41 protein-coding genes, 1 tRNA gene, 2 rRNA genes and 1 riboswitch (2 of these 45 running past the window's edge) are annotated in these 57,671 nt (G+C 60.3%); of the genes, 23 read left to right on the forward strand and 21 right to left on the reverse strand.

The window, feature by feature from the left end; all coding sequences use genetic code 11:
• From J8Z04_RS09010 to J8Z04_RS09020, 3 genes are all read left to right on the forward strand, one after another.
• A 23S ribosomal RNA gene (locus J8Z04_RS09010) occupies nt 1–2,469 on the forward strand (it extends 268 nt beyond the left edge of the window).
• A gap of 85 nt (nt 2,470–2,554) precedes the next feature.
• Nucleotides 2,555–2,669, forward strand: a 5S ribosomal RNA gene (gene rrf / locus J8Z04_RS09015).
• A gap of 38 nt (nt 2,670–2,707) precedes the next feature.
• A tRNA-Met gene (locus tag J8Z04_RS09020) sits at nt 2,708–2,784 on the forward strand.
• 375 nt (nt 2,785–3,159) lie between these two features.
• Here J8Z04_RS09020 and J8Z04_RS09025 read toward each other — a convergent pair.
• The 8 genes from J8Z04_RS09025 to J8Z04_RS09060 form a co-directional block, all read right to left on the reverse strand.
• Nucleotides 3,160–3,582 carry an organic hydroperoxide resistance protein gene (locus tag J8Z04_RS09025; RefSeq protein WP_043559686.1) on the reverse strand — a complete coding sequence of 141 codons (423 nt, stop codon included), beginning with the start codon at nt 3,580–3,582 and terminating at the stop codon, nt 3,160–3,162.
• A gap of 178 nt (nt 3,583–3,760) precedes the next feature.
• The gene (gene mdoH, locus J8Z04_RS09030; protein WP_338123656.1) at nt 3,761–5,923 is read right to left on the reverse strand and encodes a glucans biosynthesis glucosyltransferase MdoH; all 2,163 of its coding nucleotides are present in this window, start codon (nt 5,921–5,923) and stop codon (nt 3,761–3,763) included.
• A gap of 5 nt (nt 5,924–5,928) precedes the next feature.
• Nucleotides 5,929–7,464: a glucan biosynthesis protein gene (locus J8Z04_RS09035; RefSeq protein ID WP_192848764.1), complete on the reverse strand. Its 1,536-nt coding sequence runs from the start codon at nt 7,462–7,464 to the stop codon at nt 5,929–5,931.
• Nucleotides 7,465–7,586: 122 nt separating this feature from the next.
• The gene (bioD, locus tag J8Z04_RS09040) at nt 7,587–8,276 is read right to left on the reverse strand and encodes a dethiobiotin synthase (protein ID WP_192848765.1); all 690 of its coding nucleotides are present in this window, start codon (nt 8,274–8,276) and stop codon (nt 7,587–7,589) included.
• A 5-nt stretch (nt 8,277–8,281) separates the two neighbouring features.
• A complete protein-coding gene (locus tag J8Z04_RS09045) occupies nt 8,282–9,061 on the reverse strand; it encodes a methyltransferase (RefSeq protein WP_192848766.1) in 780 nt (259 codons plus the stop codon).
• Nucleotides 9,058–9,696 (reverse strand): alpha/beta fold hydrolase, encoded by a 639-nt coding sequence (locus tag J8Z04_RS09050; RefSeq protein ID WP_232086430.1) that lies wholly within the window; start codon nt 9,694–9,696, stop codon nt 9,058–9,060. Before J8Z04_RS09050 ends, J8Z04_RS09045 begins: the two co-directional genes overlap by 4 nt.
• Entirely contained in the window at nt 9,693–10,877 is a 1,185-nt protein-coding gene (locus J8Z04_RS09055; RefSeq protein ID WP_192848767.1) for an aminotransferase class I/II-fold pyridoxal phosphate-dependent enzyme, read from the reverse strand. Before J8Z04_RS09055 ends, J8Z04_RS09050 begins: the two co-directional genes overlap by 4 nt.
• Complete coding sequence (locus J8Z04_RS09060; protein WP_192848768.1) at nt 10,874–12,130, reverse strand: adenosylmethionine--8-amino-7-oxononanoate transaminase; 1,257 nt, start codon at nt 12,128–12,130, stop codon at nt 10,874–10,876. The genes J8Z04_RS09055 and J8Z04_RS09060 overlap by 4 nt, the downstream gene beginning before the upstream one ends.
• Before the next feature lie 242 nt (nt 12,131–12,372).
• Between J8Z04_RS09060 and J8Z04_RS09065 the strand changes: the two genes are divergently transcribed.
• The 3 genes from J8Z04_RS09065 to J8Z04_RS09075 all read left to right on the forward strand — a co-directional run bounded on the left by J8Z04_RS09065 (nt 12,373) and on the right by J8Z04_RS09075 (nt 14,070).
• Complete coding sequence (locus tag J8Z04_RS09065; RefSeq protein WP_043559746.1) at nt 12,373–12,894, forward strand: hypothetical protein; 522 nt, start codon at nt 12,373–12,375, stop codon at nt 12,892–12,894.
• A 28-nt stretch (nt 12,895–12,922) separates the two neighbouring features.
• Complete coding sequence (locus tag J8Z04_RS09070) at nt 12,923–13,444, forward strand: DUF5384 family protein (RefSeq protein ID WP_152332660.1); 522 nt, start codon at nt 12,923–12,925, stop codon at nt 13,442–13,444.
• A gap of 74 nt (nt 13,445–13,518) precedes the next feature.
• Entirely contained in the window at nt 13,519–14,070 is a 552-nt protein-coding gene (locus J8Z04_RS09075; RefSeq protein ID WP_166651599.1) for an invasion associated locus B family protein, read from the forward strand.
• A gap of 35 nt (nt 14,071–14,105) precedes the next feature.
• On the opposite strand, the gene J8Z04_RS09080 is transcribed toward J8Z04_RS09075, so the two are convergent.
• A complete protein-coding gene (locus tag J8Z04_RS09080) occupies nt 14,106–15,590 on the reverse strand; it encodes a protein adenylyltransferase SelO (RefSeq protein WP_081562580.1) in 1,485 nt (494 codons plus the stop codon).
• Between the two features lie 393 nt (nt 15,591–15,983).
• On the opposite strand from J8Z04_RS09080, the gene J8Z04_RS09085 reads away from it, so the two are divergent.
• The 7 genes from J8Z04_RS09085 to J8Z04_RS09115 all read left to right on the forward strand — a co-directional run bounded on the left by J8Z04_RS09085 (nt 15,984) and on the right by J8Z04_RS09115 (nt 27,321).
• Nucleotides 15,984–18,134, forward strand: a complete 2,151-nt coding sequence (locus tag J8Z04_RS09085; protein ID WP_154981322.1) for a peptidase domain-containing ABC transporter — start codon at nt 15,984–15,986, stop codon at nt 18,132–18,134.
• Nucleotides 18,131–19,621 (forward strand): HlyD family type I secretion periplasmic adaptor subunit, encoded by a 1,491-nt coding sequence (locus J8Z04_RS09090; protein WP_086442227.1) that lies wholly within the window; start codon nt 18,131–18,133, stop codon nt 19,619–19,621. Before J8Z04_RS09085 ends, J8Z04_RS09090 begins: the two co-directional genes overlap by 4 nt.
• A gap of 22 nt (nt 19,622–19,643) precedes the next feature.
• Complete coding sequence (locus J8Z04_RS09095) at nt 19,644–21,473, forward strand: tetratricopeptide repeat protein (RefSeq protein ID WP_232086431.1); 1,830 nt, start codon at nt 19,644–19,646, stop codon at nt 21,471–21,473.
• Nucleotides 21,474–21,475: 2 nt separating this feature from the next.
• A complete protein-coding gene (locus J8Z04_RS09100; RefSeq protein WP_232086434.1) occupies nt 21,476–24,457 on the forward strand; it encodes a glycosyltransferase in 2,982 nt (993 codons plus the stop codon).
• 134 nt (nt 24,458–24,591) lie between these two features.
• Nucleotides 24,592–25,452 (forward strand): hypothetical protein, encoded by an 861-nt coding sequence (locus tag J8Z04_RS09105; RefSeq protein ID WP_192848771.1) that lies wholly within the window; start codon nt 24,592–24,594, stop codon nt 25,450–25,452.
• A 79-nt stretch (nt 25,453–25,531) separates the two neighbouring features.
• Nucleotides 25,532–26,785, forward strand: a complete 1,254-nt coding sequence (locus J8Z04_RS09110) for a glycosyltransferase (protein ID WP_197981651.1) — start codon at nt 25,532–25,534, stop codon at nt 26,783–26,785.
• On the forward strand, nt 26,782–27,321 hold the full coding sequence (locus tag J8Z04_RS09115) for a hypothetical protein (protein WP_043559663.1): 540 nt from the start codon (nt 26,782–26,784) through the stop codon (nt 27,319–27,321). Before J8Z04_RS09110 ends, J8Z04_RS09115 begins: the two co-directional genes overlap by 4 nt.
• A 163-nt stretch (nt 27,322–27,484) precedes the next feature.
• On the opposite strand, the gene dps is transcribed toward J8Z04_RS09115, so the two are convergent.
• Entirely contained in the window at nt 27,485–27,991 is a 507-nt protein-coding gene (dps, locus tag J8Z04_RS09120; RefSeq protein WP_043559660.1) for a DNA starvation/stationary phase protection protein Dps, read from the reverse strand.
• 94 nt (nt 27,992–28,085) lie between these two features.
• A complete protein-coding gene (locus J8Z04_RS09125) occupies nt 28,086–30,590 on the reverse strand; it encodes a glycosyltransferase family 2 protein (RefSeq protein WP_192848772.1) in 2,505 nt (834 codons plus the stop codon).
• Nucleotides 30,591–30,845: 255 nt separating this feature from the next.
• Between J8Z04_RS09125 and pstC the strand changes: the two genes are divergently transcribed.
• Genes pstC through phoU form a run of 4 tightly spaced genes read left to right on the forward strand, consistent with a single transcriptional unit; the run spans nt 30,846 to nt 34,268 of the window.
• The gene (gene pstC, locus J8Z04_RS09130) at nt 30,846–31,790 is read left to right on the forward strand and encodes a phosphate ABC transporter permease subunit PstC (RefSeq protein ID WP_192848773.1); all 945 of its coding nucleotides are present in this window, start codon (nt 30,846–30,848) and stop codon (nt 31,788–31,790) included.
• Nucleotides 31,787–32,695 carry a phosphate ABC transporter permease PstA gene (gene pstA / locus J8Z04_RS09135; RefSeq protein ID WP_192848774.1) on the forward strand — a complete coding sequence of 303 codons (909 nt, stop codon included), beginning with the start codon at nt 31,787–31,789 and terminating at the stop codon, nt 32,693–32,695. Before pstC ends, pstA begins: the two co-directional genes overlap by 4 nt.
• A 20-nt stretch (nt 32,696–32,715) precedes the next feature.
• Nucleotides 32,716–33,522, forward strand: coding sequence for a phosphate ABC transporter ATP-binding protein PstB (gene pstB / locus J8Z04_RS09140; protein ID WP_227431532.1), 807 nt, complete (start codon nt 32,716–32,718; stop codon nt 33,520–33,522).
• A gap of 20 nt (nt 33,523–33,542) precedes the next feature.
• The gene (gene phoU, locus J8Z04_RS09145; RefSeq protein WP_192848775.1) at nt 33,543–34,268 is read left to right on the forward strand and encodes a phosphate signaling complex protein PhoU; all 726 of its coding nucleotides are present in this window, start codon (nt 33,543–33,545) and stop codon (nt 34,266–34,268) included.
• Nucleotides 34,269–34,376: 108 nt separating this feature from the next.
• Here the strand turns inward: phoU and J8Z04_RS09150 are convergent, their stop codons facing one another.
• Together J8Z04_RS09150 and J8Z04_RS09155 are read right to left on the reverse strand one after the other, a co-directional pair.
• The gene (locus J8Z04_RS09150) at nt 34,377–35,795 is read right to left on the reverse strand and encodes an amino acid permease (protein ID WP_192848776.1); all 1,419 of its coding nucleotides are present in this window, start codon (nt 35,793–35,795) and stop codon (nt 34,377–34,379) included.
• A 172-nt stretch (nt 35,796–35,967) separates the two neighbouring features.
• Complete coding sequence (locus tag J8Z04_RS09155; RefSeq protein ID WP_192848777.1) at nt 35,968–36,597, reverse strand: TetR/AcrR family transcriptional regulator; 630 nt, start codon at nt 36,595–36,597, stop codon at nt 35,968–35,970.
• Between the two features lie 264 nt (nt 36,598–36,861).
• Between J8Z04_RS09155 and J8Z04_RS09160 the strand changes: the two genes are divergently transcribed.
• Genes J8Z04_RS09160 through J8Z04_RS09175 form a run of 4 tightly spaced genes read left to right on the forward strand, consistent with a single transcriptional unit; the run spans nt 36,862 to nt 43,057 of the window.
• Entirely contained in the window at nt 36,862–38,037 is a 1,176-nt protein-coding gene (locus tag J8Z04_RS09160) for an efflux RND transporter periplasmic adaptor subunit (protein WP_081847692.1), read from the forward strand.
• A gap of 6 nt (nt 38,038–38,043) precedes the next feature.
• A complete protein-coding gene (locus J8Z04_RS09165; RefSeq protein ID WP_269474922.1) occupies nt 38,044–41,187 on the forward strand; it encodes an efflux RND transporter permease subunit in 3,144 nt (1,047 codons plus the stop codon).
• A gap of 2 nt (nt 41,188–41,189) precedes the next feature.
• Nucleotides 41,190–42,677: an efflux transporter outer membrane subunit gene (locus J8Z04_RS09170; RefSeq protein WP_192848796.1), complete on the forward strand. Its 1,488-nt coding sequence runs from the start codon at nt 41,190–41,192 to the stop codon at nt 42,675–42,677.
• Nucleotides 42,678–42,703: 26 nt separating this feature from the next.
• Nucleotides 42,704–43,057: a hypothetical protein gene (locus tag J8Z04_RS09175; RefSeq protein WP_052349007.1), complete on the forward strand. Its 354-nt coding sequence runs from the start codon at nt 42,704–42,706 to the stop codon at nt 43,055–43,057.
• A 25-nt stretch (nt 43,058–43,082) separates the two neighbouring features.
• On the opposite strand, the gene pnuC is transcribed toward J8Z04_RS09175, so the two are convergent.
• The 3 genes from pnuC to J8Z04_RS09190 are packed head-to-tail and all read right to left on the reverse strand — an operon-like array spanning nt 43,083 to nt 47,188.
• A complete protein-coding gene (gene pnuC, locus J8Z04_RS09180) occupies nt 43,083–43,658 on the reverse strand; it encodes a nicotinamide riboside transporter PnuC (RefSeq protein WP_192848778.1) in 576 nt (191 codons plus the stop codon).
• 3 nt (nt 43,659–43,661) lie between these two features.
• Nucleotides 43,662–44,786: a phosphotransferase enzyme family protein gene (locus J8Z04_RS09185; RefSeq protein ID WP_192848779.1), complete on the reverse strand. Its 1,125-nt coding sequence runs from the start codon at nt 44,784–44,786 to the stop codon at nt 43,662–43,664.
• A gap of 2 nt (nt 44,787–44,788) precedes the next feature.
• Entirely contained in the window at nt 44,789–47,188 is a 2,400-nt protein-coding gene (locus J8Z04_RS09190) for a TonB-dependent receptor (RefSeq protein WP_192848780.1), read from the reverse strand.
• Between the two features lie 79 nt (nt 47,189–47,267).
• Nucleotides 47,268–47,382: riboswitch (TPP riboswitch) on the reverse strand.
• A 159-nt stretch (nt 47,383–47,541) separates the two neighbouring features.
• Between J8Z04_RS09190 and rpe the strand changes: the two genes are divergently transcribed.
• Together rpe and J8Z04_RS09200 are read left to right on the forward strand one after the other, a co-directional pair.
• Nucleotides 47,542–48,216, forward strand: a complete 675-nt coding sequence (rpe, locus tag J8Z04_RS09195; RefSeq protein WP_081847690.1) for a ribulose-phosphate 3-epimerase — start codon at nt 47,542–47,544, stop codon at nt 48,214–48,216.
• A gap of 3 nt (nt 48,217–48,219) precedes the next feature.
• A complete protein-coding gene (locus J8Z04_RS09200; protein ID WP_192848781.1) occupies nt 48,220–49,863 on the forward strand; it encodes a heparinase II/III family protein in 1,644 nt (547 codons plus the stop codon).
• Nucleotides 49,864–49,868: 5 nt separating this feature from the next.
• On the opposite strand, the gene J8Z04_RS09205 is transcribed toward J8Z04_RS09200, so the two are convergent.
• The 5 genes from J8Z04_RS09205 to J8Z04_RS09225 all read right to left on the reverse strand — a co-directional run.
• Nucleotides 49,869–51,089: a GIY-YIG nuclease family protein gene (locus J8Z04_RS09205; protein ID WP_192848782.1), complete on the reverse strand. Its 1,221-nt coding sequence runs from the start codon at nt 51,087–51,089 to the stop codon at nt 49,869–49,871.
• Nucleotides 51,090–51,093: 4 nt separating this feature from the next.
• Nucleotides 51,094–53,187 (reverse strand): DEAD/DEAH box helicase, encoded by a 2,094-nt coding sequence (locus J8Z04_RS09210; RefSeq protein ID WP_192848783.1) that lies wholly within the window; start codon nt 53,185–53,187, stop codon nt 51,094–51,096.
• Nucleotides 53,188–53,191: 4 nt separating this feature from the next.
• Nucleotides 53,192–55,942, reverse strand: a complete 2,751-nt coding sequence (locus J8Z04_RS09215; protein ID WP_192848784.1) for a class I SAM-dependent DNA methyltransferase — start codon at nt 55,940–55,942, stop codon at nt 53,192–53,194.
• 128 nt (nt 55,943–56,070) lie between these two features.
• Entirely contained in the window at nt 56,071–57,321 is a 1,251-nt protein-coding gene (tyrS, locus tag J8Z04_RS09220; RefSeq protein WP_192848785.1) for a tyrosine--tRNA ligase, read from the reverse strand.
• 45 nt (nt 57,322–57,366) lie between these two features.
• Nucleotides 57,367–57,671, reverse strand: partial view of an alpha/beta hydrolase gene (locus tag J8Z04_RS09225; protein ID WP_043559620.1) — the 3' end only. 388 nt of this gene lie beyond the right edge of the window; only the last 305 of its 693 coding nucleotides appear in the window; its start codon lies off the right edge, out of view; it ends in the stop codon at nt 57,367–57,369.

Consider the following 57,671-nt stretch of genomic DNA (forward strand, 5'->3'; position numbering starts at 1 on the left):
TTCGAGAGAACAAGCAGAACAGTCTGGAAAGTCTGACCATAGTGGGTGATAGTCCCTTATGCGTAATGTCTCCTGAAGGCCTTGAGTAGGGCGGGGCACGTGAAACCCTGTCTGAACATGGGAGGACCACCTTCCAAGCCTAAATACTCTCTGGTGACCGATAGTGAACCAGTACCGTGAGGGAAAGGTGAAAAGCACCCCGATAAGGGGAGTGAAAGAGACCTGAAACCAGGTGCCTACAAGCAGTCGGAGCCTCTTATGGGGTGACGGCGTACCTTTTGTATAATGGGTCAGCGAGTTTCTGTCCGTAGCAAGCTTAAGCCGGTAGGTGTAGGCGTAGCGAAAGCGAGTCTGAACAGGGCGACTGAGTTACTGGTAGAAGACCCGAAACCGAGTGATCTAGCCATGGCCAGGCTGAAGGTGCGGTAACACGCACTGGAGGGCCGAACCCACGCCTGTTGAAAAAGTCGGGGATGAGCTGTGGCTAGGGGTGAAAGGCCAATCAAACTCGGAGATAGCTGGTTCTCCGCGAAATCTATTGAGGTAGATCGTCGTGTATTGCCCTCGGGGGTAGAGCACTGGATGGGCTAGGGGGGCCCAAAGCCTTACCACACCTAACCAAACTCCGAATACCGAGGAGTATGAGCACGGCAGACAGACAGTGGGTGCTAAGGTCCATTGTCGAGAGGGAAACAGCCCAGACCACCAGCTAAGGCCCCTAAATCGTGGCTAAGTGGGAAAGGATGTGGGGATTCCAAAACAACCAGGAGGTTGGCTTAGAAGCAGCCATCCTTTAAAGAAAGCGTAATAGCTCACTGGTCTAATAGAAACCCTGCGCCGAAAATGTAACGGGGCTCAAGCCACGTGCCGAAGCTGTGGGTGCATAGTTTACTATGCGCGGTAGCGGAGCGTTCTGTAAGCCTGCGAAGGAGACGGGGTGACCCTCTCTGGAGGTATCAGAAGTGCGAATGCTGACATGAGTAGCGACAAACAGTGCGAGAAACACTGTCGCCGAAAGTCCAAGGGTTCCTGCGCAAGGTTAATCCACGCAGGGTGAGCCGGCCCCTAAGGCGAGGGCGAAAGCCGTAGTCGATGGGAATCAGGTTAATAGTCCTGAGCCTGCCAGAAGTGACGAACGAGATATGTTGTCAGCTCTTATCGGATTGAGCTGGCTTTTGGACCGTTCCAGGAAATAGCTCTGGCATATAGACCGTACCCGAAACCGACACAGGTGGACTGGTAGAGTATACCAAGGCGCTTGAGAGAACGATGCTGAAGGAACTAGGCAAATTGCTCGTGTAACTTCGGAAGAAACGAGACCCGTTGGTGGGCAACCATCGGCGGGTGGCACAGACCAGGGGGTAGCGACTGTTTAGTAAAAACACAGGACTCTGCGAAATCGAAAGATGACGTATAGGGTCTGACGCCTGCCCGGTGCCGGAAGGTTAAGAGGAGATGTGCAAGCGTCGAATCGAAGCCCCGGTAAACGGCGGCCGTAACTATAACGGTCCTAAGGTAGCGAAATTCCTTGTCGGGTAAGTTCCGACCTGCACGAATGGCGTAACGACTTCCCCGCTGTCTCCAGCATCGGCTCAGCGAAATTGAACTCCCCGTGAAGATGCGGGGTACCCGCGGTCAGACGGAAAGACCCTATGAACCTTTACTGCAGCTTTACAGTGGTATCAGGAAAGTTTTGTGTAGGATAGGTGGGAGGCTTTGAAACCAGGGCGCCAGCTCAGGTGGAGCCATCCTTGAAATACCACCCTGAACTTTTCTGATATCTAACCGAGACCAGTCAGCCTGGTCCGGGACCCTGTATGGTGGGCAGTTTGACTGGGGCGGTCGCCTCCCAAAGAATAACGGAGGCGCGCGATGGTGGGCTCAGGCCGGTCGGAAACCGGCTGTCGAGTGCAATGGCATAAGCCCGCCTGACTGCGAGAGTGACAGCTCGAGCAGAGACGAAAGTCGGCCATAGTGATCCGGTGGTCCCGCGTGGATGGGCCATCGCTCAACGGATAAAAGGTACTCTAGGGATAACAGGCTGATCTCCCCCAAGAGTCCACATCGACGGGGAGGTTTGGCACCTCGATGTCGGCTCATCACATCCTGGGGCTGGAGCAGGTCCCAAGGGTTCGGCTGTTCGCCGATTAAAGTGGTACGTGAGCTGGGTTTAGAACGTCGTGAGACAGTTCGGTCCCTATCTGCCGTGGGTGTAAGAGACTTGAGAGGATTTGTCCCTAGTACGAGAGGACCGGGATGAACGAACCTCTGGTGCACCGGTTGTCGCGCCAGCGGCACAGCCGGGTAGCTAAGTTCGGAATGGATAACCGCTGAAAGCATCTAAGCGGGAAACCAGCCTCAAAACTAGGTCTCACAGGGCCGTCCAAGACCAGGACGTCGATAGGTCAGGTGTGAAAGCATGGCAACATGTGTAGCTGACTGATCCTAATCGCCCATATCTCTCACACACCAGAACACATGCACAGTAGTCAGTCACACTCCAGAAAACACCAACCAAAACACCCCCAAACACCCACATGGGTGAGCGGGAAGACCTGGTGGCCATGGCGGAGGATCCATACCCGATCCCATCCCGAACTCGGCCGTTAAAGCCTCCAGCGCCTATGATACTGCTCCTTAAGGAGCGGAAAAGTCGGTCGCCGCCAGGTCCCCTCGCTCACCCACCCCCATAAAAACCACCCACCAACGCGGGGTGGAGCAGCCCGGTAGCTCGTCAGGCTCATAACCTGAAGGTCGTAGGTTCAAATCCTACCCCCGCATCCATACCCACAAAATCAGAAATAAGTTGATACGGAACCATCGGCATACTGCTTGTCAATAGCAGAGCTATATTGTGGGGAGGCGTGTCTGCAGAGCTCTACAAATGGGCTCATGAATGGTTTGGGTGGATTGTTCGGGCAATTTTCTGCCCAGCAAGCGCTCTCAATGCCTGACCCGGGAGTGTTGGCCAGGAAGGTGATATCCCAGATTACGTTTGGATTTGGGTTCCAGGTTACCCTATTGGCAGCAGTGGCGCTTGTCATTACGACATTCAAGAAGAGACCTTCATGATGTCAGCGTGGCTATTGCTACACTACAATGAAGCAATCTCTTAAGACAGAAGGGCAGGGCGCTGGGTCAGCGCCCTGTTCCAACTAATCAGACCAGCGTAACGACCGTCTTGATATTTCCCTTCGTAGCATTGGCGTAGGGGCAGACGAACTCCGTCTTCTTCACCAGCTCAGCGGCTTTCGTCCGGTCCATACCCGGCAGGGACACCTCAATGGCAACTTCCAGCCCGAAACCGCCGTCAGAGCGGGGACCGATGCCGACTGTAGCCTGAACATGCGTGTCCGCAGGAATTTCGATCTTCTCTTCACCAGCAACAAATTTCATGGCACCGAGGAAACAGGCGGAATAACCAGCAGCAAAAAGCTGCTCCGGGTTATTGCCCTTGCCATTGCCACCCATTTCTTTGGGAACACCAAGGTCAACACGGAAGCTGCCGTCTGTGGTCTCTGCAAACCCATCCCGGCCACCGGTTGCGCGTGCCGTGGTTTTGTAAACAACGTTGATGGACATGAACCTACTCCCGCCCCCCATGCGAAGGGCCTGTTATGGTGGTTGGTCCCAGCCGGTCCCGTGGGATACCGACTGGAAACCTCTGCCTGTAGAGATGGGCTCTGCGTCGTTATAGACAATGGGGCTGCCCCATAAAAAATTATGGGCAGCCCCAACTCTTGTTCAAGATGTACAACCGTCAGTGGTGCTGTGGCGCATCTGTAAGGTTGGGTGTGCTGACAGGGAGGTCAGCCAGAATGGCAATGTCATGGCCACAGCTCAGGACAGCAGCCTTCTCCGCTGATGTCAGCTGTGCCAGAGCGTCTTCCAGAGTTGCACTTTCCTGAAGCTTCAGGGAGCCAGTCAGCAGCGGCACGGAGATGGGGTCTCCTGGCTTCCGAGGGGGAGGCAGTGTCCGCAGGTGGGCATGCCTCAGGGTTGAACTGCTGCGAAGAGCGTGAAAAGCCTCCACAATTACAGGATGTGGGTGATTCCGTTCTTCATGCGCTTTCTGGATGATCGGCGGTGGCGCCGTTTCTTCAGGAATGAGAAGAAGACCAGCTTTACGCATTGCCTGACCAATCCGGCTGCTGCTGGTGAAGCCGACAAGAGGAATGGCCAGCAGCAGGCCGATCAGGACAGGCAGCATCCAGAGGAACAGGGAAAGGGACACGGACCACGCCGCAGCGCTCAAGATGAGGCCGAACAGGCTGTAGAACCAGTATTTTCGCACCGTATCAGCCCAGGGCAGGCTGCCATCGTCACGGTTCTGGGCCTTCCAGCCGGAATCACGGCCCAGCAGGATGGACAGGATGGCCGAGGTCTGGATCAGCATGGCAATCGGGGCAATGAGTGCCCCAATGAGCGTTTCCAGAAGAATGGACCAGCCAAGCCGTACCACACCACCTGCCTGTTCCCGCTCTTTGGGGTCAAGACAGATGGCAAGAAAAGCCAGAGCCTTGGGGGCCAGAAGGACGATCATGGTCTGGATGAAGACCAGCCGGGCCAGAATGGGATCCACGTGCGGCCAATGTGGGTAAAGGCTGCGCTGTGTGCTGAAATATTCTGGATGATAGAAATGTGCCTGCAAGGCAATGAGAATGCCAAAGAGCAGGAACAGCAGCCAGAGTGGTGACATGATGTAAGAACCGATGCCCACCAGCATGTGGGACCGGCTGACCCAGTGCATCCCCCTGGTGAAGAGGATACGGGCGTGCTGAAGGTTCCCCTGGCACCAGCGGCGATCCCGTACGGCAATGTCCGTCAGGGAAGGGGGGCTTTCCTCATAGGAACCACTCAGACCCGGAACCATGTGGATGGCCCAGCCGCCACGGCGCATCAGGGCTGCTTCGATGAAGTCATGGCTCAGAATATGCCCGCCAAAAGGTGGCTTGCCGGGAAGGTGTGGCAGACCGGCCTGCTCGGCAAAGGCCTGCGTGCGGATGATGGCATTATGGCCCCAGTAATTACCTTCTGAGCCATGCCACCAGGCAATCCCCTGTGCAATCAGTGGCCCATAAACACGTCCGGCAAACTGCTGCATCCGGGCAAAGAGTGTCTGTCCCCCCACGATGACAGGCAGGCTTTGAATGAGACCAACCTGCTCATGCTGTTCCATGGCGGCTGCCATGCGGACAATCAGTCCACCATCCATCAGGCTGTCTGCATCCAGGGTGAGCATGGCCGGGTAGGCCCCGCCAAAACGGGTGACCCATTCGCCGATATTCCCTGCCTTGCGGTCCGTGTTCTTGAAACGGCGGCGGTAGAACAGGTGCTTGCGGGCGTAATCCTGTTTGTGGAGGTCCAGAATGGCCTGCTCTTCCTGCACCCAGATGTCTGGATCAGTCGTGTCGGAAAGGATGAAGATGTCGAAATGGTCGCCCCGTCCCGTCTCCTGAAGGCTCTTGAGCATGGCCCGGAGATTGGTCATCACCCTCTGGGGCGGCTCATTGTAGGTGGGGAGCAGGATGGCGGTCTTGCCGGACAGTTGCGGCAGTGGGCCGGTGCGGCGGATGCCAAGCCCCAGCCCGCCATGACGCAGCATGGCCCAGAAGCCCCCGAGTGCCGAGGCGCAGGACAGGGAGATCCAGAAGCTGAGGATACTGAACAGCCCCAGCATGATGATCCCTAGCGTGCTTGTCCCCAGGGAGTTGAAGACGGCGTTGATCTTGACCACGCTGTAGCCGGTCAGGAGGAAAGCGGCCCCAAACACGGCCAGGCGCCGCAGCCAGAGCAGCGTCGGGGTCGTAGGGAGCCGCCAGAAGGCCCGGCCATGGCGGTCCGGTGCCTTGTGGAGGTCCTGCACGGGCATGGGCAGGGGAGATTCGGGAGGAAGAAAAGCAGTCTGCTGCGTGTGTTGCATCTCTCTCATGGGGTCCAGCGGTACAGCCATGTCTCGGAAACAGGCCTCTGCATGTTGGCCAGCTGGACCTGAAGCTCGCAGAGTTTCGTCTCCCCAGGGGTCAGCTGGAAGAAGGCCCGGATGCCATTGATGTCCGGATTTGGCATGAGTGTGATGGCTCCGATGCTGCCTGTCGATGTCTGGGCGACAAGGTGATAGGAAGCCGGATCGGAAAGTGTACGGAACGGCTCACCATCAAAATCCAGCACGAACTGGACCCTGTCGGGGTGATCCGTTACGGCACCGACACGGGTATCATGGATGCGGGCCAGATGGGTCGGCCATGGCGTGTCCCAGCCCCAGTACATGCGATACGTGAAGTTGTAGCTCTGCCCGGCCTTCATGGGGGACTGGGGGCGCCAGAAGGATACGATGTTGTCGTTGACTTCACTGGGAGTAGGAATCTCCACCAGATTGACACTGCCCCTGCCCCAGTTGCCGACAGGCTCCACCCATAAGGAGGGGCGCCTTTCGTAATGCAGGGCGAGGTCTTCATAATCATGGAAGGACCGTTTGCGCTGCATCAGCCCATAGCCATAGGGCCCGGCATCACTGAAGGATGAGAGCTGGAGGTCGGTCGGGTTGGTCAGCGGGCGGTAGATGTTCTGGCCAGCGCCTGTCCATATCTGGAGGGCTTCACTGTCATGGGCGGCAGGCCGCCAGTCATTCACATGCACCCGGTCATTGGCATCGAAATAATACATGCCTGTCAGTGGGGCGATACCGCCTGCCGAGATGTCCACACGGGGGAAGAAGGTGGACTGGACATCAAAAAGGGTCGTCTCCCCGGGACGGATGGTAAAGCGGAACGCACCGGTCAGGGAGGGGCTGTCCATCAGGGCATGCAGGACGAGGGACTGGCTGCCCGTAGCCGGCTTCTCAAGCCAGAAGGCCCGGAAAACGGGGAATTCCTCACCGGTCGGTGTGCCGGTATCCTTGGCAAAGCCCCGGGCAGACAGGCCGTAATTCTGCCCTTTTGCCACGGCACGGAAATAGGAAGCCCCGAGGAAAACCGCACATTCCTCCATGACATCAGGCCGGTTGAGGGCATAGCGGATGCGCAGGCCGGAGAAACCCTCCCCGGCGCTGATGTTCAGAGAGGAATCCCGGCTGCTGAATGTGTCAGCTGTGCAGGTGATGGGGTGGGCGGCGCCATTTTCGACCTCAAAAACATCAACCTGCTGTTTGTACAGATAGCCACGGGGAAAGAACTGGACATCGAAGGCCAGATGGTCCTGTCCCCAGAGGGTTTTTTCAGGATTGAACTGGATGGACGAAAACTGGTCGAACGTCATGTGGGCCAGAGAGTCAGGCAGGTCCTTCGGTGGTGCATGGTAGCTTCTGCCGGCCAGAGCCTGGGCCAGGGTGCGCACGGTACCGTCATCAAAATGGGTCGGAGCGACGTCGACTGTCTGTGCCCGCAGGCTGCGTCCCCCTGCAAGAGCCAGTCCTGCTCCGAGGCTCATACCTGCTTTTACAAGTTCACGACGATGCAGTTTCATGATGTACTTTCAAAACCCCGCCTGTCCATACAGTCTTGTTCCCTGTCTAACCCGGGATCAAAGGGTGAGGGAATGGTAATTTCAGGGCAGATTACATTAAAAAAATGTAGTCTCAATGCTGATTAAAGGGGACTGTTCAGGTTCCATATTTCCTCCCAGGACGGAAACTGGCACGTTATCCTGTTGATATCATGGGGCTCTGGTGTGCCGGGAATTGCGGGAAGGTGATGGAGAGACCGGGTCCGTCCCAGCCGTTCCAGCGTCTGGCTGTTCTGGGGAGAGGCTGGCCCGTTGGTGATGAAGCCGAGGACAGGAATATCACGTCGATACAGGGCTTCCAGGCTGAGCAGCGTGTGGTTGAGCGTCCCCAGCCCGCTGCGTGTGACCAGAATGACGGGCAGGCCCAGTCGGGCAATGAGGTCGATCATCAGCATGGTATCTGTCAGGGGGACCATGAGGCCACCAGCTCCTTCCACGATCAGCGGAGCCTGCGGGACAGCAGGCAGGGTGAGCTGGTCAGGGTCCAGCGTTACCCCTTCCAGCAGGCCGGCCGCAGCCGGTGCCAGGGGGGCCTGAAAGGCATGGGCCGGGGGCAGGAAATGCCTGTCCGGCAGGCCGGTCAGACGCTGGACGGTGGGTGTATCCCCTTCTTCTTCAGCCAGACCGGTCTGGAACGGCTTCCAGTATGTGCCCTGCCACGCTTTCGTCAGGATGGCACTGGTGAGCGTCTTGCCAACGCCGGTATCCGTCCCGGTGACGAAAACGCCTTGCGGAGCCGCCTGTGGCAGAGGAGAGGGGGAGGAGAGGAGCATGGTGGTCAGTGTCCTTTCTGGAAGGCGCCGAAGGCGGCCTGATAGGTCACATGGTCGAAATGGCTGTCAAAATGGCGCATGGCCCTGCGCAGGCCCAGGGTCGGCTGATGCCCGTTTTTCGGCAGGGACGCCCCGATCATGCGCAGCCCCTTCAGGAAGTGCTGGGCTGAGGGGGTGGGGTCATGGAGCGGGCAGGCGTCCCATTGGCCATGCCCTCCCGGTGGCCAGTCCTGCTGAAGCTGCGTGAGGGTGGGATAGTCCGGCACGCCACAGGGAATGGCGGCGGCTTCACAGCTTTCCTGCCATTCATGCAGGCTGCCCGCCAGCAGGGTGCTGACCATTAGTCGGCCGCCGGGCCGCAGGAGAGCCACAAGGTCACGGAAGGCTCCGGCCCGGTCCTCGAACCATTGCAGGCAGAGGCTGGAGGTGATGAGGTCGAACCCTCCACCTGTTTTATCCTGTGGCTGGGGGTGTTCCCCATCCATGACATAAAGATGCACGGTTGCGGGCAGAGGAGCCAGAGTCCGGCGGACCCTGTCCAGCATGGCAGGGGCCAGGTCGGTCAGGTGAAGGTCCGCCTGCGGGAAAGCGGTCGTCAGCTCACGGCTCAGCAGGCCGGTTCCGCAGCCGAATTCCAGAATCCGGCGGGGCGGGTGCAGGAGATGGCTCTGGCGGATGCGCCCGGCCAGCATCCGGGCGCATTGTTTCTGGATGAAGGCCGCCTGTTCATAATCGTGGGCGGCATCAAAGCGGGCGGCAATGTCGGTCTTGCGGTGGGATGTCATGCCAGAGGAGTGTCCCTGATGATGCGCCTGAGAAGGATGGCGCAGTCCTGCGGGTGCGTGAGGGGCAGAAGATGCCCGCCGGGCAGGCTGATGCCATTGGCTGCGGGACCCAGCCCGTTTCTGGCAGGAGAGAGCGGGTCATCCGGGCTGTGCAGGCTGTGGAGACGCCCTTCCCAGCGGGGCAGGAGGGGGCGGTGGTCCATCCCGGCCAGTGCGGCAAGACCGGTTTTCAGGGCTTCATGGTCCAGCGTGGTGGGGAGAACGGGATCGGTCTCTCCACACATCTGGCGGAACTGGTGCAGGACATCCCGTGGCTGACGGTCCAGCTGCCGGATCATGCGGTGAAGGATGCGTTCCGGCACACCGTCCGGGAAATCCCCGTCTCTGGTGAAGCGGGCAAAGCCGTTGATGCTGATGAGGCCAAGGCAGTGCGGTGCTTCCATGGCCAGCAGGGAACAGGCCCCGGCGGAATGGCCCACGGCCCAGAAGGGAGTTTCCGGCAGGTCTGGCCGTGTCGCCGCTCCGAAATAGCCCGCATCAGCACAGACATGCCGGAATTCCGGCAGATGCTGCCGCAGTGGTGTCCAGAAGCTGGCATCATAGCCCCAGCCATGCAGGAAATGGAGCGTCATCATCGGGGCGTCACACTCCGCAGGCTGTCCAGCAGGGCGTCGCCGAGCTGGTCTATGGTGGTGGCGGAAAGGCGGCTTTCCAGAGCGATCCGCAGGCGGGCCGTGCCGGGCGGGACGGTGGGCGGACGAATGGCAATGCTGAGGAATCCTTTTTCCTCCAGAGAGCGGGCGACATGCAGGGCCGTTTCACTGTCTCCGATCATGACCGGAATGATCTGTGTGCTGGAGGGGCCTGTCTTCCACCCTGCATCATTCAGTCGCTGGCGCAGACGGCTGGCCTGATGCTGGAGATGCAGGCGTTCAGCCTCCAGTGAAGGGACGATCTCAAGGGCGGCATCCAGTGCCCCGAGGCAGGCAGGGGGCAGGGCCGTGCTGTAAATGAAGCCGGAGGCCTGATTGACCAGATAGTCGCAGAGGGCCCGACTTCCCGTCACGAAGGCTCCCATTCCACCCAGAGCCTTGCTGGCCGTGCTCATGGTGATGTCCGCCAGCCCGCTGGACAGGCCGCACCCACCCGGCCCCAGAACGGCGGTGGCATGGGCTTCATCAACGTAAAGGAAGGCCCCGTGACGGTCTGCCAGTGCCCGCAGGGCGGGGATGTCGGCCCGGTCTCCATCCATGGAAAAGACACTCTCGGTGATGACGAATTTCAGGCCCTTCTGGTCGGCATGGCGGTCCAGCAGGGTTTCCAGATGGGCAAGATCGTTATGATGGAAGCGCACCTGCCGCAGCCCGGCCGCCAGACAGCCATGATGCAGGCTGGCATGGTTCAGGCGGTCCATGAAGAGGATGGCCGGATGGCCCGTCTGCTGGCGGGACAGGTGGTTGAGGGCGGGGAGCAGGGACGCATTGGCTTGCCATCCGCTGGCGAACAGCAGGGCCGCCTCGCTTTTCTTGAAGCGGGCCAGTTTTTCTTCCAGCTGCGTGTGCAGGGGCAGGGTACCGCTGACAAGGCGGGAGGCCCGTGCGCCCGTGCCGTACCGTTCCGCCCAGTCCGCCGCCCTCTGGCGCAGCATGGGATGGTCCGCAAGGCCGAGATAGTCGTTGGAGGTGACATCAACCAGCTTCCGGCCCTGACGGAGCAGAGAGCCGCCCTGCCGTTCCACGGGGACAAGATGGCGGCGGGTATGCTGGCGGTCCCGCTCATGCAGGGCTGCCTGAAGGGCGGACTGGAGGGTGTTCATCCCAGATGGTCCTTCAGGACATGATGGATGCTGCCGGTCAGTCTGCTCAGCTCATCGGGCGTGATGGTGAAGGCGGGCGTGAGATAGACGATGCGCCAGAAGGGACGGACCCAGACGCCCTTTTCGATGAAGGCCCGTTTGAGGGCCTCCGGGTCATCCAGCGTTTCCAGCTCCACGACACCGATGGCACCCAGAACACGGACATCCCTGACGCCGGGCAGGGAGCGGCAGGGTTCCAGCTCTGCTGCCATCTGGGCACTGATGGACCGGACCTGTTCCAGCCGTGGCTCCTGATCGAACAGGTCCAGCGAGGCATTGGCCACGGCACAGGCCAGTGGATTGGCCATGAAGGTCGGGCCATGCATGAGGGCATGGAGCGGATCATCCGAGAGGAAGGCCTCGAACACGTGTTTCCGGGCAATGGTGGCGGCGAGGGGCATGGTGCCGCCTGTCAGGGCCTTGGACAGGGTGATGATGTCCGGCGTGATCCCGGCCTGTTCGCAGGCGAAAAATGTCCCCGTCCGGCCGAACCCGGTGAAGATTTCATCAATGATGAGCAGGATGCCGTGGTCATCGCAGAGACGGCGGAGATGACGGAGGGTTTCCGGCCCGTGGAAGAGCATCCCGCCTGCCCCCTGCACGAGGGGTTCGGTGATGATGGCGGCGATCTCGTGGCTCCGCTCGGAGAGAAGGGTTTCCAGTGCTGCCAGCGTCCCGGGCGTGGTGGGGAGGTCGGCAATGATCTGCGGTGTCAGGGCCTCTCCGAACAGGCGGTGCATCCCTTCTTCCGGGTCGCAGACGGCCATCATGGCCAGCGTGTCCCCATGATACCCGCCCCGGAAGGAGAGGAGCCTGTGCCGCCCTTCCCGCCCCTGGTTGAGCTGGGACTGGATGGCCATCTTGGCTGCCACCTCCATCGCCACGGACCCTGAATCGGTGAAGAAGACCCGCTCCAGATCGCCGGGCAGCCGGTCTGACAGACGCCGGGCCAGTGTCATGGCGGGCTGGTGGACCATCCCGCCGAACATGACATGCGGCATCGTTTCTGCCTGCCGGACGAGGGCCTGCCGGATATGGGGATGGTTGTAGCCGTGGCAGGCCGTCCACCATGAGGCGATGCCATCAACAAGCGTCCGTCCATCCGCAAGGGTGATGGTGCTGCCGGAGGTGGCGGCAGCCTCCACCGGCATGGGGGCGGTCTGCATCTGGCTGTAGGGCAGCCAGAGATGGGGGAGGGTGCTGGCAGTGGTCATGGGGCTGGGTCCGTCTGACAGTCAGGGAAACATGAACTGGTTCACTATCGGACCGGTGATGTCCCGTAAAGGTGGAAGAATTTTGCACGAATCCGGCTTGACGATGGGGTTCCTGTTTCTGGAAAAAGGGATGGTTGGCCTTCCCAGGTGGTGCTGCCTGGAGGGATGTTCCTGTAATGGAAGGCTTTTTTCATGGCCCTGTCTGTATTCTGTGGTGGGCTGTTCTGGAGAGTGGAGAGACCATGTTGAAAACCCGTGGCCTGATGGCTGTCATGATCGTACCTTTTCTGGCTCTGGGTGCCTGTGTGACGCCGGGACAGGAGTCACGGCCGGATGTCTATGACCAGTCCCAGGTCAATACCGTGCAGCGGGGCCGTGCCGTGCAGATCATTTCCGTGTCTGCTGCCCGTGTGAACGTGGACAATTCCCGTAACCGCGATACGGCGAAGATTGTCGGTGGCATTCTGGGGGCAGCTCTTGGCAGTGGTCTGGCCGTTGGTGCTGGTCATGCTGGCTGGGGCGGTGGTCTGGCTGCTGGTGCCGGTGGTGCCCTGGGGGGATCCCTTGTGGGTGGGCAGGCTGTGGGTGGTCATACGCTTGTTGATGGTGTGACGATTGCTTACCAGGACCGGGCTGGCGGGGATGTCCTGCTCTCCACACAGGTGGGCCGGACTTGCGAGTACCGGCCCGGTACGGCACTGCTGGTGTCAACGGGTGAGAATGGGACCCGTGTCCAGCCCAATGCGGCCTGCCCGAAGCGTTGAGGCAGAGTCTTTCCCGGAGGAGGATGGAATGATGCGTTCAGGTGGATGGAATCGTATGTTGCTGGCTCTGGTTCTGGCAGCTCCCTGGGAGATGGGGGGTGCCGCCCTTGCACAGGCGACAGACCCTGCTCAGCTCGAGACACTTGGGCGCATCCAGGACAGTCAGGACCAGCGCCGTCTGGCGTTGGAGGCCGCCCAGCAGCAGGCTGCCCGGGCGACGCAGCAGAGGCAGGAAAGGTTGCGGCGGCAGGCAGCGGACAGTGCCGCCCGCATTGCGGCTGCCCGCAATTCCCGCAGTGATGCGGAATGGCAGGATGACCGGCGTTACAAGGAGGCCAGCCGTGAGCTTGAGCTGAAGGAAGAGCAGCTCAAGCTGAAGATGCTGGAGACCAGGGCCAGCCGGGAGGATGACGTCATCAAGGCCGATCTCGCCCGGAAACAGGCCGAGACGGACCGTGTGATCCAGACCTCGCAGGGCGATGCCAAACTGAAGGCGGATGTGGGCACGGCCGCCCGGATGGCGCAGCGGCATTGGTGGGAAAGCAACTGACAGGCTGGTGACCAGCAGGGTCCTATGGTCTATAAGGCCGGACGACTGAAATGGCTCGGGACGGAAAAAAGACCATGGCAAAAGGTGGTGTGGCGGTGCGACTGTTGGGGGGGCTCTGGGGCTGTGTGCTTCTGTCGGGGGTGTCCGCCTATGCGGCGTCCAGCCTGCCCAACGGGGCCAGCTCCCTGCGGGAGCGTTATCAGGACTGGGATGTGGCCTGCCTGGCACCTGATGATGGGGCAGGGGGGGATGGTCATGTTCAGTGCGCCATGCAGCAGCAGGCGCTGGAGCCCCGGTCCCACAGGCGGGTCATGAGCATCCGTCTTGAGACTGACGGAACGCAGGTGCGTGGTGTGGCTACGGTGCCCTTCGGGCTGGACCTGGTTCGTGGCCTGACACTGACCAACGCCTCCCAGCCTGTAGGGGATGTCTATTCCTTTTCCACCTGCCTGCCGACAGGGTGCCTTGTTCCCCTGAGCTTTGATGACCAGCAATGGGCCAGCCTGCTGAAAGAGCCGAAGGCCGTTTTCACGGCCATGACGTTTTCCGGCAAGCCGATGAAGCTCTTTTTCTCGACGAAAGGGCTGGATCAGGCCCTTCAGCGTGTCCGCAGCCTGACGCAGTGAAAAGAGCTTTCCCCGCCTGACAGTGGCGGGGAGTGTCATGTCCCGCAGAATGTGTGGTGGACTTCCTCCTCTGGCCGGGGGGCAGCATCCAGCCCGTCATCGGCCTCGGCAAAAGGGGTCTTCAGGGCTTCATGAAGTTTGTGGAACAGCCGGTAATCGCCCGTCATGGCCTGTGACAGTGCCGCTTCAACCTGATGGTTGCGGGGGATGATGCGGGGGTTCGTGCCCTGCATGGTTTTCTGGCGGAGTTCTGGCGGGCGCGTTTCCAGCGTCAGGCGATGAAGGATTTCTGTCCGGCACAGGTCGAAATGGCCCCTGTTGCCGGGGAACAGGTCCCGCAGGGCTGAATAATCCCCGTCGATGGCGACTTCCGGGGAGCCCATCATGCGGAAGGTGTTCGTAAAATCGGCCTGCCCGGTATGCATGGTTTCCAGAACATGCTCCAGCAGGCGGATGTCATGGTCATCCCGTGTTTCCAGTCCCAGCTTGCGCCGGAAACCTGCCAGCCAGTGATGGTGGAACAGCCCGTCATAATCATGCAGGGCTTCCTGCGCCTGGTCGATGGCCCTGTCCTCATCGTCATCAAAGAGTGGAAACAGACATTCTGCCAGACGGCTGAGATTCCACAGGGCCAGGGCGGGCTGCCGGCCATAGGCATAGCGGCCATCCCTGTCGATGAAGCTGAAGCGTTTCATGGGGTCGAACCGGTCCATGAAGGCGCAGGGGCCATAATCCAGCGTTTCCCCGGAGAGGGCGCAGTTGTCAGTGTTCATGACACCGTGGATGAAGCCGGCCTCCATCCATCGTGCCACAAGCTGGGCCTGCTGTTTTATGGTGGTTTTCAGCAGCGCCAGATAACGGCCCGGCCCTTCCGCAGCGAGGTCGGGGAACAGGCGCTGGATGGTGAAATCCGCCAGCTGGCGGACATGCTCCAGCCCGCCATGCGCCGCAGCATATTGAAAACTGCCGACCCGGACATGGCTGCGGGCCACCCGTACGATCTGGGCACCGGGCACGGGGCCCTCGCTCCGGTCTACCATGTCACCGGTCGTCAATACGGCCAGTGCTCTTGTGGTAGGAATCCCGAGAGCATGCATGGCTTCACTCACCAGATATTCCCGCAAGGCGGGCCCCAGCGTGTTCTGGCCATCACCGCTGCGGGAGAAGGGTGTCGGGCCTGTTCCTTTTATCTGGAGCTCCACCAGACAGCCATCTTCCATCTGGCAGTCGGCAATGAGGGCGGCCCGGCCATCACCCAGAGAGGGAACGAACTGGCCGAACTGGTGTCCGGCATAGGCCATCGCCACAGGCCCTGGTGACGTGTCATCCCGGCCTGGCAGCAGCCCGCGGGAGAGAAAGGCCAGCCCTTCGGCAGAGTGCAGCCAGTCCACATCAAGGCCGAGCTGTTGTGCCAGGTCCGTATTCAGGGCAACGAGGCGGGGGGCTGTGGCAACAGGCAGGGTGAGGGGGCGGTAAAAGAAATCCGGCAGGGATGCCGCCTGGTGCGGAGGTGTCAGCATGGAGGGGCCTTCTGCTGTTGGGCAAGAGGGAGGCCATGGTGGCCCCGTTCAGTGCCTTCCAGATGGGGAGCTGGCTGGGAGAATGGAAGGGGAGAGAGGGAGGCACCACAAGATGAGCAAAAAGTAACAGCAAATCATATTGTGCCCTTGCTTGTGGCCTGTAACTGCCTATAGATTTCCGTCTGGCATGATGTGAGTGGGGTATCAGGCAGCAGAACGCCTGATGCGGGTGAAGAGACAAGGTAAGGATATTCTGTGGAGAACCAGCCTCCAACTGGCGAACAGTCTTCCGGGCAGGAAGCTGGAGGCCACAAGTCCAATACCCATGGGCCAGACCATGGCAATGCCAGGCCACAGCGTGTGAGCCCGGTCTATATTCGTCTGCGGGCCGTCATGGCAGCGGCGCGGTATCATGGTATCGAGCTGGATATACACGACTTTGCCGCAGAGCCTGGGGAGTCGTCTCCGTCGCCTGCAACCCTTGTCCGTTGGCTCAGGGATTTTGGGGCTGTGGCCAAGGGGATGCGCCTGCGGTGGCGGTATCTCGTAAAGCTGGGCTTCACGCCGCCTGTCGTGCTTCTATTCAGGGATGGGTCTGCTGGCCTGCTGGTCCGTACGGACCCTGAGAAGGGTATTGTCTGGCTGCGGGACCCCCTCAAGGGCGAGGGAGAGCCACCTGTTCCGATTGATGAGCTGAGGCTGATGCAGCTCTGGACGGGTGATGTCGTCCTCATCAAGAAACGCAGCGATGAATCCGAGGCGGACGCCAATTTCGACTTCTACTGGTTCGCCAAAATGGTCATGCGGGAGAAGAAGGGCCTGCGGGACATCGTCTTCTCCTCCATGGTGCTGAGCGTTCTGGGACTGTTCCCGGCCATGATCGTCATGCAGGTGGTGGACCGGGTCATCAACTATCACTCCATGGCGACCCTGGTCTCCCTGACGGGTTTTGTCGTCATTCTAAGCCTGTACGAAGTGCTGCTGACTTACGCCCGGCAGGAATTGACACTGGTGGTCAGTACCCGGCTGGATGCCCGTATCTCCCTCCATGCCTTCAACCGCCTTCTTGCCCTGCCGCTGGAGTTCTATGAGCGCCAGCAGGCTGGTGAGGTGCTGGGGCGCTTCAACTCCATCTTCAAGGTACGTGACTTCATGACCGGGCAGGTGCTGAACACCATGCTCGACATGTTCATGCTGATGGTTGTCATGCCGGTGCTGTTCTACATGAGCTCCACCCTGGCCTGGCTGACACTCGTTGCTGCCGGGGCCATCGGTCTGATCGTGGTCATCATGCTGCCTGTGGTCAGCCGTGTGGCGGGCAAGATGGTCCGGGCGGAGATGCAGCGGGGAGCCACACTGTATGAGACCGTGGCCGGTATCCGTACCGTCAAGACCCTGGCGCTGGAAAATACCCGGCGGGCAGCGTGGGACAATCGCACGGCCGTTGTCATCCACTGGCGTCTGGCGTCCCAGCGTCTGGCCAACTGGGTCAGCACGATGGTGCAGCCGCTCAACATGTTCATCAACCGGGGGATCATCCTGGTTGGTGCCTATCTGGTGCTGACGGACGCCAACACCATGCAGGGCGGTGCGCTCATGGCCTTCATGATGCTGGGTGGCCGTGTGGCTTCGCCGCTGGTCGGTCTGGCCAAGATCATGGAGTCCCTCAATGAAGTGACCGTGTCTCTGGGGGAAGCTGGCGAGGTGCTCAATCAGCCAACGGAAACCTATGCCCTGACCCACGGCATGCGTCCGCCCATCAAGGGAGCGCTGAGCTTCAGCAACATCAATTTCACCTATCCCGGAGCTTCGACCAGGGCCTTGTCGAACGTGACGTTCGAGGTTCCTGCCGGGACCATGCTCGGCCTTGTCGGGCGTTCCGGGTCTGGTAAATCAACCATCACCCGTCTTCTTCAGGGGGTCAGCCGGGAATATCAGGGTTACCTGCGTCTTGATGGTGTCGACCTGCGTGAGATCAACCTCCATTACCTGCGGCGGTCTTTTGGTGTGGTCCTTCAGGACAACTTCCTCTTCCGGGGCACCATTCATGACAACATCACCGCCGGGCGCCCGGGTCTGACACTGGATGATGTGATCCGGGCGGCCCGTCTGGCTGGTGCGGAGGAATTCATCGAGCGTATGCCCGCTGGGTATGAGACGTGGATCGAGGAAGGATCGACCAACATTTCCGGTGGCCAGCGGCAGCGTCTGGCCATTGCCCGTGCCGTGATCTCCGACCCCAAACTCATGATTCTTGATGAGGCAACATCTGCGCTGGACCCGGAATCCGAGGCCCTCGTCAATGCCAACCTGAAGAATCTGGCCAAGGGGCGGACCATGGTGATCGTGTCGCACCGTCTGTCCTCGCTGGTGGATTGTGACCAGATTGCCGTGATGGATCAGGGGCGGGCCATTGATATTGCTCCGCATGAGGTCCTGCTGGAACGCTGCGACGTGTACCGTACCTTGTGGCTCCAGCAGAACCGGCATCTTTCGCAGGATGCACAGGCAGGTGATGGTCCGTCTTCAGGAGGGCAGGAATGATGAGCGAGAGCAGGCATACCGGGTCTGGCCCCGCACAGGAGACAGAGCAGCAGGCTGCCCCCAACATGGATGAGGACAACCACAAGGGGCCACGCAAGGCGGATGATCCGTTTGCCCCGGAGGACATGCCTATAGCCCTGCTGGAATTCCATTCTCCTACGCTGGGGATGGTCAATCTGCCCATGACGGCCTCGGCACGCTACATCACGTGGCTTGTGGGGTCGCTGGTGCTGGCCAGCGTGGCGGCCATGGCGCTGTTCCCGCTCAACAAGGTCGTGACTGTCACGGGGCGGATCATCTCGACCGCTCCCATCGTGGTGGTACAGCCTGTGGCCCAGGGGCGTGTCAGATCGATCAATGCCCGGGTTGGCGAATATGTCCATAAAGGTCAGGTTCTGGCCCGTCTGGATCCGACACTGAGCAATGTGGACATGGAGAATCTCTCCGCCCAGATGCAGTCCCTTCAGGCGGAGGTGTCCCGGCTCAAGGCGCAGGCCTCCGATGGGGACTATCAGGCAGACATGAACGTGCCAGCCTCCATCCAGCAGGCGCAGGTCTTCATGCAGATGAAGGTGGATTATCAGTCCCACGTTGCGGATTTTGACCGTCGCATCGCCGGAATGCAGAACGACCTTCAGGCGGCCAGGGCCAGTGCGGCCATGTATGCCAGCAAGCTGAAGGTCACGCAGGCCGTGCTGGACATGCGGGAACGGGAACAGAAAGAAGCCGTGGGGTCCCGTCTTTCCACCCTCGGGGCACAGGACGCCGTGATGGATACGGAGCGGGCGCTGATCTCTGCCCAGCAGACGGCTGGTGCTACGGAAAACCGTCTGAGCGCCCTCAAGGCCCTGCGGGAAAGCTATATCCAGTCATGGAAGACGAAGATCTATGAAATGCTTGTGGTTGGCGAGCGGCGGCTGGATCAGCTGAGGAGTGACTACCGCAAAGGGCGTGTCCAGCAGAAGGAAATCGATCTGCGGGCCCCACAGGATGGTGTCGTGCTGACCATAGCCCCCATTTCTGTCGGAGCGACGGTGGAACCCACCCTGCGGGTGATGACGCTGGAGCCGACCGACAGCGGGCTGGAGGTGGAGGCTCTCATGAGCCCGCAGGACAGCGCCTACGTACGGCAGGGCCATCATGCCATCATCAAGTTTGCCAGCTTCCCTTATGTCCAGTATGGCGGGGCGAAGGGTACGGTCAGCATCATCAGTGCCGATACGTTCCTGCCACCTGAAATGGTCGAGGGGAACATCAGGGCCGGGATTGATCCTTCTGCCATGATGAAACAGGGTGATTCTGTCATTTTCTATCGTGTCCGGCTAAGAATTGACAAATATACCCTTCATGGTCAGCCTTCTTTCTTCCATCCCAGTGCGGGTATGCCAGTGACGGCCGATATTGATGTCGGCAAGCGGACGATCCTGAAATATCTGTTCAGTCGCGTTGTACCCGCAGCAACAGAGGGCATGAGAGAGCCCTCTTAAAGGCGGAGGTTGGCTCATGGCCATGGCACGCAGGCTTGCCATTTTTGACACCAAAGCTCGCAGGCTTGCCCGGGCAACCCGGTTGCTGGAAGAGGGGAAAACGCCACAGGCTTTTTCCCTCTTCGCAAAACTTGCAAATGCGGGCGTTCCAGAGGCGGCATACAGGGTTGGGCAGTGTTATCTGTCCGGTCAGGGGACGCCTTCTTCGTTGGAGGAAGGTGCCCGCTGGACGTTTGTTGCGGCGGAGGCTGGTCTTGGCGAGGCCAGTTTTACGCTGGCCACGCTGTTCGCCATGGGTGTGCCGGACGGATTTGACCCGGCCAGGACCGTTCCCGCAGGCAGTGGTCTCTATGAGCGTTTTGATACGGATGCCATGGATGCCCACAAGCCGGATTTTGCCCGGGCCCGCATATGGGCGGAAAAAAGTGCCGCCGCCGGGCATGTCGAGGCCCAGGCCCTTTTGGGGCATATTTTCAATCATGGTCCTGATGACCTGCAGGACAGGCAGGCTGCACGTCACTGGTATGGCGAAGCTGTGCGGGGCGGGTCATTGCAGGGGGCACTCGGGTTGGGACTCATCCTGTTGGATGAGGCCGAGGATGACAGTCAGCGGGCGCAGGCTGTGGAGCTTCTCCAGCGGGCCGCAGAGGGTGGCATCGGTCTGGCCAATGCTGCCATGGGGTGGATTTACGAGCATGGTGCCAGTGGTCAGGCCCGTGATGCCGGGAAGTCTGCCAGTCATTATCTGAAAGCCGCCGAGCAGAACATTCCGTCTGCCCAGGCCCGGTACGGGCTGATGCTCCTGAAAGGCGTTGGGGTAGAGGTCAATGTCATCCAGGGGGAAAGCTGGCTGCGCCGGGCAGCCTATGGCGGGGATGCCGAGGCAGCGGCCCTGCTGGGAGACCTGTACATCCGGGGGGAAGAACTGCTCCGGCGCCCGATGGAGGCCGCCCGCTGGTATCAGCTTGCTGCTGAACAGCATCATACCCCTGCGGCCCGTGTGCTGGCCGTGCTGTATCTGACAGGAACCGGCGTCCCACGGGATGAGAGAAAAGCGGCCCAGTGGTTCAACCATGCTGCCATGCTGGGGGACCATATGGCCGATGCAGACCTTGGCAATCTGGTGCTGGCCGGTGTGACCCGCCCGGAAGATGAACAGCGCAGCCTCCAGCAGCGTCTCAGGCAGCAGGCGGAAGGTGGAAATCTGCTTGGTGCCTTCAATCTGGGCGTCTGTCTTGCGCAGGGTGTAGGGGGCACGGCAGATGAGACGGAGGCCTTCTACTGGCTGGGTCTGGCACGGGAAGGTGTCGTCAATGCGCAGTACTGGTATGGCCGTATGTTGTTTGAAGGGCGTGGCGTGGTACAGAGCAGGGAAGATGGTTTTCTCTGGATGGACAAGGCCGCCCGCCAGGGTATGCCGGAAGCCTGTGTCAGTGTGGCGCAGCTGCTCGTGACAGGGCAGGTGGGCGGAAGCCGGGACCATGCAAGGGCGCTGGAGCTGTACCAGAAAGCCGCCGAGGCCGGGTTGCCAGAGGCCTATTTCTCCCTTGGTGCCATGCATGGGGGTGGTCACGATGTGCCGGTCGATCTGGAGCGGGCCCGTGAATGTTTCGAGGAAGCCGCACAACGGGGGCATGGTCTGGCCCAGATGATGCTGGGGCGCTACCTGCTCCGGGGGCTGGGTGGGCCTGAGAATGGCGAGCAGGCCCGGTATTGGCTGGGGCAGGCTGCACGGCAGGGAATTGAACAGGCACAGACCCTGCTGGACAGTCTGGCAGACCCTTCTGCTGAGGCCTCGCAGGACCCCGCCTTGATGGACATGGCGGCAGTGGAGACCGGGATCAGCCGGTGAAGATGCAGGCCAGCTTCATCCCGGGTTATGGTCGTCTTCTCCGGGTACAGGATGAGGCCCGTTGGACAGCCCGGCATATGCAGGCCATCCAGACTGCGTTTGATGAAGGCCGGGCCTGCCTGACCCAGGGCAGGCGGGAGGATGGTCTCTTCTGGCTGAAGCGGGCCGAAGCGCTGTCCGGGCGGGATGACAATATCAGCTTTACCTGTGCCATGGCTCTGCTGGAGAGTGGTGCCATTCCGCAGGCCCTGCCGCGGCTGGAACGTCTGTGGGCCCGGTATGGGCTGCGGGAAGCCGGGCTGGCTCTGGCAGGAGGGTATCTGCGATGCGGGGCCACCGGGCCAGCGGCCCGCATCATGGGGCAGGTCCTGTCCCGGAACAGTCTGACGGTGGAGCATCATGCCCTGGCGGACAGCCTGTCTTTTCCTCTCGGGGTGCCGGGCTGGGCCGTACTGTCCAATGCGGGGGCTCTGCGGCTGCGTGCAGTTGGCCCGGTGGACCTTGTGCTGGATGGCCGACGTTTGGGAACAGTGACAGCCGGTGTGCATGATCTGGCCCGGCTGGTGCCGGAGGAGGCCGGACCATGGTGGCGGGGTCAGCAGCTTGTCGTGTTGTGTCATGACCGGCCGGTATTGGGGAGCCCGATCGACATACAGGCCCTGATACGTTGCCAGTCGCTGGTCATGGCGGAGGCGGAGGGTGTCCGGGGCTGGTTGTGGTATCCTGGTGAGCCGGACTTTCTGCCATGGTTGTGGGTGGAGGGGCATGAGGATCCGCTACGGGTGGACCGTCCTGCGGAAGCCTTCAGCAGTACAGCCCTGCTGCAACGCCCCCGGGGTTTTTACCTGCCTTATGCGGACTGGCCCCGCCTGCTGCACCACCCGACCGGTTTTCAGGATCAGTATGACCGCCTGCTGAAGGGCGCTCCGCTTGATCCCGCTCTGGTACAGCTGATGCGTACGCCAGAAGAGGGGGGAAACAGGAGGAAGGGCTGGACGAAATCGGGGTGCCGCATGGTCCGGAAGCGCAGCGGGGCCGACAGGCGGAAAGACGCTGTGGGGACAGGCTGTGCCATCATTGTGCCGGTCTATCGGGGGGAGGCCGAGGTGCGGGCCTGTCTGGCCTCCGTTCTGGCCACCATGCCGGACTCCTGTCGCCTCATCATCGTGGATGATGCGTCCCCGGATGCCGGGATTCGGGATCATCTGGACAGGCTGGCGGCAGCGGGCCGTATCATCCTGCACCGGCAGATGACGAACCAGGGGTTTGTCAGCAGCATCAATGCTGGAATGGCCCTTGTGCCAGCTGGGTGGGATGTCATTCTGCTCAATAGTGATACGCTCGTTTCTGGCAATTGGGTGGAGCGCCTGTGCCACTGGTTGCGTCTTGAGCGGGCAGGGACGGTCACGCCTTTCTCCAATGCGGGGGGGCTGACATCCTATCCGTCGCATGAGCGTGACAACCCGGCGCCTGATCCCGCAGCCTTGGCCGCCATGGACAGGCTTTTGCAGGAACAGGCGGGAAGTGTCCGGCCGGTGGTGGAGCTGCCGACGGCCAACGGGTTCTGCATGGGGATTGCGGCAGCCTGTCTGGCCGAGGTGGGGCAACTGAGAGGGGCTTATTTTGCCCAGGGTTATGCTGAGGAGAATGATTTCTGCCTCCGGGCTAGCGAGGCTGGCTTCCGCCATCTGGCCGCTGTGGATGTCTATGTCCTGCACCATGGGCATGGGTCTTTCGGGCAGGAGGCAGTGCCTCTCCTGCGTCGCAATCTGGACATACTGAATCGCCTGTATCCCGGCTATGATGCGGCCATACAGCGGTGGAAGAAGGTGAATCCGTTGCGGGATTACCGCCGGCTGCTGGACGGGCGGCGGCTGCGCCAGCACAGGGAGCGTTTTGTCGGAGCGGTGGCCCTGTTCCAGCATCGTGGGGGCGGAGGGGTGGCCCGTGCTGTGAGAGAGCAGGCGGCCCTGCTGGGGCAGGCGGGGCTTCTGCCCATCATTCTGGAGCCCACGGAAACAGGCTGCCGGGTGGTCAGCCCCGTGGAAGGGCTGGAGGCCCCCAATCTGGTGTTCACCCTGCCAGCAGAACAGCCCGTGCTGCTGGCTTTTCTGCGCCAGCTCGGCGTCCGTCTTGTTGTGTGGCACCATATGCTGGGCCATGAGCCGGGTCTGCGTGACCTGCCGCAGCAGTTGGGCGTGCCGTATGATGTCCATGTGCATGACCATGTCTGGTTCTGTCCCCGCATCGCACTGCTGGACAGGCATGGCCGCTATTGCGGGGAACCCTCCATGGCGGGCTGCATGGAATGTCTGGGGCGGGGCAGCGTGCTGGCGGATGATGGGCTGACACTGCCTGCTTTTCTGGCCCGCTCGGACAGGGAGCTGCGTCAGGCCCGCAGGATCGTGGCCCCGTCCATGGATGCGGCCTCTCGGTTGAGGCGGCACATGCCCGGCCTTGGGGATATCAGCATCGAGCCGCTGGAAGATGACTGGCAGATCAGGGCATCAGGCCCCCTGTTGCGCAGTGAGCGCCTCCCAACGCCGGAGCGGCCTCTGAAAATACTGGTTCTGGGGGGAATCAGCCGCTGGAAAGGTCATGATGTGCTTCTGGCGCTGGGGCAGCACATCCAGAGGGAAGGGCTTCCTCTGCAACTCATAGTTGTTGGAAGTACACATGATGACACGGCCAGCCTTGCGGCGGGCATCAGGGTGACTGGCTCTTATGAGGACAGGGATGTTCTGCCCCTGATAGAGGATGTGAAGGCGGATGTTGGTTTCGTGACATCCATTGCCCCCGAGACATGGTGCTATGCGCTGGGCTGGTTGTGGAAGGCCCGGCTGCCGGTCGTGGGCTTTGATATCGGTGCTTCTGCGGAACGTCTCAGGCAGGCGGGGCCAGCCTGGGGACAGGTTCTGCCGCTGGGGCTTCCGGTGGAACGGCTGGCTGGTGTTTTCCTGCGGGAAAAATGTCGCCAGGAGTGAACCGTGCCCATATATGACGATGACATTTTGCAGAATATTATCAAATCAGTTATGATTACAGGGACGTTTTAAGATGTTCTGTGCAATGTGGGCGCCTCGCGCTTGACGCATGGAAGATGATCATTGGAGATAGCATGCCAGAGACGGACACAGAACAGCCTCGTCATCGTGTTGTGGACCTGAAGGCGGGAGCCCACGTGATGACGCTGGACGCCGGCGTTTTTTGTGTGTTTCACGCCCCGGGCCAGGTGGAAGCTGGGCCGAGCGGACTGCCGGGTGTGCGGATATCCCGGGCACCGGGTGTGCCGGAGGATGCTGTCGAGGTTGTCACGTTTGCTGCCGATGGCTGGATGGGAGCTGCCAACAGCGCTGCACTGGTAAGGGTGAGGCGTGGTCCTGCCGGTGTGATGGTGACGACCTATCAGGATGGTCAGGCAGGAAGTGAAACGCCCCGCCTTCAGGTGATCAGCCTTATCAGTGGGGTACCGGCGGACCCGGCTGCGGGCGCCATGGCGGAAGGGAACCGGGTTGGTGGCAGCAAGGCTTCCGTCTCTGGTGCTGTTGGTGGAGCAACCCGGGATGTTGTGGCCCATATCCAGCGTCGTGGTGATGTGGGCGGTGCTCTTGGTGAATGGATCGGACAGGTCGACAGCAAACGCTGGATCGAGGGTTTCGCCGTTCGTCCCGAGGGGCCTGTCCGGGCCAAGGATATTGAATATCAGGCCGTTCTGGGGCGTGGTTGGTTGTCTCCCTGGTCCGAGGGAGGGCAGTTCTGTGGTTCACGGGGGATGTCCCTGCCGATTCTGGGGCTGCGGGTCCGCCTGAAGGGTGAGGCTGCCCATAAATGGACGGTCAGGCTGGCGGCCAGCTTTACGGATGGCACGAAGGTGGGGCCCATCGAGGGGGGAGCGGAGGCTCTTCAGGCTGAGAGTCTGGCCCCGCTGGAAGGGTTCCAGCTTGAGTTTGTCCCGGTGAAGGGGCAGGGGAAAAACTAGGCTGCGGCGGCTTCTGGCAAGCGCAAATAAGGCCGTAGAAGGGGGTTGCAGGCAACGGCCCTGACAGGGCGTCAGGGGCATGATCAGGCCGGGGGAAGTGGTGCGTTTTCTTTTTGTTCATCAGAGCTTCCCAGCGCAATATGCCCATATGGTGGCTCATCTGGCCCGCAGGCCGGAGCATGACGTTGTGTTCATCACGGCGGGCAAGGGGCCGGATATTCCCGGTGTCCGCCGGGTGCTCTATCGTCCGCCGGAGGTGAGGCAGGATGGGGCGCATCCGTTCGTCCGGGAGATGGACCACGCCATCCATCGGTCTGAGGCCATTGCGACAGTGGCCCGGTCGCTGCGGGATCTTGGGTTCCGGCCAGATATTATCATTGGGCATCATGGTTGGGGGGAGCTGCTGAATATCGATTCAGTCTTTCCCGGTGTGCCCGTGCTGGGTTATTTCGAGTTCTATTATGGTCTGGAAGACCGGGACATAGGGTTTGACCCGGAGTTCCCCATGCCGCAGGAAGCGGGCCTTCTGATCCGCTGCAAGAATGCCATCAATCTTCAGGCACTGGCCGGGCCGGGGGAGGGGCAGACACCGACCCGTTTCCAGCTGGGAACGTATCCGGCCTGGGCGCAGGAGAAGATCACCCTGCTGGATGAGGGGGTTGACCTCACCCAGTATCGGCCTGACCCTTCGTTGCGGCAGAAGCCATTCCGGCTGGGAAGCATCAGCGTTGCCCCTTATGAGACGCTGGTGACCTATGCTGCCAGGAATCTGGAACCATACCGGGGGTTCCACAGCTTCATGCGCTCTCTTCCCGCCCTGATGAAGGCTCGGCCGGACTGCCGGGTCATTCTGATGGGGCAGGAGGATGTCAGCTATGGTCTTCCCCCGGCGGGTGGCGGCACCTGGCGGCAGACCATGCTGAGGGAGCTTGAGGGCAAACTTGATCTTTCCCGCATCCATTTTGTCGGCTGGCTGGAGAGGGAGCAGATGGTCCGGGTTCTGCAGCGTTCGGATGCCCACATCTATCTGACCTACCCTTTTGTCCTGTCATGGTCGCTCAGGGAGGCCATGGCCGTGGGCTGTCCGCTTGTGGCCAGTGATACGGCCCCGGTGCGGGAATATCTGACGCACGGGGAGACGGCTCTTCTGGTTCCCTTCCTGCAACCGGATGCCATCGGTGATGCTGTCCTGCACCTTCTGGAAAACAGGACACTTGCCGAGACGCTGGCTCATAATGTACGGCGCCATGCAGAAAATGTGCTGGATGTAAGGCAGTATCTTGCCCAGTATGAGGCCTTGATAGGCAGAATGACAGGTCGTGAGGGAATATGAACATGCCGGAGATGGACAGGGCTGCCTTTCAGGCATTGGTGGCTGGCTGGATTGTCAAGAAATCCCCGTCTTCTGCGCCGCAGCGGCTGACGGAAGAGGACTTTGCCCAGCTGGAAGATGCTGCCTGGCGGAGCTGGTGGGCCGGGCAGGCTGGGGCTGAGGAGAATCCGGCAGAGAAAGCCATGCTGAAGAGCGTGACCGAGGGCTGGATCGTGCAGCGGGAGCGGGGGGGCATACCGGGGCCTCTGGGGGAAGAGGATTTCAGGGCGATCATGAATAGCCTGAAGCCTGAGAGAGTTCCGCCTGCCGTGCCTGAACCTGTTGTGGAGGCCGAGCCGGAGGCCGTGTCCGAACCGGACCAGCCTGTCCTGCAGCCCTTGCCTGCAGATGCCAACATCAAGGACTGGCGTGCCGATTACATGCCGGATGATCTGGGGGCCGGAAACGACGTCCTGCCGGATGGTCGTGCTGTCAAGGATGTTTTGAAGGAAGATCCTTTCTATTTCGCACGGCTTCATCTGGCTCTGTCCCTCTGAGGGCAGATATGGTGCGGAGATCGGGAAAGGGTGGCTGTGGCCACCCTTTTTTCATGCCTGAAAGGGATGCGGGTGTCGGGCAAAGAAAAAGGCATGCCCCTGTGGGAGACATGCCTTTTCCCGGTCAGCACGAAGCCCGAAGGCCCCGGTGTGGCCCAAACCCTTAGCGGGGGCCTGCTTCAGCCTGGAGGTGAGCCTCGAGGAACCAGAGGTTCTTGTCCAGCCCGCGGGAGATCTCGGTGAAGATGTCGGATGTATCTTCATCGCCAGCTTCGGCCGTCACCTTGATGGCTTCACGGACCTTGTTGGCCACGACGCCATAACGCTCTGCCAGAGCCTTTACGTGGTCATGCACGGTGTAGATGTCCGTGGGGTACGGAGCGCAGTTGGTGTTCTTCTGCACTGTCTGCACGGTACCGAGAGCCACGCCACCCAGCTGGACGGCACGCTCTGCGGCGGTATCGACAAAGCCATCCAGCCCGCTGCGGAAGCCGTCCAGCATCTCGTGTACGCCGATGAAGTTGACACCCTTGAGGTTCCAGTGGGCCTGCTTGGTCACCAGTGCCAGGTCGATCAGGTCAGCCAGACGAGCATTCAGTGTCTCGATGGAAACAGCCTTCGTGTTGTCCGGTGTGTTGTTGCTGGTGTGATAATGATTGATCTTGCTCATCATAGTGCTCCTTCGTGTTCTCCCGTCCTTCACTGGAGGGGAGAAAACTTTTTCAGAAACCAACCGGGAGGGACTCCTCCGGGCCTCGTCACCCTCAGGACCATAAATCCTCTGGGTTGCGGAGGTCAAAGAAGGTCCTCAGGTCCTGCCGGAAATAATGTGGGTATGCCGGATCATTTTTAAAGAGCGGATTGTCTTTCCATCGTTCCAGCATGATCTGTTTTTCGTTGAAAAAACGGGCCTCATGTTCCGGGCGGTCGTCACTCCCCCGGGAGAAGCTCTCATGATGGACGGCTTCCGCCTCGGCGCAGAAGAGGATGCGGTACCCGTTGTCGCGGATTTTCAGGCAGAGATCGACATCATTGTAGGCAACGGTCAGGCCGACTTCATCAAATCCCCCCATGGCATCAAAGAGCGGGTGGGAGACCAGCATGGCAGCCCCGGTGATGGCCGTCACCTCGTGGCTGATACACAGGCGCCCGATGTAGCCGAAAGCTTTCGCCGGCTGGAGACGATGGACATGGACCCCGATGATGTCTGGCCCGACAGCCACACCAGCATGCTGGATGGTGCCATTGGGGTAGAGGAGCCGGGCCCCGACGGCGCCAACATCCGGTGCGGCCTGTGTTTCCTGCACCATCCGTTTGAGGAAATCCGGCTGGGTGACGATGACGTCATTATTGAGGAAAAGCAGCAGGTCGCTGTTGCTGTGTCTGGCTGCCAGATTGTTGAGCCGGGCGTAGTTGAACGCTTCTTCTACATGCAGGATGCTGATCCGGTCATGGTTCCGTATTCCGTCCAGCCATGCCAGCGTTTCCCTGTGTGTAGAGAAATTGTTCACAAGGATGATGTCGAAGGCACTGTAGGTCTGGGTGTCCAGGAGGGATTCAACACAGCGCCGTGTCATGTCCAGCTGGTCCCGGAAGGGGATGATGATGCTGACGGCAGGCTGCTTCCGGAACGGCCAGCGAATGGAATAGAGGCTGAGATGCTCCACGGAAGAAACGGTCGCCTTGATGCCACGGCGTTTCAGATGCTCGGTGATACAGGCTTCACCGGCCCGGATGGCATTGCCCTTGTTGCTGACACTGCTGGACGTGGAGTTGGGGCTCTTGCGCCAGTGGTACAGAATTTCCGGTACGTGGTGGATGGCCTCGCGCGGGATGATCTCCACGGCACGGAGGAGGAAATCATGGTCCTGTGCCCCGTCATGGCGGCTGTCCAGTGGGCCGGTCTGGCGGACAGTGTCTGCCTCCATGAAGGTGAGATGGCAGATATAGTTGCAACCCAGAAGGTAGCGGTAGTCATAGTCGGGTTTCAGGTTTGGTTCGAGGAAGTGCCCTCCAGCATCCACCTTGTCCTCGTCGCAGTAGAGCAGCCTGGCGCCGGTCTCCAGCGCAGCCCGGACCATGTTCTCCAGGGCGACATCCACCAGCAGGTCATCATGGTCGAAGAAGGCAATGTAGGCGCCCTTTGCGTGGCTGATGGCCTTGTTGGTTGCCCCGGCAATGCCCCGGTTCACTTTCAGTGAGAATGTGCGGATTCTTCTGTCTTTCCGGGCATATTCCCTGAGGAGCGCTCTGGTCCGTTCACACTGGCTACCATCATCGACAAGGATGAGCTCCCAGTTTTCATAGGTCTGGTCCAGGACGGATTCGACAGCAGCGCGGAACTCCGCCTCATCTGGCCGCCATGTCGGGCAGAGGACGGAGACGAGAGGTGTTTCCTTCAGCGGACGGGCCTTGCGCAGCAGGGCTGTCTGTTCCCGCAGGAGGGGGTAATAGCTTTTTGCCCAGCGGTCATAATGCTGGAGGTTGAGCGGCTTGCGGGGAATCAGCGAGCGTGTGGTGTTGCGCAGGGCTGTCAGCTGCTGGTGTAGGGCGGCGATGCTGTTTTCAATCTGTACGAGTTTTGCCGTCAGCTGGTCATCGGCCAGGGCCGTGACCAGCGGGCTGCCGACAAGCGGGATTTCGTCAGGCAGGCTGGTAATGGTGATCTCGTGGGGAAGGCCATCATGATAGCGCTGGGGGATGGGCAGCTCGAATCCGCAGTTGGGGGCGCTTTTCAGGAACTCGACAACATCGCCCCGGTAGCAGTCGGCCCGGACAGTCCCGACCGGCACACCATCCACCCTGACAGACACGACAACATGGCCGGACCAGTCAGCCCCCGGATGATTGCGGGAAACGACCCAGCCCCGCAGTAGCCCTTCGAACATGCCATCAACGCAGCTCTGATATTCGGTCTGGGGCGGGCGTGAGAAGGTGAGGGTCTCATGCGCCCTGTCGGGCTGGTCCTCATCGGGGAAGAGAAGGGCGGTGCGGTCATCAAAGCGGATGGAGATGCCGTGCTGTGCGCCATCACAGGCTTCCGGGGGGAGCCTGAAGCGGAAGCCCAGCTTGTTGCTGGGAATACGCAGGATCTGGCGGACATCCTCCCGTTTGAGGTCGCAGAGAACCTGCATGACTTCCTGGCCATCCACCAGGACATGCAGCAGGACAACACGGGACGGCTCGTGCAGGTTGACAGCCCAGCCTGCAATGATGCCGTTCTGGCTGTCCACCGTATCAACAAAACCCTGGAACTGATGTGCAGGCATTGTCCTCTCCTGAAATCAAGGTCTGGTGAAAGATGTCTGTTTCATAATTGTGAAATATTTCCGTGCCAGACACATGGCATTTTTCATTCCGAAATGAGGAATACAGAAAAAAGCGGGTTCTTCCACCATCAAAGTGGGACAATCGCTTTTTCTGACGGTTGTTCTTTGCGGGCAGGGACGGTAATGCACGAAGGCGAGGCATCCTTCATCATGAGGGCAGGCCTCTGAAGGTGAAACGGTCAAGGCTTCGGATACATGCGCATGACGCCCGTATTGCGTTCATCACACCGTAGAGCGGGGTTCGACGCCGTTTTCCATGGGTTGCTCCTGCTCTGCTCACTGCTGGTGCTGGCCATGCTTGGCGGGCTGATCCTGCTGATGGCCACAGGCGGCTGGCAGGCTTTCACAAGGTTTGGCCTTTCCTTTTTCACGACAGTCTCGTGGAATCCCGTCAAGGATACATACGGGGTTCTGGCCCCTCTGCTGGGGACACTCGTCAGCACGCTCATTGCCATGCTGATTGCCGTCCCCATGGCGTTTGGTACGGCCTTCTGGCTGACCTACATCGCCTCGGGGCGGTTTGCCTCCATCGTCGGGACGACCATCCAGCTTCTGGCGGCCGTGCCCTCCATCATTTTCGGCATGTGGGGGTTCCAGACCATCGTCCCGTTCATTGCCCGTGATGTACAGCCTTTCCTGAACCATCATTTCCGGCATGTGCCTGTTCTGGGGTCCATGCTCTCCGGTCCTCCGGTTGGTACGGGGCTTGTGACGGCCGGTATCATATTGGCGGTGATGATCGCTCCATTCATCACGGCGGTGATGGTGGATGTGTTCGGGGCGGTTCCCCCCATGCTGCGGGAAAGTGCCTACGGGCTGGGGGCAACACGCTGGGAGATGATGCGCAAGATTGTCGTGCCCTGGTCCCGCAATGGCATGATCGGGGCGATTGTGCTGGGCATGGGGCGTGCACTGGGTGAGACCATGGCCGTGACTTTCATTATCGGTAACGTGACGACCGTGGGCTGGTCCCTGTTTGCGCCACGCAGCACCGTGGCCTCGCTGATTGCTCTCCAGTTCCCGGAAAGCCCGGAAGGCTCCCTGCGTCTCTCGTCTCTCATGGCGCTGGGCTTCATCCTCATGCTCCTTTCCTGTGTCAGCCTGGCGCTGGCACGTTGTCTCAGAGGGAAACGTCAATGACGGAACCTGTGATCTCTCCGGCATCTTCCAGCGAGGCCGACAGGGCCGGTTCTGAGTCGGGGCGATGGCGTCCGGGGCGCAAGGCCCTGCGGCGGCAGATGCTGGATTATGTGGCGACAGGCGTCAGTATTGTGGCGGGGAGTGTCCTGCTTCTGGTTCTGGTCTCCATCCTCTGGACGCTGCTGAGCCGTGGGCTGGTAGGTCTCTCATGGGCAACACTGACGCACAGGATGGGGCCTCCCGGTTCTGGTGGCGGGTTGGCCAATGCCATCGTGGGCAGCCTTTTGCAGACGGGTCTTGCCCTGTTGATGGCGGCCCCGGTCGGGCTGATGTGCGGCATCTATCTCTCCGAATATGGGCGCAAGGGCAATCATTTCGCCAGCGCCGTGCGGTTTGTGGCGGACATGCTGATGTCGGCCCCGTCCATTCTGATCGGCCTGTTCATCTATCAGCTTCTTGTCGTGCCATTCGGTCACTTTTCCGGGTTCTCCGGTGCTGTGGCGCTGGCCGTGCTGGCCCTGCCCCTCATCGTGCGGACAACGGAGGACATGCTCCGCCTGGTACCAACGTCCATGCGGGAGGCGGGAGCGGCCCTGGGAGCGGCCCGCTGGCGGGTCATCCTGTCCCTTTGCCTGCGTTCGGCCCGCAAGGGCGTGACGACCGGCATTCTGCTGGCCCTGGCCCGCATGGGGGGGGAGACGGCTCCGCTGCTGTTCACATCGCTGGGCAATCAGACCATGTCCACCGACATGACCCGGCCCATGGCCAGCCTGCCCATCGCCATCTACCAGTATGCCGGTGCCTCTTATGAGGACTGGGTGCAGCTGGCCTGGACGGGTGCCCTGCTGGTGACGTTCGGCGTACTGCTCATCAACATCACCGTGCGGCTTTCATCCCGTCACTGAAATCAAGGGAAGAGAATTTCATGCCTTCTGCCTCGATGTTATCTGCCAGCCTGTCGGGCAGGGAACCTGTACAGGATGTCGCCCTTTCAGTACGGGACCTGAACTTCCATTACGGGACGCACCATGCCCTGCATGGCATTTCGCTGGATTTCCCGGCCCGCTGCGTGACGGCCATGATCGGCCCCAGCGGGTGCGGCAAGTCCACCCTGCTGCGTGTCTTCAACAAGATTTACGCCCTTTACCCCGGCCAGCGGGCCACGGGTGAGGTGATGTTCGATGGACGCAACATCCTTGATGATTCCATCAATCTGGACATGCTGCGCTCCCGCATCGGGATGGTGTTCCAGAAGCCGACGCCGTTTCCCATGTCCATTTATGACAACATCGCTTTTGGCGTGCGCCTGCATGAGAAGCTGAACCGTACGGAGATGGACGAGCGGGTGCAGGACGTGCTGACCCGTGTCGCCCTCTGGAACGAGGTGCGGGACCGGCTGAATGCCCCGGCGACCGGGCTTTCCGGCGGGCAGCAGCAGCGTCTCTGCATTGCCCGCAGTATTGCGACCAGGCCGGAGGTTCTTCTGCTGGATGAGCCGACCTCCGCTCTGGACCCGATCTCCACAGCCCGGATTGAAGAGTTGCTGGATGAGCTGAAAGAAGAGTTCACCATTGCGATCGTGACGCATAACATGCAGCAGGCTGCACGTTGTGCCGACCGTGTCGCTTTCTTCTATCTCGGCAGGCTGGTGGAGGTGGATACGGCAGACCGTATCTTCACCAACCCTCGTGAGAAGCAGACACAGGACTACATTACCGGCCGGTTCGGATAAGCGGGAAGGGGAGAGAGATCATGCCACACGAGCGTTCTCATATCGTCTCGAGTTTTGAGCAGGAGCTGGAACAGCTCCGGGCCATGATGGTGAAGATTGGTCGTATCGTGGAGGAGCAGGTGGGGCTTGCCCTTCGTGCCATTTCCGACCATGACGAGTCTGCCGCTGAAGAGGCCACGAGGCTGGACCCGGAGGTGGACGAGCTGGAGCGGGAGGTCGAGAGTCTGGTCATCCGTCTGCTGGCCCTGCGCAGCCCGATGGGGGCGGACCTGCGGGAGATCGTCGCAGCCCTGAAGATTACGGGGGACCTGGAGCGTATTGGTGACTATGCCGCCTCCATTGCCCGCAAGGCCATCAAGGCGGCATCCGGTGACGGGCAGATTTCCCTGTCCGGCCTGCGGAGTATGGGGCGTCTGGTGAAGGAGAATCTGGGCCGGACGGTGGATGCCGTCATTGCGCACGATGCCAACCAGGCGATGGAGGTCTGGCACGCCGATCGGGGCGTGGACGAGCATTATGTGACCGTGTTTCGTGAGCTGGTCACCTACATGATCGAGGATGCCCGGAACATTCGTGCCTGTACGGAGCTTCTCTTCATTGCCAAGAATCTGGAGCGTATTGGCGATCATGCCACCAATGTGGCCGAGCGGGTCTACTACGCCGTGACGGGTGAGAACCTGCCCACGACCCGCCCTCGCGGAGGAAGCCCAACCCGCTCATTCGGGCAGGGTGAAGACACGGACTGATCTGCTCCTCCTACCGGCTCCCGGGAGGGCCAGCCAGCAGACATGAAAAACCCCCGGCAGGCTCAGGCTCTGCCGGGGGTTTTGTGTGATGGCGGGATGCCGGGTCCCTCAGGACTCGGCTTCGTCATCATTGCGTTTCAGGAGCAGCCAGCCGCCATAGAAGATCAGGGCCAGAACAGGGATGGAACCAACCGTGATGGTGCCGGATGGATAATCAAAAGCCATCATGACCAGGACCATCACCAGGAAGGCCAGTGTCAGCCAGCCTGTATAGGGGGCTCCCGGCATGGCGAAGCCTGTCCTGGCAATGCGCCCCTGTTTTATGGCTCTGTGCAGGCGCAGCTGGCAGAGCAGGATGGTCGCCCATGTCCCCAGAATGCCCAGTGACGAGATGCTCAGCACGATCTCGAAAATCTGCGTAGGGTACAGATAATTCATCAGTACGCCAATGAGATAGATGAAGAGTGTTGCTCCGATCCCCACATAAGGGACGGCATTGCGGTTCAGCTTGCTCATGGCCTGTGGGGCAGAGCCACCAAGGGCCAGGGCACGCAGGATACGCCCTGTGGAATACAGGCCGGAGTTGAGGCTGGAGAGGGCGGCCGTTAGCACCACGAAATTCATGATGCTGTCAGCAGCAGGCAGGCCCAGCTTGTGGAAGAAGGTGACGAACGGGCTTTCTCCGGCATGGTAGGCCGACCATGGCATGAGGCAGACCAGCAGGGCGACAGACCCGACATAGAAAACCACAATGCGCCAGATCACGCTGTTGACGGCATTGGGGACGACCTTGCGGGGGTTTTCACACTCACCGGCGGCAATGCCGATCAGCTCTGTTGCAGCATAGGCAAAGACGACACCCTGGATCAGCATCAGCGAGGCAACGACTCCGTGCGGGAAGATGCCGCCGGACTCGGCAATGAGATGGAGACCCGGCGTGTATGAGCCGACGTGCGTGCCGCTCAGCAGGACATAACCGCCCACGCCCAGAAAGATGACCAGCGTGAGGACCTTTACCAGTGAGAACCAGAATTCAATCTCACCAAAGTACCGCACGCCTGTGAGGTTCACCGCTCCGACCACAACCAGAGCTCCCAAGGCAATCAGCCACTGGGGAATATGGCCGAACATCGGCCAGTAATGGATGTAAAGCGCAATGGCCGTGATGTCGACGATGCCGGTCATGGCCCAGTTGAGGAAGAAAAACCAGCCAGCCGCATAGGCGGCGCCTTCTCCAAGAAACTCACGGGCATAGGTGACGAAGCTGCCGCTGCTGGGCCGGTACATCACCAGTTCCCCCATGGCCCGCAGGATCATGAAGGCACAGATACCGCAGATGGCATAGGTGATGGCCAGCGACGGCCCAGCAATCTGGAGGCGGGACCCCGCCCCCAGGAACAGACCGGTGCCGATGGCTCCACCGATGGCGATCATCTGCACATGCCGCCGGCTCAGATCTTTCTGGTAACCTTCATCCGTGGCGCTGGCCTGTCTGGGTCTGGTCTGGTCGGAGGGAGATGTAGTCATGCGATGATCCTGCAATGGTCGGTCTAGAAGGCCCATGGCCCGGCAGGGTGATACCTTTTCGCTTCCGTCTGGTCTGCCATGTGTTTTACGAATAGATTCTATAACTAACACTAAAGGCTTTGCCAATGCGCAGCGGAAGGAAAGAAACTTTTAACAACCTATTATTTTGCGGTTACTGGTCTGCCATGCCTGTCATGCTGGCTCTGGTGCGGCATCCATGCAGGAATATGCGGAGTCCTTCTTCCAGATAATGGTGCAGGTTTTCCCTGTCACGTGCCGGCCCGCAATGGGCAAGCCGGGACAGGATGGGGCCGCCGATGGTCAGGCTGAAAAGGTGGTCTGCGGCATCGGCAGCATTGCCAAAATGCAGCAGTCCGGCCTTTTTCTGTACCTCAAGCCAGTTCTGGATGTTTGTCTTGCTGCCGGCGTTATGGAAGAGCTCTGTCATGAGCTGCTGGATGGAGGGGGAACGGTTTGTTTCACCGATGATGGTGCGCATCAGGCCGAGGCGTTTTTCGCAGAGGAGAATTTCCGCCATCTGGAACACCATGGCACGGAGCTGGTCTTCCATCCCGGTTTCCGGGATGGGGGAGGGGGTAAGCGGGACAAAAAGCTCGGAGAGCAGGAGCTGTTCCAGCAGGTTCCGTTTGGAGGGGAAAAAGAGGTAGAGCGTCTTTTTCGACATTCCTGCATGGTGGGCGATATGGTCCATCGTGGTGTGATGGTAGCCCTGCTGTTGCAGCAGCGTGCAGGCGACCCGGAGAATGGTGCTGCGGCGGTCCGTGTCATCATGAGGCTGCATGGCACCACGCTCCTTGCGAGATGGAAGAAGAAGTTTTGCCTTGTGCCCGATTCCGGCATGGGTCTGTCAAGCCCTGCATGAAAAGAGACCGTTTTCATGATCTTTTTGTGAGAAGAGAGCAGGGATGGGATTGACCGGCGGGGAGGAAACTGGATAGTTTCCTCTTCCACTACGTTTTTTTCATGGCGTGATATGGTGCAGGCGGTCTTTTTTGCCTGTAGCTTTGTTGCCCTATGTCCATTCCTCAGAGAGGCCGTCACGTTTATGCTCATGTTCCGCCCGAAACTGGCTGTGCGTCTGTCCCAGACGGTCATTTATGGCAGTACGGCCCTGCTGGGTTTTGGGGTTCTGGCCGGATGTCAGAAGAAAACGCCCCCAGCACCGCCGCCCCAGTCCGTTGCCGTCATGACACTGCACAGGCAGAGCGTTCCGCTGGAAACATCACTCCCGGGTCGGACGGATGCCTACGAACAGGCACAGATTCGCCCGCAGGTCAGCGGCGTGCTCGTTTCCCGCACCTTTGAGGAGGGCAAGGACGTACAGGCCGGGCAGCCTCTCTATCAGATTTATATTGCACCGTTTCAGGCGGCGTATGACCAGGCCCGCGGGCGGTTGATGGAGGCCCAGGCCAGCGCCATCCGTGCCCATGCCCAGCTGAAGCGTTACAAGGCTCTTGTCGGGCCCAGGGCCATCAGCCGTCAGGAATATGACAATGCGCTGGCTACGGCCCGTCAGGCGGATGCCGAGGTGGTGCAGGCACAGGCCGCCGTCGAAACGGCCCAGGTCAATCTCAACTACACTCATGTGCAGTCACCAATTGATGGACGCATCGGCCGGACGCTTTACACGGCAGGCACACTGGTCACGGCCAATCAGAGTAACCCCATTGCCGTGGTTACACGGCTGGACCCGATCTATGTGGATGTCAATCTGGCGGCAGAAGACATGATCCGCCTGCGGCGTGAGCTGGCATCTGGCCAGCTGGAGCGGAACGGCAGCGAGGCCGCCGTGACGCTGGAACTGCCAGATGGCTCCACCTATGGTCAGACAGGTCAGCTGAAACTTTCTGAAGTGACGGTCGATCCCGGTACGGGGACGCTGGTGATGCGTGCTGTCATGCCCAACCCGGACAAGCTGCTTCTGCCGGGCATGTTCGTCCATGCCCACATCAAGGAGGGCAGCGACCCGAATGCCCTGCTCCTGCCGCAGGTTGGCGTGCAGCGGACGCCCAAGGGTGAGCCTTATGTCATGGTGGTGGATGGGCAGAATCACGTCCATCTGCGCATGGTCGGGCTGGGGCAGACAGTTGGGGCCCGCTGGATGGTTACCAGAGGCTTGAAGGATGGGGAAAGGGTGATCGTTGAGGGCTTGCAGAAAGTTCATCCTGAAGGGGAGGTCAGACCCCATGAGGTCAGTCTGGCTGATCTGGGGATGGAGTAACGGCCCATGTCACTGTCACGTTTCTTTATCGACCGCCCCATCTTTGCCTGGGTGGTCGGGCTGATCATCATGCTTGTGGGTGGTGTGTCCATCACACAGATGCCAATCGCTCAATATCCCACCATTGCTCCGCCGCAGATTGCTGTCAGTGTGGATGATCCCGGTGCCTCGGCCGATACAGTCAACAACACGGTGGTACGGCCCATCCTCCAGCAGATGTCTGGTCTGGACCATCTGGAGTATCTGTCTGCCCAGTCCTATGGCAGCGGCCATATGGAGATCGACCTGACCTTCGAGCAGGGGACGAATCCCGACATCGCCCAGGTGCAGGTACAGAACAAGCTCCAGCTTGCCCAGCCCCGTCTGCCGCCCGATGTGGTCAGCCAGGGGCTGAGTGTCACCAAGGCAGCCAAGAACTTCATGCTCGTCATCGGCTTCATCTCCACTGACGGGAGCATGAACGGGAAGGACATTTCGGATTACGTGGCGTCCAACGTGATGGACCCGCTGTCCCGCATTTCCGGTGTGGGGGATCATACGCTTTTCGGGTCCGAATATGCCATGCGCATCTGGATGGACCCGGACAAGCTGTACAAATATGGCCTGACCGTGAGTGACGTGCAGAGTGCCATCCAGAGCCAGAACATCCAGGTGGCATCCGGTGAGCTGGGTGGCCTGCCTGCCCGCAAGGGGATCGGGCTTGATGCCAACATCATCGGCCCTGTCCGCCTGACGGAACCGGAACAGTTCAGCAACATGCTGCTGAAGGTCCAGCAGGATGGCAGCCAGGTCCGCATGAGAGATATCGGGCACGTTGAGCTGGGGGCACAGAGCTACAATTTCACGTCCCGCTACAACAACAGGCCGGCCACGGCCATGGCCCTGAAGCTGGCCCCCGGTGCCAACCAGCTTGTGACGGAAGATGCCGTCCGGGCGAAGATTGCCCAGCTGTCGCAGTTCTTTCCCAAGGGGTTGAAGGTCGTCTACCCGCTGGATACGGCACCGTTCATTACCCACTCCATCGAGGAGGTGATCGAGACACTGCTGGAGGCCATTGCGCTGGTCTTCATCGTGATGCTTGTCTTCCTCCAGAATTTCCGGGCGACCCTGATCCCCACCATCGCTGTTCCGGTGGTGCTGCTGGGAACGTTCGGCATCCTGTCGGTGCTGGGTTATAGCATCAACACGTTGACCATGCTGGCCATGGTGCTGGCTGTGGGGCTGCTGGTGGATGATGCCATCGTGGTGGTGGAAAATGTCGAACGTGTGATGAGCGAAAAGGGCCTTTCCCCACGGGACGCCGCCCGTGAATCCATGGATGAGATTTCTGGAGCGCTGGTGGGTATCGTGCTGGTCCTCAGTGCGGTGTTTCTGCCCATGGCCGCCTTTGGCGGGTCCACCGGGGTGATTTACCGTCAGTTCTCCATCACGGTGGTGGCGGCCATGTGGCTGTCCGTTCTGGTGGCCATGGTCATGACGCCGGCTCTTTGTGCCACCATGCTCAAACCCATGAAACATGAGGTCCATTTCCGTCCGGCAGTCTGGTTCAATGAGCGGTTCGACTGGCTGACGAAACGGTATGTCAGTGGCGTGCGCCGCATGTTGCATTTCCGCACCCCTGCCATGATCGTTTTCCTGGCCCTGACAGGGCTGGTGGGCTTCCTGTTCATGAAGGTGCCGACGGGCTTCCTGCCAGACGAGGATCAGGCCCTCATTTTCGGGCAGGTCAGCATGCCTGCCGGGGCAACCGATGCGCAGATGGGGGCCGTCAACCACCGCATCACCGAATACGTGCTGAAGACCTATGGCCGGGATGTGGAATCCGTCTTCACCATGAATGGCTTCAGCTTCGCCGGGCAGGGGCAGAATGCCGGTGCGTTCTTCATCAGGCTGAAACCGTGGGACAAGCGGCCTGGTTATGCACATTCCAGCATGGCCATTGCCAACAGAATCATGGGGCATTTCTGGGGGGATCCGGCAGCGCAGATTTACGCCCTGAACCCCCCTGCGGTGATGGAACTCGGTAATGCCACCGGGTTCGATCTGGAGCTGGAAGATAACGGCCATATCGGTCATCAGGCCTTCCTTGCCGCCCGGAACAAGCTTCTGGCAGCGGCGTCCAAAAATCCGCTTCTGTCCGCTGTGCGCCCGATGGGGCTGGAAGATGCCCCCCAGTTTGTATTGGACCTCAACCGTGAGAAGGCCAATGCACAGGGCATCAGCAATGCGGAGCTCAACACGACGATCCAGGGGGCCTTCGGCTCGATTTACGTCAACCAGTTCACCCGCAATGACCGTGTAAAGCAGGTCTATATCCAGGGTGAGCCTTTCTCCCGCATGACGCCAGAGGACCTGAACCGCTGGTATGTCCGCAACAATCTGGGGGACATGGTACCCTTCAATGCGTTTGCCACGGGCCACTGGATTCTCGGTGCGCAGAAGGTGGAAAACTATAATGGCCTGAATTCCTATGAGATTCAGGGTGTGCCTGCCGTTGGGGTCAGTTCCGGCCGTGCGGTGGAGGAAATCGAGAAGATCATCAAGACCCTGCCGCCGGGAGTGGGGCATGAATGGACGGGCCTGACCTTTGAGCAGCTGGCGTCCGGCAACGCTACGGGGCCGCTTTATGCGCTGGCGGCCATTGTGATCCTGCTCTGTCTGGCTGCCCTGTATGAGAGCTGGGCCATCCCGTTTGCCGTGCTGCTCGTGCTGCCGCTGGGCGTGCTGGGGGCCATCGGTTCGACACTCTGGCGTGGACTGAGCAATGACGTCTATTTCCAGGTCGGGCTTCTGACAACCGTGGGGCTGGCCGTGAAGAATGCGATCCTGATCGTGGAATTCGCCAAGGCCTTTTATGAGCAGGGCGACACGCTGGAAGATGCTGTCATGAAGGCCGGGCAGGAGCGTCTGCGTCCCATTCTGATGACCTCCATAGCTTTCGTCTGCGGTGTGTTCCCACTGGCTATTGCCACGGGTGCCGGTGCAGCCTCCCGTGTGGCGATCGGGACCTGTGTGGTAGGCGGTATGCTTACCGCTACCATTCTGGCCATCTATTTCGTGCCGCTGTTCTTTGTGGTTGTGCTGCGTCTCTTCAGGGTCAGGCGGCTTTCGGAACAGCCTCATGCAGGGCAGGAAGGAGATCACGCATGACCATGAAGCAGCACGGCAGGAACAGGGCCGTTCTTGCAGGGATGATGGGGCTGGGCAGCCTGCTGCTGACTTCCTGCAACCTGTCTCCGAAATATCATCGGCCGGATGCGGCCGTCTCGCAGACCTACCCGGCCGATGCAGAGATTAGGCCGGGCCAGCCCGCCCATCAGCAGGTGTCCGATCTTGGTTGGGAAGATTTCTTCACTGATCCACGGCTGAAGGCCCTTATTGGTCTGTCCCTTGCCAACAACCGGGACCTTGCTGCCCAGATGGCCGCCGTGGCGGCCGAACAGGGGCAGTATCAGGTGCAGAATGCCGCCCTGTTCCCGACCATTTCAGTCGGGGGTGGTGCACAGTATGTGGGGCCGTCCGATACGGCCGGGTTCGCCTTCGCACCGGGGTCTGGCACATCGGTGTCCACACTGCGTTTCTATCAGACGTCCATCGGGTTTTCGTCCTATGAGATCGACCTCTGGGGACGCATCCGCAATCTGAGCCAGGCCCAGAAGGAACAGACGCTGGGCACGGTCGAGAATCTGCGGAACCTGTGGATCACCACCGTCTCACAGGTGGCAAGCACCTACATCCAGTGGCTGGCGGATCGGCGTCTGCTGGACCTCGCCCACCGTACAGCCCGTACGAGGGCGGATACATGGCGTCTCAACAAGCTGGAATATGATCATGGCGAGCTGGATGCCCTGACCTTGGCCCAGAGTGCGACCGAGCTGGAGCAGGCCCGTTCTGACGAGGAGAAGGAAACAAGGGCTGTGGCGGATGACGAACATGCGTTGCAGCTGCTCGTCGGCACGCCCCTGCCTGCAGACCTGCCGCCGCCCCTCCCGATGGGACGGCAGACGATGATTTCCGACCTGCCAGCCGGTCTGCCGTCCGACCTGTTGCAGCAGCGGCCTGACATCATGGCGGCCGAGCACAGCCTGCTGGGGGCCCATGCCTCTGTCGGGGCGGCCCGGGCCGCTTTCTATCCCCGTGTGACGCTGACGGCGAGCGAGGGGACCAGTTCTCTCCAGTTCCGCCGCCTGTTCAGCCATCTGGCCGAGACATGGGGCGTCTCCCCCAACATCAGCATCCCGCTGCTGACATGGGGTGTCAATGAAGGGAACCTGCGGACGGCCAAGGCCAAGCTGAAGCAGGGCATTGCCGAATATCAGAAGGCCATCCAGTCGGCCTTCCGGGAAGTGTCCGATGCGCTGACAGCACGGGAGACATACCGTCGGCAGGACAGTCATATGATCGTGCTGGAAACACAGGCCCAGCGGGCTTACGATCTCGCCCGGATGCGCTATCATGCTGGCATCGACAGTTACCTGACCACGCTGGTGCAGGAGCGCCAGCTCTATCAGGCCCAGCAGACCCGCATCATGGTCGAGGCGGCACGGTTTCAGAACATGGTAACGCTGTATCGTGCCCTGGGTGGCGGCTGGAGCCGCAAAAGCCAGGGGACATCAAGCACACCACCCGGCCATCTGTAAGGGGTCGGGCCGAGGGGAGACGGCATATGCGTTTTATGAAACAGGCTGGCCTGCTGGCAGGAACTGGCATGATGCTGATGGGCGTGGCCGGACTGGCTCCTGCGCAGGCTGATGAGGCTGATTCGGTTGTCAGAAAGCCGATGCCCGGCTCGTCCCTGCCCAGGGTACATGCCGATTATAGCATGTTTCATTTTGTTCCCCGGGGTGATGAGGTGACCGTGCAGCCCGAGCGGAACCGCCTGCTGTTCCGCAAGAAAAGTGGTCAGCCAGATGGCTATGGCGAACGCCGTGGGGCAGCCATCGTCTATTATGATTCCAGCGGGAAACCCGTCCGCATCCAGCGTCTCACGCCGGAAGAGCTGGATCGGATGAACCAGTAGGAACGGTCCTGCCTGTTTCGGGGGGTCAGCGTTTCCACTTCCAGTAGCCGTAGAGGCCGAGGCCGGTATAGCCGGCATAGAGCAGGGCCGTGATGGTGAGAGAGCGGTTGATGAACAGGCCCGTATAGATCACGTCAATGCCGGACCAGAGCAGCCAGCTCACACGGTGGCGCCGGGCTGTCCAGAGCTGGGCAAGCAGGCTGGCTCCGCTCAGCCCTCCATCCAGAAGAGGAGTTGGGTCGTCACTCCAGCGTTGCAGGGCCAGAATCCATAAAATGGAGAGAATCAGGAAGAAGCCCGTCTCCAACATGGCCCGGTTGAAGGCGAGAGGGCGGGCGGGCAGGTCATCTGCCGGGCTGGATGGCCTATCTTGGCGGAGGTTCCCTCCGGCCTGTTTTTCTCGTGCCCACAAGGCCCAGCCATAGAGGATGGCGATGCTGAAGACACCTTGCAGCACCGTGTCTGCATAGAGATGGGCCTGGAAGAACACCGTGCCATAAAAGAGCGTTGCCAGCAGGGAGATGGGCCAGCCCATCATGAGGCGTTGTGCTGTCAGCCAGACGCCGGAGGCACTGAGCAGTGCGGCGATCAGTTCCGTCATGGGTCAGTCTCTTTCCAGCATGGCCAGCAGGGCCCGGCCACGCTCCGTCTGGAACCAGCGTGCATGGCCGATGAGGTAATCCCGCCGGGATATGTCGGCGGCGTTCCTGTTGCCGAGGACATGGCCGTAATAGGCAACCTCTGAAAGGGCAAAGGTGACGTGGCAGAGGGGCAGCCAGCAGGCGGTGAGGCGTTTCTCGGCAGGGCTGCGGGGCCGCTGGACATCATAGGCGTGCAGGAAGGCCCTCAGCTGCTCCTCATGCACGGTCGGGCAGCCATCCGGGGCCAGCCAGCTGATGAAGCTGCGTTCCATAGCCACGGCGAGGTCGAAGCTGGCACTGGTCAGGTCACACATGCCGAAATCGAAGGCACGGGCAGCCACGAGCCCATTACTCTCCCTGTGCCAGAGGAGGTTGGCCCCGTGCCAGTCCCCATGCCCCCAGAGGGGGCGGTCTTCTGGCAGCAGGGGGAGCAGGGCTTCATGGAACGGGGTCAGAAGGGGCAGGACATCCCGTTGCAGCGATGAGAGGGGATATGTGTCTGTCAGCCCTTCCTGTCGGGTGATCCACGGGATCAGGCTGTCCGCCAGCCTGTCGCCCAGCAGGGGATGCCGGGCGGAAATGAGGGGTGGGTCATGGCGTGGTGGGGCCTGATGGCCCTCGCTGGCCTGATGCAGCCGTGCCAGAAGTGTTCCGCTGGAAGCCGCCTGTGCCGTGTCGTGATAGGGCCGCCATGAGTCCAGCCCCCGATAGGCGTCCTGCTCCGTGTAAAGGGGGAAGGCTTCGTAGGTATGCTCGGGCGTGGCCAGGGCGGTCCGGCCATCCAGCATGGGCAGTGGGGCGGCGGCTGGCAGGCCCCGCTTTGCCAGATGGCTGGCGAAGCGGTGTTCTTCCGTCAGTGTTTCCACAGAGCGCAGGGCACGTCCGTGGCGTTTGAGGAACAGCCGCCCCCCATCTTCCAGCGCCACGATGGCCGAGGCGGAGAAGGGGCGGCGGCTGTGCCAGAGGAGGGGATTCCGGGCGGGCCGGACGCCCCAGTGCGGCAGAAGGGCCGTGACGTCACCGTCTGTCAGGGGAGGCCAGACGCAGCCATTGTAACCGCTTTCCAGACCAAGGGGGCGTGCCGACATGCTCAGAACCCGGCTGTCAGGCTGGCAAGGGCGGCGAAGGGTGCCCCGATGTAATACCCCGGAGCCGAGCCGCTGACCCGCCCGCCATGAAGGCCGGTCGTGTCATGGGCATTCAGGGTGGTGGAGTTGATGCCCGAGAGATAACGCTGGTTGCTGATGTTGCTCAGGTTCAGCCGCAATGTGGGTTGATGCAGGAAGCCCACATTGTTGAAGCGGTAACCAAGGGTCAGGTCGGCTGTCATGATGGCAGGGATGCGCTCGTCATTCATGAAGGTGGAATATTGATGGCTCATGTAATGCATGGAGATCATGCTGAAGAAGTGCCCATCATCATAGCGCAGGCCCGCTCCTGCCTGAAAATGGGGGCTGCGGACGGCTGTTTTGCCCGCTGTGGGCAGGATGTCGCTCCCGGCGGCGATGTTGTTGTCGATGGTGGCATGGAGATACTCGAAGGACGCATAGGGGCTGATATGGTGCCATGGGCGTGTACCGAGCTCCACATCCACACCACGGGAGGTCTGTTTCCCGGCATTGATGGTCGTGGTGATGTTGGGGTTGCTCGCTTCCCCGGTTTGTACCTGCCGGTTGCGGAAATTATAGTTGAAGAAGGTCAGGCTGGCTGTCAGCCAGTCTCCCGTGCGGCGGTAGCCGAACTCTTCGGAGACGGAATATTCATTCTTCAGGCGGTTGGTTCCGGCCTGACTGATGGAACCGTTGGGTACGCCATTGGCATCCACACCGGCATAGCTGTTGTAATAAGTGGGAACAGCCGGTGTCCGGAAGTTGGTGTTCACGTTGAGGAAGAGTTGATCCTGTTTCGTGAAGTTCCAGCGCATTCCGAAGCGTGGCAGGGGCTCCTGCCTGTTGCTGGAGATGTTGCGCTGCGGCCCGGGTACGTCATTGGTCCCCCAGCGATGCAGCATGACCTCTTTGAAGCCGATATCCATCACCAGCCTGTCCTGCATCAGGGAGATGTGGTCTCCCACATAGAGGGCATTGGTCTGGGACATGGTGTGAAAGCTCCCGGCCAGATAGGGGTTGCCATCCGGCATGAGGATGCGGCTGCGTTTTTTGTCCGCCCAGATATTGGCGGCAGAGCCATCACTTCCGACAGCCGTGAAGGGCTGCGGTTCGTTATCGTCTGAATAATCGTACCAGTAGCCCATGACGAAGTCGTTCCATTTATATCGGGCATGGAGAGCCATGTTCACGCCAGAGCGGTAGCTGCGCTGGGTGTAATCCGCCCGTACGGTCTGGCCGTCCGTCACGGGCAGGGAGGTGACGGGCTGGGAGCCGTAATAATTCCCCGTGCTGGAAAGTGTAGAGCCATAGGGGAAGTTGCCATAAGCCCGCTGGGCATAGGGGGTGATGTCGAAGGAGAAACGCTGGTTGAAGTGCAGATGTACCGGCGCACCGACATAAAGCGTCTCCTCCGGGTCGCGGGAGAGGCGCCAGTAACTGGTGCTGTTCTCGCCGGGCTCGAAATGCTGGGTCAGTTTGCCGCTATGGGTGCCGTAGGTTTTCCAGTCCTCAAGGGAGGTGAAGGGATAATAGCTGGTATTGGCCCTGTTCCATGACCCCAGAATGCCCGCCTGATTGCCTTGCCCCCATTCTTTGAGCAGCCGGAAATCAATATGCTGGCGGGTATCATAGCCGCCACTGCGCCAGTTATCCGCATGTGTGTTGGAGTAGGAGACAAAGCCTCTCACGCCGCTATGGCCTATCTCACCCGTTTCCAGCCGGATGAAACCCCGCCTTGTATTGAAGGACCCGTAGGAGAAGGAGGCCAGCCCACCGGGCTTCAGGGACGGGTCGAGGAAAGAGAGTTTCATCAGCCCACCTGCGGCGTTGAGGACAGGGCTGTCCAGATCGGCCGATCCCTGCTGGAGACCGACCTTGCTGTAATTCTCCGTATCGGCGAACTGGTTGGGGTACCCGCCATAGGAGGCAACATCGTTGAGCGGCATGCCCTCCAGCACGTAGCCCAGGGCATCACCGTTCAGGCCGCGGACGCTGATGTTGGTGTTGGGCGAGATGCCGAAGGGGTCGGATGTCATGACATTGGCACCCGGCAGGACGGACACGAGCTGGAAGGCCGAGGCCGTAGGCGCCTGTATGTCCATGTAGCTCCGGCCCACCTCGCTGATGGATTGCGTGCCATGCTGGGGCTGGATCAGCCCGCCGCCCCGCTGCACGGTTTCCGGGGCCGCCCGGGTAGTGATGTATTCCACCTTTTTGGCCTGTACGGCTTTGGCCGGTCTGGCATGGGAAGGCTGTTGGGCCGGGTGGTGGTGTGCCGCCGACGGATGAGTCGGTTTTCCTGAGTCTGCCAGTGCCAAGCCGGGGCTGCACAGGAGCAGAAAGAGAGGGGCCTTTTTGTGGCTGGAAAAAAACAAGCGCATGGAATCTTCGCCTTCGGAGCACGATGGTGAAGGTTCGCTGTGCAGGCGTCAGTTCAGGGGAGATGACGGGGACATCCCGTTCCGTGCTGTTTTCCTGTCCCTTCGCCGGTACGAACCGGATCAGGTTCAAAGGGTTGGATGGGCCGGCCCCATCCTCTCAGCCTTGTATGGTGAAGGCACCCCTCGGAACATTGCCCCCTGTTAGCAGAGAAGGCAGATCGTGTCCATTTTCTGTCATCTCTGTACAAATGAATGGCCATGTACCGGCGCAAAATGGGCTTCTCTTGTAAAAAAGCCTTATTCTGCCAATATCGGATGAAAATATGCATCTTCAGTTTTCAGAGAGAGGTTACATGCCCATCATCGCACCGAGCCTGCTTGCCGCCGATTTCTCCAATCTGCGTCATGAAATGGGCAGTGTGGCGGAGGCACCATGGCTACATCTTGATGTCATGGATGGGCATTTTGTTCCGAACATTTCCTTTGGTATGCCCGTCATCAAGGCGCTGCGCCCTCACAGCAGGGCGCGCTTTGATGCCCACCTGATGATCGAGCCGGCAGATCCCTATCTGGCTGCCATGGCAGAAGCGGGAGTGGACCACATCACCGTGCATGTGGAGGGGAATGCCCATCTTCACCGTACTCTCCAGAGCATCCATGCGCTGGGTTGCAAGGCAGGTGTGGCCATCTGCCCTGCCACGCCGCCGGAGGCTCTCTCCGAGGTCATGGACATGGTGGACATCATTCTGGTCATGACGGTCAATCCTGGTTTCGGAGGGCAGAAATTCCTGCATGGCCAGTTGGCCAAGATACGGACCCTTGCCGGGATGATCCGGCAGAGCGGCCGTGACATCGTGTTGGGTGTGGATGGTGGTATTGATGAGACCACCACCCCACTGGTGACAGAAGCCGGAGCAACCATGCTGGTGGCTGGTTCAGCCATTTTCGGCAGGGATGACCGGGCGGCAGCGATCCGGGGCCTGCGTGCGGCGGCCAAGCCTGCCACACTGGCCCCATCAGGGGAATGATGGTTGTTTAGGTCCTTCAGGCGGTATTTCCGGTTGCTGCTCGTCTCCCTGCCCCAGCGGCAGCATGAGGGGACAAGCCCTGTCTGTCTCTATCAGGACAGGGAAGAGGGCGATGTGGACCAGGGCGCCCTGCTGACGGGGGGTGTGTTCCGTTTTGCCCAGAAAACCTACAGCTTGCCCCTGCGGGGGGTCTGGCAGAGCAATAGCTGGCCGGAGGATGTCCGGCGCTGGTTCTATGGGTTTGACTGGCTGAAGGACCTGCGGACCTTTGGTACGAATGGAGCCCGGCTTCTGGCGCGCTCCATGGTGGCATCATGGGCAGACCGCCCCCCGGCTGACCCTGTTGCCCGGGAAAGCAGCGTGATGGGGCGGCGGCTGGCCAATTGGCTGGGGCATTATGAGTTCTGCCTTTCCACGGCTACGGAAGGGACGCAGCAGCTGGTGCTGGATGCCGCCGTGAAGGAGGCCCGTCGTCTTTCGGCCATGCTGCCTCTGCCTCCCATGGGGTGGGAAGGGCTGGCTGTTCTGCGGGGCTTGCTGGCCGTCTATATGGCCGTGCCGTATTATGATGGGTTCTTCAAACGGTTTGAGCAGCAGCTGCCGCTGGAGCTGAAGCGCCTGCTGGGTGATGAGGGCATTGTGGCCGAGCGCAGCCCGGAGGCCCAGTATCGTTGCGTGCAGGAGCTGACAGCCATTCAGGGCATGTTCACCACGTTGCAGTGGATGCCGCCGGACTGTGTCCCGGTGATGCTGGGGCGGGCCTGTGCCGTGTTGCGGGCCTTCTGCCATGGGGATGGGGGGCTGGCCCTGTTCAATGGGTCGCAGGAGCGTGGTGCGAAAGCCGTGCAGGCTCTGCTGGAGCAGGCAGAGCGATACAAGGTAGTGGCCTCCAGCCTGAGCCGGGGCGGTTTTGCCCGCCTGACAGCCGGAAGGGCCCTGCTGCTGGTGGATGCCGCCGCACCACCGCCGCAGGGAATGGATGGTATGGCCCATGCCGGTACATTGTCTTTTGAGTTCTCCCACGACCGGCAGCGTCTGTTCGTCAATTGTGGGGCAGCGGAGGGCGGCCCCTGGCGGCGGGCCCTGCGCAGTTCGGCAGCGCATACGATTCTGGTCGTGGATGGTGAATCCTCGTCCGATTTCGGGAATGATGGCCACGTGACCCGCCGTCCCTCACAGGTACGCTGCGAACAGAAACGGCAGGGTCGTGTTCAGGAACTCCATCTGTCGCATAATGGGTACTACCCGTCCTACGGTGTCCTCTGGTCCCGTTCCCTGTTTCTGGAACCATCCGGGGAGGAGCTGCGTGGCAGTGAAACGGTGGAGGGGGAGCGGGATGTGTCTTTCATGCTGCGGTTCCACATCCATCCCGATGTCCGTGTGGAGCGGGAGGATGATGATATCCTGCTCCATGCGCCCTCAGAGCTGTGGCGTTTCCGTCAGACAGGTGGGGTGATCATGCTGGAGGATGATCTTTACATGGGACGGGGCGTGCCGGAACAGACAGCCCAGATTGTCGTCCAGTCCTGCCCTGGCCGTCCCCTGACGCCTGCTGAGGAAGAGGCAACTGAAGCCGGGGGCAGGGCCGCCAAAGCGTCCAGACGCCAGCAGAAGGTGGACTGGGTGCTGGAGCATGTCCCACTATAAGGGTGTCAGGAAGACGCCTCCTTGCGGATGATGGCCTGTTGATGGGGATCATACGTATGGAGGTGGAGGGTGCCCTTCTGGAGGAGGTGGGCTGCCTGGCCGACCAGTTCGGCGTGGAGCAGGAACCATTCCTTCGGGTAGATCTGTTTTCCCAGTCGGTCCCGGACGTGAAGTATTGCCCGTGAGGGGGCAAAAAAGCGGTGCAGGCAGTCTTCCACCTTGCGATGGGAAAGATTGACCAGCGTATAGGTGGCTACAATCTCCACAGGGGCCATGAGAAAGGTGGGGTCATTGCGGGCATCAGCGACCCGGCGGCGAACGTCACCACTTGTGACGCCGATCTTGTAAAGTTTTCCCCGCAATTTACGGATTGATGGAACTTCGGAGAGGGAGCGGGCAACGTAAATGGTACCGGTGGCGTTGGCCACGGTCTCGCTCCCGGCGAGGGGCCCAAGGCCGATGCGGGAGATGAACCGGGCCGTTTTGTCCTCTGTCAGGGATTTACGGAAGGACGACATGAGCGGGTCGCTTTCCGTCCCATTGGAGAAGATGATGCGCAGGCGATGCTCTCTGTCGCCATGGCGATAGGTCTTTTCGTACTTCTCGGCGACATAGGCGATCAAACCGTTGCGGATGAAGAAATCGCCTTCTGCAGGTTCAAGAATCTGATTCTTTCTCACACGCCTTGCCGTACGGAGGCCGTTGGTTATCTCCTGCTGTACGGTCTCGAACAGGGCCTCATAATCCTGAAAATTGGCGCAGGGCGTGATGGTGGCCTGATGCTCCGGCACGGCCCGTTCTGCGGCGGGGCTGGAGTGGCGGAGGCTGAAGATGCTGGTATCCATCTCCAGATCATCATCATCGAGAATATCTTTCAGTGTGTGGGGGATGTCTGTGAAGGCCTGCTCATCCCGCCAGTCGGGCAGAGGGGGGGATGATGGCAGGTTTGGTCTGGCAAGCAGCCCCAGCCTGTCAGCTTTCTTTATGGCCGGGGAGGGGTTCTGGGCCAGACGATCAAGTGCGGCAGAGAGGCACATTTCTTCGTGATTTTCAGCCGTGTGCCTGGGAAGTCTGCCATTGTTTTCGACAAAACGTTCTGCTTCCTTCAGAAGGTCCAGTCCTGTCCTGCGGTTGGTCTGCCCTGTGCGGGCTGAGGAGGTATCAACCGGAAGCAGGCCGAGTTCATCATCTTCTGTAAAAATATCGTTCAGCGTGAGACGTTTCATCAGGTCAGCCCTGTTGCTGCTGGCGGAGAGTCCTGGCTTTTTCTCTGGCAAGATGAACCAGAGCCATGGCCAGACGCTGCTCCAGCTCATCGGGTGAATGGCTGTCTGGCATACGGCCTTCCTGGTCACGAAAAGCCTTGATGCGGGGCCAGAGGGCAATGGCCTCCTCAGTCGCCATGGGGTAACGCTGGGCGGTGAAGGCGGTCTTGATCTGTGCCAGCAGGGGGGCGTCCATGTCGCGGGAGATGATTTCAAACCGTTCCCGGAAGCAGTTGACGCTGTCGATCAGCTCAATATCGAGTTCTTTTACGTTGATGAGTCGTTGGACGAGGCTGAGCAACGTGTTGGGGGCGCTGGCCGTCTTGTCTTCCTCTGTGGTCTCTGTGGTGGGAGGGGTGCCCGCCCCGGATGAAGACCCGCTCCCGTGGGGTGGTGCTGGGGGTGTATCCGTTTCCTGAAGGGTCTGCCGGGCCAGTGTGGAAAGATTGATGCGGGCGGAAAGCTGCTGCCGGACAGATTCCGTTTCATCCTCTGTCAGATCAGGGTAGCGTTTCTCGATGATGCCGGTCAGCATGGGCTGGTTGAGGACCTCGGGGGCCGTGCCGGGGTTCAGGGCACGGCTGGACATATGTTGATGGGTGGTGGCGACAAGGTCGTTCATGTCCCTTTCGCAGATGTCACGGGCACGCTGGGTCGGCGGTTCATCAAGGTTGTGGATGCCAATGGTGACATGCCCCTGTGCATCCGTGCTGACAGGAGCACGGATATCGCCGTCTTCCCGCCTGTAGAACTTGAAATTCGGTGCAAGCACCTGTTCCATCAGCAGGGAGCCGGAAATGGCTTTGAGCATGTCATTCACGGCATCCTGCACGATTTGCGTCTCCACCCCCGGCTCGGCAACCAGATTGGTGAAGACAGCCCGTGTTTTGGCGGGGGCGTCCCGTGTGGCCCGGCCGATGATCTGGACGATCTCCGTGAGGGAGGAACGGTAGCCGATGGTCAGGGCATGTTCGCACCAGACCCAGTCGAACCCTTCCTTGGCCATGCCGAGGGCGATGATGATGTCCACCTTGGCCCGGTCGGCTTCGTCATCCCGTTTGCCATCTGGCCCGGTGATGGTTTTGGCAAGGCTGGCCTTGATGAGGTCCCGGTTGGGGCCATCATCCACAAGGTCAGCCACTTTGAGCAGCTGGCCATCAGGCCGGCGGATGATGTCGAAGCCGGTTTCCGGGTCCCGTCTTTCAACCGTGCCGATGAGGTCGATGATCTGCCCGACCTCATCATATTTGTCACCAAAGGCCTCGGATGATCCACGGTGCGGAATATGGATGATGGTCTTGCGTGTGGGGTCCAGAACATCCTTCAGCCCGTTGATGTAGGTGCCTTTATAGAACTCGTAGGAGATGCCCAGCGTCTTGAGGAACTCATAACCCTCCAGCTGCTCATAATAGCTGTAGGTGATGGGGGTGAAGCGGGTCTCATCCTCCGGGCGGAGAACGGGGATGGAATCCCCCCGGAAGTAACTGCCCGTCATCGCCATGAGGTGGCAGCGGTCCCGGTTCAGCAGCTCCCTCAGGATAAAGCCGAGGCGGTTATTGTCATCAGCCGAGACATGATGAAACTCATCCACGGCGATGAAGCAGGAATCAAAACAGGCCACATCATCCTGTGCGGCAATGGCATCATACCCGAAGCGGAAAGTGGCATGGGTGCAGACGAGCACCTGTGCCGTGTCATCCTTCATGAAATCCTGAAAAGCCCGCACCTTGCGGGGGGAGCTTTCGTCACTGTCGAGGCAGAGATTCCAGCGGTCTTCCACCACCCAGTCACATTCAAAACCAGGGAGGGATGTGCTGCGGAAGGAGCCGCCGATGGAGGTTTCCGGCACGCAGATGATGGTCTTTTTCACATGCTGGTGGCGCATCTTGTCCAATGCCACGAACATGAGGGCACGGCTTTTCCCGGCGGCAGGCGGGGCCTTGAGGAGGATATGCTGGGCCTGCCGGACATTATAGACACGCTCCTGCATGGGGCGCATCCCCTGTGCGTTGGTACCTGCCTTGCTGTGGCCATAGGTCATGGTGAGCATGTTTGCCATCGGGTCAGCCCTTTTGATTCTTTGTCGTGGAACGTTTTTTGCGGACGGTCTGTTTCTTTCGGCTTTGTGCCACACGGGCAGCATAACGGCGGAAGAGATGCTCCAGCCGTTGCGTATCGTTGGTGAAGGGCTGGCCCTTGTTGTACAGCCCCTCCAGCAGGGCATCATTGGCCTGATGGGCCTCCCAGAGATCGGCAGGCATTTTGTCCGGGTCGTACAGTTCGGCCAGATTTTTGTCGAAGTAGTACGCCCGTACCCGCATGATCGCCCGCCCGGACTGCTTCAGGGCCTCTTTGTCTGCCTCCGTGAGGGCAGGCACGGGGAAGGTGTGCCAGCCGAGCGTGTTGGAGTAGCGGAAGCGTGTTTCTAGTTTGCCGCAGACTGAGCCGATCCATGCCAGATGAAGGCGGGAAACCAGCAGGGCAAAGCACCATTCCGGGGCGTCATAGAGGACGAAGTTGAGGTTGGAGGAAATTGTGTCAGACTTGACCCGTATGGTCGGAAGATAGGGGCGGCGTTCCGAGCTGACACTGGGAATGAGGTAGGCGTGGTTTTGTGGGGCGTCATGCTCCCTGAACTGCCAAGGCCGGTCCAGCAGTTTCTGGTTGTTGCGGGCGTCTTTCATGGCAAGACGGGCCGCATATGTAGCCTCTATGCGTTCTGCAATGGGCGGAATCTGCCTTGCCTGTTCCAGCTCTGCATCATCAATCCAGAGGCAATAACGCTCAAGGTTGTTGATTGCTTCTTTAGACCCCATGAAACGCCGGATGAAGGGCTCAGCCTGTGGGGCCTGTTGCAGGAGCTGGATTTTTTCTTCTGGTGAGAGGAGGAGATGGCCGTTATCGGTGGGTTGATTGCCTCGTAACATTTCAGGCAGATTGAAAAGGCTTTTGCTGGCTTTTTCAATGTACACGTCCGGGGCATCCAGCAGATAGGCATTGATGTTCTGCGCCTGATGCTCTGTCTCCCCGGTGAAGAGCCGTTTTGGTGTTGCGATGGTTTTGGGTTCCGGGCGGTTTCTCAACCCGACAATGATGCAGATGACAGCGGCATTATGGCTGGCATTGTTGCGCCATTTGAAGGAGGTATGGGCAAAGCTGATTTCTAACGCTTCCCCCAACAGGTCGGGCCAGAGAGCATTGACGGCCTGCCCCTGGCAGAGCGAGTTGGTGGAGACCAGAGCCGCTTCCGCCTGCCGTCCCTGAATATAACGGGCGGTTTTGAAGAACCACGCCGCCACATAATCCAGCCCCTTATAGTTTTTCACGGAGCCGGAGAAGGTGATGGCCATATCCTTTTTCTGTTCTGCCTTCTGGTATGTTGAACCCAGAAAAGGCGGATTGCCGATGATGTACACCAGCTCACCATCCCCCGGTGGCGGGCAGACGGCTTCCCAGTCGAGCCGCAGCGCATTGCCGCAGACAATATGGGCGGCCTCCCGCAGTGGCAGGGAGGCAATGGCACGGCCAAAACGCTCTGCAAAGAGAGCATTGGCCTGATATTCCGCAATGAACAGTGCCAGCTTGGCCGTTTCTGCAGCAAAATCGGCACATTCTATGCCGTGAAAATTGGCAATCGGGATGGCAGAAAACAGCTCCATTGTGTCATTGCCGTTCAGCGCCGCCAGCCGTTGCAGGAGGGTCATTTCCAGTTCCCGCAGCTGGCGATAGGCAACGACAAGAAAGTTCCCGGAACCGCAGGCAGGGTCAAAAACATGGATATGACCGAGCTTGTGCAGGAGCTTCTGTAGGGCAGCGGGTTTGTCCCAGTCCTTCTGGATATCGCTGCGTAGACCATCCAGAAAAAGGGGGTCGATGACTTTGCGGATATTGGGGACGGATGTGTAATGCATCCCCAGTTCGGCCCGGATGCCCGTATCCGCCACGGACTGGATCATGGAACCGAAAATGTCGGGGTTGATGTCCTTCCAGTCCAGCGCACAGGCATCCTTCAGGTAGCGGAAGGCCGTGACATCAAAGGTCGGTATGGCGATGTCCCCAGCAAACAGCCCGCCATTGACGTATTCCAGCGGGGCCGTCCAGTCTGGCAGGTGGCTGCGTTCGTCCTTTGGCAGGTTCATGGCCTCAAACCCTGCCTGAAGGACCGTATGCAGGGCCTCACCTTTTTTCCCGCCATAATCCAGTACGAGGCGGCTGAACTGGTCTTTGGGGAAGATGCCGACATCCTCGGAGAACAGGCAGAAGATCAGCCGCATCATGAACTGGTTCATGATGTGCGTGTGGCTGGGGTCCTTCCATTCCGGGTTATGCCGGATGAGGGCATCATACAGTCTGGCCAGCTTGCCCGTTGCCTGCACGTCAACGGGGTTTTCCTCCACGGCACGGTAACGTTCTTTGCCGGCAGCAGGGAGGAAGAAGCCGAAATGTTTGGCCATTTCATTCAGCGGACAATGGAGGCTCTCCCCGCTGGCAGGATGGAAAGCGGCCAGCATGGTACCGTCCGTCGTGAGGAGGATGGCCGGTTTCGCCTGTTTGTTGCGGGTGGAGGCTTTTAGCTGGTCCAGAACGGCATCAACCGTCGCCTGTTCCGTCTCTCCGGCTGGGGCAAAATGGAACCGGCGGCTCAGCAGAACCCCGCCGGAGAGGTCGGAACGGTTCGTTGCCCCCTTGCGAAGCCTGTCCACGGTTGCTTTTGCGGCATCCGTAGCAAGGGCAAACTCGTAGGGAAATGCGCTGGCATCGTAGGGCTGAGAGGTGAGGTCCGAGAGAGCATCGTAAATTTCAGTCGGATTCACAGCATTAACCCTATATTAAGAATGAGGGATAAGCGGATCACATACCGTCAGTTTTGTCCAGAGGTGTTGCGGCATGTCATGCTGCCAGAGAGGGCGCTGCTTTCCCTCCCTGACGGCGTGGTGTGCGGTTACCCAACCCGGATGAGGATGTGCTTCTTCTTGCCGGAGGACAGTTTCAGCGTGCCGTCCGTCAGGTCGGCGGGGGTGACGGTCTGGTTCTCATCCTTGATGACGACGTCATTCAGCCGGGCACCACCGCCACGGATAAGACGGCGTGCCTCGCCCCCGCTGGCGGCCAGGCCTGCCTCTGCAAAGAGCCTGAAGGCAGGCACGCCCTCGGCAAACAGGCTGGCGGGCACGGCAACTTCCGGCAGGGCGGCCTGGACGCTGCCCTGCTCGAACACCTTGCGGGCGGTTTCGGCAGCTTCCTCGGCGGCTTCACGGCCGTGGCAGATGGCCGTGGCCTCGGTGGCCAGAATCTTCTTGGCCTCGTTGATCTCTGCCCCTTCCAGCGTACCGAGGCGTTCACATTCCTCCACGGACAGGTCCGTGAACATCTTCAGGAAGCGGCCCACGTCGGCATCCTCGGTGTTGCGCCAGAACTGCCAGTAATCGAAGACAGGCCGCCGCTCTTTGCGGACCCACACGGCTCCGTTGGCGGACTTGCCCATCTTGGCCCCGGAGGAGGTGGTGACAAGCGGCGTTGTCAGCCCGAACAGGCGTGCCCCATCCGTGCGGCGGGCCAGGTCGATGCCGGAGACGATGTTGCCCCACTGGTCGGACCCGCCCATCTGGAGAATGGCCCCGTGGCGGCGGTACAGCTCCCGGAAGTCGAACGCCTGAAGGATGGAATAGTTGAATTCAAGGAAAGTCAGTCCCTGTTCCCGGTCCAGCCGCTGCTTCACGCTTTCGAAGGAAAGCATCCGGCTGACGGAGAACTGCACCCCGACATCCTGAAGCAGGCTGATGTAGGAGAGCCTGTCCAGCCAGTCCGCATTGTTGACGAGACGGCACGCCCCATCCTCAAAATCCAGAAACTGTCCCAGAGAGGCCCGCAGCCCGGCAAGATTGTGGGTGATGGTCTCGTCCGTCATCAGGGAGCGGGCCTCATCACGGAAGGAGGGATCACCGATCTTTGCCGTGCCGCCGCCAATCAGGGCGATGGGGTTGTGCCCGTGCTTCTGGAGCAGCCGCAGCATCATGATCGACATGGCATTGCCCACATGCAGGGAGTCTGCCGTGGGGTCAAAACCGATATAGGCCGTAACGGGACCTGCCAGCATCAGCTCGTCCAGCGCCTCGAAATCGGTGCACTGGAAGATCATCCCACGGGCTTGGGCTTCCCGCAGGAATGGGCTTTTAAGTGATGTATCGGTCATGAAGGGCATCTTTCCTGATGGCTGTCCTGTCGGGGCGGAGCGGGCTTAGCCCACGGCCTCTGCCGCAGGCTGGATCATGGCGTCTTCAGGGGCGAAGAGATTCCGCTGGCGGGTCGTCACATGGTCCTCCAGCGCATCGGCAATCAGTTCTGCCTGCTGGGAGAAGATATGATCGGCCTCGGGGAAAACACGGTAATCCACCGTGACATTCTTCTGCGTGTTCAGCTTGTCCACCAGCTTGCGGATGACAGGCTCGGGGGCCATGCTGTCCTTTCCACCGGCGATCATCAGGCCGCTGCACGGGCAGGGAGCGAGGAAGTTGAAATCGTAATCGTCAGCCGGAGGAGCGA

Origin of the sequence: Bombella apis, assembly GCF_018221685.1 — a bacterium.
Classification (GTDB): Bacteria; Pseudomonadota; Alphaproteobacteria; order Acetobacterales; family Acetobacteraceae; genus Bombella; species Bombella apis.

What these genes read in the sequence shown, in the direction of transcription:
- rpe (WP_081847690.1), top strand. Translation starts at nt 47,542, where the DNA reads ATGCCCATCATCGCACCGAGCCTGCTTGCCGCCGATTTCTCCAATCTG.
- J8Z04_RS09055 (WP_192848767.1), bottom strand. Translation starts at nt 10,877, where the DNA reads ATGAACACCCTCCAGTCCGCCCTTCAGGCAGCCCTGCATGAGCGGGAC.
- J8Z04_RS09095 (WP_232086431.1), top strand. Translation starts at nt 19,644, where the DNA reads ATGGCACGCAGGCTTGCCATTTTTGACACCAAAGCTCGCAGGCTTGCC.
- J8Z04_RS09060 (WP_192848768.1), bottom strand. Translation starts at nt 12,130, where the DNA reads ATGACCACTGCCAGCACCCTCCCCCATCTCTGGCTGCCCTACAGCCAG.
- J8Z04_RS09205 (WP_192848782.1), bottom strand. Translation starts at nt 51,089, where the DNA reads ATGAAACGTCTCACGCTGAACGATATTTTTACAGAAGATGATGAACTC.
- pstB (WP_227431532.1), top strand. Translation starts at nt 32,716, where the DNA reads ATGCCTTCTGCCTCGATGTTATCTGCCAGCCTGTCGGGCAGGGAACCT.
- tyrS (WP_192848785.1), bottom strand. Translation starts at nt 57,321, where the DNA reads ATGACCGATACATCACTTAAAAGCCCATTCCTGCGGGAAGCCCAAGCC.
- J8Z04_RS09150 (WP_192848776.1), bottom strand. Translation starts at nt 35,795, where the DNA reads ATGACTACATCTCCCTCCGACCAGACCAGACCCAGACAGGCCAGCGCC.
- phoU (WP_192848775.1), top strand. Translation starts at nt 33,543, where the DNA reads ATGCCACACGAGCGTTCTCATATCGTCTCGAGTTTTGAGCAGGAGCTG.
- J8Z04_RS09185 (WP_192848779.1), bottom strand. Translation starts at nt 44,786, where the DNA reads ATGTCGGCACGCCCCCTTGGTCTGGAAAGCGGTTACAATGGCTGCGTC.
- J8Z04_RS09070 (WP_152332660.1), top strand. Translation starts at nt 12,923, where the DNA reads ATGATGCGTTCAGGTGGATGGAATCGTATGTTGCTGGCTCTGGTTCTG.
- J8Z04_RS09160 (WP_081847692.1), top strand. Translation starts at nt 36,862, where the DNA reads ATGCTCATGTTCCGCCCGAAACTGGCTGTGCGTCTGTCCCAGACGGTC.
- J8Z04_RS09100 (WP_232086434.1), top strand. Translation starts at nt 21,476, where the DNA reads ATGCAGGCCAGCTTCATCCCGGGTTATGGTCGTCTTCTCCGGGTACAG.
- J8Z04_RS09025 (WP_043559686.1), bottom strand. Translation starts at nt 3,582, where the DNA reads ATGTCCATCAACGTTGTTTACAAAACCACGGCACGCGCAACCGGTGGC.
- J8Z04_RS09170 (WP_192848796.1), top strand. Translation starts at nt 41,190, where the DNA reads ATGAAGCAGCACGGCAGGAACAGGGCCGTTCTTGCAGGGATGATGGGG.
- J8Z04_RS09075 (WP_166651599.1), top strand. Translation starts at nt 13,519, where the DNA reads ATGGCAAAAGGTGGTGTGGCGGTGCGACTGTTGGGGGGGCTCTGGGGC.
- J8Z04_RS09175 (WP_052349007.1), top strand. Translation starts at nt 42,704, where the DNA reads ATGCGTTTTATGAAACAGGCTGGCCTGCTGGCAGGAACTGGCATGATG.
- J8Z04_RS09105 (WP_192848771.1), top strand. Translation starts at nt 24,592, where the DNA reads ATGCCAGAGACGGACACAGAACAGCCTCGTCATCGTGTTGTGGACCTG.
- J8Z04_RS09190 (WP_192848780.1), bottom strand. Translation starts at nt 47,188, where the DNA reads ATGCGCTTGTTTTTTTCCAGCCACAAAAAGGCCCCTCTCTTTCTGCTC.
- J8Z04_RS09090 (WP_086442227.1), top strand. Translation starts at nt 18,131, where the DNA reads ATGATGAGCGAGAGCAGGCATACCGGGTCTGGCCCCGCACAGGAGACA.
- mdoH (WP_338123656.1), bottom strand. Translation starts at nt 5,923, where the DNA reads ATGCAACACACGCAGCAGACTGCTTTTCTTCCTCCCGAATCTCCCCTG.
- bioD (WP_192848765.1), bottom strand. Translation starts at nt 8,276, where the DNA reads ATGCTCCTCTCCTCCCCCTCTCCTCTGCCACAGGCGGCTCCGCAAGGC.
- J8Z04_RS09155 (WP_192848777.1), bottom strand. Translation starts at nt 36,597, where the DNA reads ATGCAGCCTCATGATGACACGGACCGCCGCAGCACCATTCTCCGGGTC.
- pstA (WP_192848774.1), top strand. Translation starts at nt 31,787, where the DNA reads ATGACGGAACCTGTGATCTCTCCGGCATCTTCCAGCGAGGCCGACAGG.
- J8Z04_RS09125 (WP_192848772.1), bottom strand. Translation starts at nt 30,590, where the DNA reads ATGCCTGCACATCAGTTCCAGGGTTTTGTTGATACGGTGGACAGCCAG.
- J8Z04_RS09045 (WP_192848766.1), bottom strand. Translation starts at nt 9,061, where the DNA reads ATGACATCCCACCGCAAGACCGACATTGCCGCCCGCTTTGATGCCGCC.
- J8Z04_RS09210 (WP_192848783.1), bottom strand. Translation starts at nt 53,187, where the DNA reads ATGGCAAACATGCTCACCATGACCTATGGCCACAGCAAGGCAGGTACC.
- pstC (WP_192848773.1), top strand. Translation starts at nt 30,846, where the DNA reads ATGCGCATGACGCCCGTATTGCGTTCATCACACCGTAGAGCGGGGTTC.
- J8Z04_RS09165 (WP_269474922.1), top strand. Translation starts at nt 38,044, where the DNA reads ATGTCACTGTCACGTTTCTTTATCGACCGCCCCATCTTTGCCTGGGTG.
- J8Z04_RS09115 (WP_043559663.1), top strand. Translation starts at nt 26,782, where the DNA reads ATGAACATGCCGGAGATGGACAGGGCTGCCTTTCAGGCATTGGTGGCT.
- J8Z04_RS09110 (WP_197981651.1), top strand. Translation starts at nt 25,532, where the DNA reads ATGATCAGGCCGGGGGAAGTGGTGCGTTTTCTTTTTGTTCATCAGAGC.
- dps (WP_043559660.1), bottom strand. Translation starts at nt 27,991, where the DNA reads ATGAGCAAGATCAATCATTATCACACCAGCAACAACACACCGGACAAC.
- J8Z04_RS09080 (WP_081562580.1), bottom strand. Translation starts at nt 15,590, where the DNA reads ATGCTGACACCTCCGCACCAGGCGGCATCCCTGCCGGATTTCTTTTAC.
- J8Z04_RS09085 (WP_154981322.1), top strand. Translation starts at nt 15,984, where the DNA reads ATGGCAGCGGCGCGGTATCATGGTATCGAGCTGGATATACACGACTTT.
- J8Z04_RS09035 (WP_192848764.1), bottom strand. Translation starts at nt 7,464, where the DNA reads ATGAAACTGCATCGTCGTGAACTTGTAAAAGCAGGTATGAGCCTCGGA.
- pnuC (WP_192848778.1), bottom strand. Translation starts at nt 43,658, where the DNA reads ATGACGGAACTGATCGCCGCACTGCTCAGTGCCTCCGGCGTCTGGCTG.
- J8Z04_RS09065 (WP_043559746.1), top strand. Translation starts at nt 12,373, where the DNA reads ATGTTGAAAACCCGTGGCCTGATGGCTGTCATGATCGTACCTTTTCTG.
- J8Z04_RS09050 (WP_232086430.1), bottom strand. Translation starts at nt 9,696, where the DNA reads ATGATGACGCTCCATTTCCTGCATGGCTGGGGCTATGATGCCAGCTTC.